Annotated in this window: 50 protein-coding genes and 1 pseudogene (2 of these 51 running past the window's edge); 35 read left to right on the forward strand and 16 right to left on the reverse strand. The window is 71.3% G+C overall.

Annotated elements, in window-relative coordinates; all coding sequences use genetic code 11:
• Both ACFVWD_RS02260 and ACFVWD_RS02265 read left to right on the forward strand, forming a co-directional pair.
• Positions 1-92, forward strand: partial view of a diacylglycerol kinase gene (locus tag ACFVWD_RS02260; protein ID WP_389593411.1) — the end only. 799 nt of this gene lie to the left of the window's left edge; the window shows 92 of its 891 coding nt (coding positions 800-891); the start codon falls outside the window, past its left edge; its stop codon occupies positions 90-92.
• A gap of 40 nt (positions 93-132) precedes the next feature.
• Positions 133-2,994, forward strand: coding sequence for a DEAD/DEAH box helicase (locus ACFVWD_RS02265; protein WP_389593412.1), 2,862 nt, complete (start codon positions 133-135; stop codon positions 2,992-2,994).
• Between the two features lie 74 nt (positions 2,995-3,068).
• On the opposite strand, the gene ACFVWD_RS02270 is transcribed toward ACFVWD_RS02265, so the two are convergent.
• The 5 genes from ACFVWD_RS02270 to ACFVWD_RS02290 form a co-directional block, all read right to left on the reverse strand.
• Entirely contained in the window at positions 3,069-3,995 is a 927-nt protein-coding gene (locus tag ACFVWD_RS02270) for a hypothetical protein (RefSeq protein ID WP_389593414.1), read from the reverse strand.
• Positions 3,996-4,156: 161 nt separating this feature from the next.
• The gene (gene atzF / locus ACFVWD_RS02275) at positions 4,157-5,818 is read right to left on the reverse strand and encodes an allophanate hydrolase (protein ID WP_389593415.1); all 1,662 of its coding nucleotides are present in this window, start codon (positions 5,816-5,818) and stop codon (positions 4,157-4,159) included.
• Between the two features lie 193 nt (positions 5,819-6,011).
• A complete protein-coding gene (locus ACFVWD_RS02280; RefSeq protein ID WP_389593417.1) occupies positions 6,012-9,527 on the reverse strand; it encodes a 5-oxoprolinase/urea amidolyase family protein in 3,516 nt (1,171 codons plus the stop codon).
• Positions 9,524-10,129: an urea amidolyase associated protein UAAP2 gene (locus ACFVWD_RS02285; RefSeq protein WP_389593419.1), complete on the reverse strand. Its 606-nt coding sequence runs from the start codon at positions 10,127-10,129 to the stop codon at positions 9,524-9,526. Before ACFVWD_RS02285 ends, ACFVWD_RS02280 begins: the two co-directional genes overlap by 4 nt.
• Entirely contained in the window at positions 10,126-10,950 is an 825-nt protein-coding gene (locus tag ACFVWD_RS02290; protein WP_389593420.1) for an urea amidolyase associated protein UAAP1, read from the reverse strand. Before ACFVWD_RS02290 ends, ACFVWD_RS02285 begins: the two co-directional genes overlap by 4 nt.
• 329 nt (positions 10,951-11,279) lie before the next feature.
• Here ACFVWD_RS02290 and ACFVWD_RS02295 point away from each other — a divergent pair, with 329 nt between their 5' ends.
• The 6 genes from ACFVWD_RS02295 (at position 11,280) to ACFVWD_RS02320 (ending at position 16,822) form a co-directional block, all read left to right on the forward strand.
• Complete coding sequence (locus ACFVWD_RS02295; RefSeq protein ID WP_168490158.1) at positions 11,280-11,906, forward strand: TetR/AcrR family transcriptional regulator; 627 nt, start codon at positions 11,280-11,282, stop codon at positions 11,904-11,906.
• A 291-nt stretch (positions 11,907-12,197) separates the two neighbouring features.
• Positions 12,198-13,811 (forward strand): ATP-binding protein, encoded by a 1,614-nt coding sequence (locus tag ACFVWD_RS02300; RefSeq protein ID WP_389593421.1) that lies wholly within the window; start codon positions 12,198-12,200, stop codon positions 13,809-13,811.
• On the forward strand, positions 13,808-14,215 hold the full coding sequence (locus ACFVWD_RS02305) for a roadblock/LC7 domain-containing protein (RefSeq protein WP_101406123.1): 408 nt from the start codon (positions 13,808-13,810) through the stop codon (positions 14,213-14,215). The genes ACFVWD_RS02300 and ACFVWD_RS02305 overlap by 4 nt, the downstream gene beginning before the upstream one ends.
• Positions 14,212-14,649, forward strand: a complete 438-nt coding sequence (locus ACFVWD_RS02310) for a DUF742 domain-containing protein (RefSeq protein ID WP_101406124.1) — start codon at positions 14,212-14,214, stop codon at positions 14,647-14,649. Before ACFVWD_RS02305 ends, ACFVWD_RS02310 begins: the two co-directional genes overlap by 4 nt.
• Entirely contained in the window at positions 14,630-15,250 is a 621-nt protein-coding gene (locus ACFVWD_RS02315) for an ATP/GTP-binding protein (protein ID WP_101406125.1), read from the forward strand. The genes ACFVWD_RS02310 and ACFVWD_RS02315 overlap by 20 nt, the downstream gene beginning before the upstream one ends.
• A gap of 102 nt (positions 15,251-15,352) precedes the next feature.
• A complete protein-coding gene (locus tag ACFVWD_RS02320; protein ID WP_389593422.1) occupies positions 15,353-16,822 on the forward strand; it encodes a cytochrome P450 in 1,470 nt (489 codons plus the stop codon).
• Between the two features lie 16 nt (positions 16,823-16,838).
• Here ACFVWD_RS02320 and ACFVWD_RS02325 read toward each other — a convergent pair whose 3' ends face one another.
• On the reverse strand, positions 16,839-17,786 hold the full coding sequence (locus tag ACFVWD_RS02325; RefSeq protein WP_389593423.1) for an RluA family pseudouridine synthase: 948 nt from the start codon (positions 17,784-17,786) through the stop codon (positions 16,839-16,841).
• Positions 17,787-17,822: 36 nt separating this feature from the next.
• Complete coding sequence (locus ACFVWD_RS02330) at positions 17,823-19,373, reverse strand: amino acid permease (protein ID WP_389593424.1); 1,551 nt, start codon at positions 19,371-19,373, stop codon at positions 17,823-17,825.
• A gap of 224 nt (positions 19,374-19,597) precedes the next feature.
• Between ACFVWD_RS02330 and ACFVWD_RS02335 the strand changes: the two genes are divergently transcribed.
• The 3 genes from ACFVWD_RS02335 (at position 19,598) to ACFVWD_RS02345 (ending at position 22,229) form a co-directional block, all read left to right on the forward strand.
• On the forward strand, positions 19,598-20,248 hold the full coding sequence (locus ACFVWD_RS02335; protein ID WP_389593425.1) for a PadR family transcriptional regulator: 651 nt from the start codon (positions 19,598-19,600) through the stop codon (positions 20,246-20,248).
• A gap of 191 nt (positions 20,249-20,439) precedes the next feature.
• On the forward strand, positions 20,440-21,456 hold the full coding sequence (locus ACFVWD_RS02340; protein WP_389593427.1) for an ATP-binding cassette domain-containing protein: 1,017 nt from the start codon (positions 20,440-20,442) through the stop codon (positions 21,454-21,456).
• Positions 21,453-22,229, forward strand: a complete 777-nt coding sequence (locus ACFVWD_RS02345; protein ID WP_389593429.1) for an ABC transporter permease — start codon at positions 21,453-21,455, stop codon at positions 22,227-22,229. Before ACFVWD_RS02340 ends, ACFVWD_RS02345 begins: the two co-directional genes overlap by 4 nt.
• 48 nt (positions 22,230-22,277) lie before the next feature.
• Here the strand turns inward: ACFVWD_RS02345 and ACFVWD_RS02350 are convergent, their stop codons facing one another.
• A complete protein-coding gene (locus tag ACFVWD_RS02350; RefSeq protein ID WP_389593431.1) occupies positions 22,278-23,126 on the reverse strand; it encodes a siderophore-interacting protein in 849 nt (282 codons plus the stop codon).
• Positions 23,127-23,338: 212 nt separating this feature from the next.
• Complete coding sequence (locus tag ACFVWD_RS02355; protein ID WP_389593544.1) at positions 23,339-24,271, reverse strand: 5'-3' exonuclease H3TH domain-containing protein; 933 nt, start codon at positions 24,269-24,271, stop codon at positions 23,339-23,341.
• A gap of 121 nt (positions 24,272-24,392) precedes the next feature.
• Between ACFVWD_RS02355 and ACFVWD_RS02360 the strand changes: the two genes are divergently transcribed.
• From ACFVWD_RS02360 to ACFVWD_RS02385, 6 genes are all read left to right on the forward strand, one after another.
• On the forward strand, positions 24,393-25,472 hold the full coding sequence (locus ACFVWD_RS02360) for a glycine betaine/L-proline ABC transporter ATP-binding protein (protein ID WP_389593433.1): 1,080 nt from the start codon (positions 24,393-24,395) through the stop codon (positions 25,470-25,472).
• Positions 25,465-28,074 (forward strand): ABC transporter permease/substrate binding protein, encoded by a 2,610-nt coding sequence (locus ACFVWD_RS02365; protein WP_389593435.1) that lies wholly within the window; start codon positions 25,465-25,467, stop codon positions 28,072-28,074. Before ACFVWD_RS02360 ends, ACFVWD_RS02365 begins: the two co-directional genes overlap by 8 nt.
• 283 nt (positions 28,075-28,357) lie before the next feature.
• Entirely contained in the window at positions 28,358-28,600 is a 243-nt protein-coding gene (locus ACFVWD_RS02370) for a hypothetical protein (RefSeq protein WP_389593437.1), read from the forward strand.
• Positions 28,601-28,982: 382 nt separating this feature from the next.
• Positions 28,983-29,564: a helix-turn-helix domain-containing protein gene (locus ACFVWD_RS02375; RefSeq protein ID WP_168490143.1), complete on the forward strand. Its 582-nt coding sequence runs from the start codon at positions 28,983-28,985 to the stop codon at positions 29,562-29,564.
• 137 nt (positions 29,565-29,701) lie between these two features.
• On the forward strand, positions 29,702-30,448 hold the full coding sequence (locus tag ACFVWD_RS02380) for a helical backbone metal receptor (RefSeq protein WP_389593439.1): 747 nt from the start codon (positions 29,702-29,704) through the stop codon (positions 30,446-30,448).
• Between the two features lie 301 nt (positions 30,449-30,749).
• Positions 30,750-31,055 carry a hypothetical protein gene (locus ACFVWD_RS02385; protein ID WP_389593546.1) on the forward strand — a complete coding sequence of 102 codons (306 nt, stop codon included), beginning with the start codon at positions 30,750-30,752 and terminating at the stop codon, positions 31,053-31,055.
• Between the two features lie 255 nt (positions 31,056-31,310).
• On the opposite strand, the gene ACFVWD_RS02390 is transcribed toward ACFVWD_RS02385, so the two are convergent.
• Complete coding sequence (locus tag ACFVWD_RS02390) at positions 31,311-31,919, reverse strand: TetR/AcrR family transcriptional regulator (protein WP_248002916.1); 609 nt, start codon at positions 31,917-31,919, stop codon at positions 31,311-31,313.
• A gap of 129 nt (positions 31,920-32,048) precedes the next feature.
• Between ACFVWD_RS02390 and ACFVWD_RS02395 the strand changes: the two genes are divergently transcribed.
• Positions 32,049-32,810 (forward strand): SDR family NAD(P)-dependent oxidoreductase, encoded by a 762-nt coding sequence (locus ACFVWD_RS02395; protein WP_168491490.1) that lies wholly within the window; start codon positions 32,049-32,051, stop codon positions 32,808-32,810.
• A 76-nt stretch (positions 32,811-32,886) separates the two neighbouring features.
• Positions 32,887-33,075 (forward strand): annotated as a pseudogene (locus tag ACFVWD_RS02400) (DJ-1/PfpI family protein); the annotation flags it as partial.
• Between the two features lie 137 nt (positions 33,076-33,212).
• Here the strand turns inward: ACFVWD_RS02400 and ACFVWD_RS02405 are convergent.
• Positions 33,213-34,343, reverse strand: coding sequence for a TDT family transporter (locus ACFVWD_RS02405; RefSeq protein WP_389593441.1), 1,131 nt, complete (start codon positions 34,341-34,343; stop codon positions 33,213-33,215).
• Between the two features lie 70 nt (positions 34,344-34,413).
• On the opposite strand from ACFVWD_RS02405, the gene ACFVWD_RS02410 reads away from it, so the two are divergent.
• The gene (locus ACFVWD_RS02410; protein ID WP_389593443.1) at positions 34,414-35,364 is read left to right on the forward strand and encodes a LysR family transcriptional regulator; all 951 of its coding nucleotides are present in this window, start codon (positions 34,414-34,416) and stop codon (positions 35,362-35,364) included.
• A 242-nt stretch (positions 35,365-35,606) separates the two neighbouring features.
• The gene (locus ACFVWD_RS02415) at positions 35,607-36,572 is read left to right on the forward strand and encodes an aminoglycoside phosphotransferase family protein (protein ID WP_389593445.1); all 966 of its coding nucleotides are present in this window, start codon (positions 35,607-35,609) and stop codon (positions 36,570-36,572) included.
• On the opposite strand, the gene ACFVWD_RS02420 is transcribed toward ACFVWD_RS02415, so the two are convergent.
• Both ACFVWD_RS02420 and ACFVWD_RS02425 read right to left on the reverse strand, forming a co-directional pair.
• Positions 36,541-37,266, reverse strand: coding sequence for a gamma-glutamyl-gamma-aminobutyrate hydrolase family protein (locus ACFVWD_RS02420; RefSeq protein WP_389593447.1), 726 nt, complete (start codon positions 37,264-37,266; stop codon positions 36,541-36,543). The two genes, ACFVWD_RS02415 and ACFVWD_RS02420, sit on opposite strands and share 32 nt — an antisense overlap.
• 72 nt (positions 37,267-37,338) lie before the next feature.
• Positions 37,339-38,076: a FadR/GntR family transcriptional regulator gene (locus tag ACFVWD_RS02425; RefSeq protein WP_389593448.1), complete on the reverse strand. Its 738-nt coding sequence runs from the start codon at positions 38,074-38,076 to the stop codon at positions 37,339-37,341.
• A gap of 77 nt (positions 38,077-38,153) precedes the next feature.
• On the opposite strand from ACFVWD_RS02425, the gene ACFVWD_RS02430 reads away from it, so the two are divergent.
• The 5 genes from ACFVWD_RS02430 to ACFVWD_RS02450 all read left to right on the forward strand — a co-directional run bounded on the left by ACFVWD_RS02430 (position 38,154) and on the right by ACFVWD_RS02450 (position 43,987).
• Entirely contained in the window at positions 38,154-39,524 is a 1,371-nt protein-coding gene (locus tag ACFVWD_RS02430; protein ID WP_389593449.1) for a glutamine synthetase family protein, read from the forward strand.
• 11 nt (positions 39,525-39,535) lie between these two features.
• Positions 39,536-40,915, forward strand: a complete 1,380-nt coding sequence (locus ACFVWD_RS02435) for an aldehyde dehydrogenase family protein (RefSeq protein ID WP_389593450.1) — start codon at positions 39,536-39,538, stop codon at positions 40,913-40,915.
• 107 nt (positions 40,916-41,022) lie between these two features.
• Complete coding sequence (locus ACFVWD_RS02440) at positions 41,023-41,793, forward strand: 3-oxoacyl-ACP reductase (protein ID WP_095858197.1); 771 nt, start codon at positions 41,023-41,025, stop codon at positions 41,791-41,793.
• A gap of 24 nt (positions 41,794-41,817) precedes the next feature.
• Positions 41,818-43,083 carry a haloacid dehalogenase-like hydrolase gene (locus tag ACFVWD_RS02445; protein WP_389593452.1) on the forward strand — a complete coding sequence of 422 codons (1,266 nt, stop codon included), beginning with the start codon at positions 41,818-41,820 and terminating at the stop codon, positions 43,081-43,083.
• 43 nt (positions 43,084-43,126) lie between these two features.
• Positions 43,127-43,987, forward strand: a complete 861-nt coding sequence (locus ACFVWD_RS02450; protein ID WP_389593454.1) for a DUF2510 domain-containing protein — start codon at positions 43,127-43,129, stop codon at positions 43,985-43,987.
• 6 nt (positions 43,988-43,993) lie between these two features.
• Here ACFVWD_RS02450 and ACFVWD_RS02455 read toward each other — a convergent pair whose 3' ends face one another.
• Positions 43,994-45,196: an amino acid deaminase/aldolase gene (locus tag ACFVWD_RS02455; protein ID WP_389593456.1), complete on the reverse strand. Its 1,203-nt coding sequence runs from the start codon at positions 45,194-45,196 to the stop codon at positions 43,994-43,996.
• A gap of 821 nt (positions 45,197-46,017) precedes the next feature.
• On the opposite strand from ACFVWD_RS02455, the gene ACFVWD_RS02460 reads away from it, so the two are divergent.
• Both ACFVWD_RS02460 and mycP read left to right on the forward strand, forming a co-directional pair.
• A complete protein-coding gene (locus ACFVWD_RS02460; RefSeq protein WP_389593457.1) occupies positions 46,018-47,781 on the forward strand; it encodes a hypothetical protein in 1,764 nt (587 codons plus the stop codon).
• Entirely contained in the window at positions 47,778-49,040 is a 1,263-nt protein-coding gene (gene mycP, locus ACFVWD_RS02465) for a type VII secretion-associated serine protease mycosin (RefSeq protein ID WP_389593458.1), read from the forward strand. Before ACFVWD_RS02460 ends, mycP begins: the two co-directional genes overlap by 4 nt.
• 101 nt (positions 49,041-49,141) lie before the next feature.
• On the opposite strand, the gene ACFVWD_RS02470 is transcribed toward mycP, so the two are convergent.
• Positions 49,142-50,110 carry a serine hydrolase gene (locus tag ACFVWD_RS02470; protein ID WP_389593460.1) on the reverse strand — a complete coding sequence of 323 codons (969 nt, stop codon included), beginning with the start codon at positions 50,108-50,110 and terminating at the stop codon, positions 49,142-49,144.
• 149 nt (positions 50,111-50,259) lie between these two features.
• On the opposite strand from ACFVWD_RS02470, the gene ACFVWD_RS02475 reads away from it, so the two are divergent.
• Complete coding sequence (locus tag ACFVWD_RS02475; RefSeq protein WP_054236134.1) at positions 50,260-50,991, forward strand: SseB family protein; 732 nt, start codon at positions 50,260-50,262, stop codon at positions 50,989-50,991.
• Positions 50,992-51,037: 46 nt separating this feature from the next.
• On the opposite strand, the gene ACFVWD_RS02480 is transcribed toward ACFVWD_RS02475, so the two are convergent.
• Positions 51,038-51,394: a DUF1844 domain-containing protein gene (locus tag ACFVWD_RS02480; RefSeq protein WP_054236133.1), complete on the reverse strand. Its 357-nt coding sequence runs from the start codon at positions 51,392-51,394 to the stop codon at positions 51,038-51,040.
• A gap of 382 nt (positions 51,395-51,776) precedes the next feature.
• On the opposite strand from ACFVWD_RS02480, the gene infC reads away from it, so the two are divergent.
• The 6 genes from infC to pheS form a co-directional block, all read left to right on the forward strand.
• Positions 51,777-52,493, forward strand: coding sequence for a translation initiation factor IF-3 (infC, locus tag ACFVWD_RS02485; RefSeq protein WP_248297675.1), 717 nt, complete (start codon positions 51,777-51,779; stop codon positions 52,491-52,493).
• Between the two features lie 156 nt (positions 52,494-52,649).
• On the forward strand, positions 52,650-52,844 hold the full coding sequence (rpmI, locus tag ACFVWD_RS02490; protein WP_007829094.1) for a 50S ribosomal protein L35: 195 nt from the start codon (positions 52,650-52,652) through the stop codon (positions 52,842-52,844).
• 95 nt (positions 52,845-52,939) lie between these two features.
• Positions 52,940-53,323: a 50S ribosomal protein L20 gene (rplT, locus tag ACFVWD_RS02495; RefSeq protein WP_054236131.1), complete on the forward strand. Its 384-nt coding sequence runs from the start codon at positions 52,940-52,942 to the stop codon at positions 53,321-53,323.
• Positions 53,324-54,297: 974 nt separating this feature from the next.
• Entirely contained in the window at positions 54,298-55,155 is an 858-nt protein-coding gene (locus ACFVWD_RS02500; protein ID WP_389593462.1) for a TrmH family RNA methyltransferase, read from the forward strand.
• A gap of 53 nt (positions 55,156-55,208) precedes the next feature.
• Positions 55,209-56,387, forward strand: coding sequence for an ATP-binding protein (locus ACFVWD_RS02505; protein ID WP_389593463.1), 1,179 nt, complete (start codon positions 55,209-55,211; stop codon positions 56,385-56,387).
• A 180-nt stretch (positions 56,388-56,567) separates the two neighbouring features.
• Positions 56,568-57,499: the 5' portion of a phenylalanine--tRNA ligase subunit alpha gene (gene pheS / locus ACFVWD_RS02510; RefSeq protein WP_095855645.1), read on the forward strand. The gene runs 193 nt beyond the window's last position; the window shows 932 of its 1,125 coding nt (coding positions 1-932); it begins with the start codon at positions 56,568-56,570; its stop codon lies beyond the right edge, outside the window.

Here is a 57,499-nt window from a genome sequence, read left to right on the forward strand (position 1 = left end):
GTGTCACCGCGTACGCGGACGGGGAGCCGCTGGGGCCGCTGCCGCTCACCGTGGAGTGCGTGCCCGCGGCGGTGCGCGTGGCAATTCCCTGAGCTGCGGGAATCCGGGGTTTGAGATAAACAGATCCGGATATTGATCGTCATGTTGTCAGTGGCTGCCGGTAGTCTCGAAAGCACGATGACAGAGGACCTCTCACCGGCCGAGCGGTATGCGGCAGCACGGAAGCGCGCTGTCGAGCAGGCCACCGCGCTCGCCTCCTTCCGCGAGATGTACGACTTCGGCCTCGACCCCTACCAGATCGAGGCCTGCCAGGCGCTCGAAGCGGGCAAGGGTGTGCTCGTGGCCGCGCCCACCGGCTCGGGCAAGACGGTCGTCGGCGAGTTCGCCGTCCACCTCGCCCTCCAGCAGGGCAAGAAGTGCTTCTACACCACGCCGATCAAGGCGCTCTCGAACCAGAAGTACGCCGATCTGTGCCGCCGCTACGGCGCGGGCAAGGTCGGCCTGCTCACCGGCGACAACAGCGTCAACTCCGATGCCCCGGTGGTCGTCATGACCACCGAGGTGCTGCGCAACATGCTGTACGCGGGCTCCCAGACCCTTCTCGGCCTCGGCTATGTGGTCATGGACGAGGTGCACTACCTCTCCGACCGCTTCCGCGGCGCCGTCTGGGAGGAAGTGATCATCCACCTCCCGGAGTCGGTGACCCTGGTGTCACTCTCGGCGACCGTGTCGAACGCGGAGGAGTTCGGCGACTGGCTGGACACCGTGCGTGGCCACACCGAGGTGATCGTCTCCGAGCACCGGCCCGTCCCGCTGTTCCAGCACGTGCTGGCCGGGCGCCGGATGTACGACCTCTTCGAGGAGGGCGAAGGCAACAAGAAGGCGGTCAACCCCGACCTCACCCGCCTGGCCCGTATGGAGGCCAGCCGTCCCTCGTTCCAGGACCGCAGACGCGGCCGCGCCATGCGCGAGGCCGACCGTGAGCGCGAGCGCCGGCAGCGCTCGCGGATCTGGACACCGGGCCGCCCCGAGGTCATCGAACGGCTCGACGCCGAGGGCCTGCTGCCCGCGATCACGTTCATCTTCAGCCGCGCCGCCTGCGAGGCCGCCGTCCAGCAGTGCCTGTACGCGGGCCTCAGGCTGAACGACGAGGAGGCGCGCGCGAAGGTGCGCGAGATCGTCGAGGAGCGCACCGCGTCCATCCCCTCCGAGGATCTGCACGTCCTGGGCTACTACGAGTGGCTGGAGGGCCTGGAGCGCGGCATCGCGGCCCACCACGCGGGCATGCTGCCCACGTTCAAGGAAGTCGTCGAGGAACTCTTCGTACGCGGCCTGGTGAAGGCCGTGTTCGCGACGGAGACCCTGGCGCTGGGCATCAACATGCCCGCCCGCTCGGTGGTGTTGGAGAAGCTCGTCAAGTGGAACGGCGAGCAGCACGCCGACATCACACCCGGCGAGTACACCCAGCTCACCGGTCGTGCCGGGCGCCGCGGCATCGACGTCGAGGGCCACGCCGTCGTGCTGTGGCAGCGCGGCTTCAGCCCCGACCACCTGGCGGGACTCGCGGGCACCCGCACCTACCCGCTGCGCTCCAGCTTCAAGCCGTCGTACAACATGGCCGTGAACCTGGTCGAGCAGTTCGGCCGGCACCGCTCGCGCGAGCTGCTGGAGACGTCCTTCGCGCAGTTCCAGGCCGACAAGTCGGTCGTCGGGATCTCCCGGCAGGTACAGCGCAACGAGGAGGGGCTTGAGGGCTACAAGGAGTCCATGACCTGCCACCTCGGGGACTTCGACGAGTACGCGCGACTGCGCCGCGAACTCAAGGACCGCGAGACGGAGCTCGCCAAGCAGGGCGCGGCACAGCGGCGCGCAGAGGCGGCCGTGGCGCTGGAGAAGCTCAAGCCCGGCGACATCATCCATGTCCCGACCGGCAAGTTCGCGGGCCTGGCGCTGGTCCTCGACCCGGGGCTGCCCGCGGGCCGGTCCAACGGCCACCGCGGCTTCGAGCACCACGACGGACCGCGTCCGCTGGTCCTCACCGCCGAGCGCCAGGTGAAGCGGCTGGCCTCGATGGACTTCCCGGTGCCGGTCGAGGCGCTGGAGCGGATGCGCATCCCGAAGTCCTTCAACCCGCGCTCCCCGCAGTCCCGTCGCGACCTCGCCTCCGCGCTGCGCACCAAGGCCGGACACATCGTCCCCGACCGGCTGCGCAAGCGCCGCTCCGAGGCCGCCGACGACCGTGAGATCGCCCGGCTGCGCACCGCGATCCGCGCCCACCCCTGCCACGGGTGCAACGACCGTGAGGACCACGCCCGTTGGGCCGAGCGCTACCACCGGCTGCTGCGTGACACCAAGCAGCTGGAGAACCGCATCGAGGGCCGGACGAACACCATCGCCCGCACCTTCGACCGGATCGTCGCCCTCCTCACCGAGTTGGACTACCTGCGCGGCGACGAGGCCACGGAGCACGGCAGACGGCTCGCCCGGCTGTACGGCGAACTCGACCTGCTGGCCAGCGAATGCCTGCGCGCCGGGGTGTGGGAAGGCCTCGACCCGGCCGAACTTGCGGCCTGCGTCTCGGCGTTGGTGTACGAGTCGCGGGTCGGCGACGACGCTATGGCGCCGAAGCTGCCGTCCGGCAAGGCCAAGGCGGCGCTCGGTGAGATGGTCCGCATCTGGGGCCGTCTCGACGCGCTGGAGGAGGACTTCCGGATCACCCAGTCCGAGGGCGTCGGCCAGCGCGAACCGGACCTCGGCTTCGCCTGGGCGGCCTACGAGTGGGCTTCCGGCAAGGGCCTCGACGAGGTGCTGCGCGAGGCGGAGATGCCGGCCGGTGACTTCGTCCGCTGGTGCAAGCAGGTCATCGACGTGCTGGGCCAGATCTCGGCCGCCGCGCCGGTCGCCGGCGGTGAGAGGTCGACGGTCGCGAAGAACGCGCGCAAGGCGGTCGACGGCCTGCTGCGCGGAGTGGTCGCCTACTCGTCGGTGGGCTGAGTGGGCTGAGCCGAGCCGGTGGCCCGGTCGCTCGTGGTGCGCCGCCTCCCTGCCGGGGGCGGCGCATCCTTGTGTCAGCTCCAGCTCGGTGAGGGCTCGTGCGGCCCCTCATGAGGCACGGGGCGGCCGGTGTGGGCGTCCAGGGGGATACGGTCGCCGATCGGGCGGGTCAGCTTCACCGTCACCCTCGCGCGGATCCCCTCACCGGTGCAGGGACCTTTCCTCGCTCCGAGGACGGACGCGGACAGCACCACACCGGTCCTGGTCTCCAGTACGTGCACGGCCGGGCCGGAGTCGCAGGACCCGTGGTCGGCCAGGACCGTGAGGGTTCGGCCGTCGCCGGCCACCGCGACGAGCCGGTCGAGCGGGGCCGACGTGCCGGCGGGGACATCCCGGCTCGGCCCGATCGGCGACTCGGGGAGCTTCGAGGGGCCGACGGCGGCGCGCTTGAGCGGAGTGTCGTAGCCCTCCAGAGTGAACAGCCAGGCCGGAACGGTCGCCGGGCCCCGGCTGGTGGCCAGGGTCATCTCGCCCGGCTTCGCCCCGGTCACGGTCAGGTGCGGGCCGTCGTTCCCGCCGCGCGCCACCCTCTCGTACGCCTTGCCCGCCGCCATCAGCGGCAGGGTGAGGGAGGCTCCGCTCTTCCACCTCACCTCCCCGTCCCTGCGCGGGAGTGCCGGAAGTGCGCCGCGCAGCACGAAGTTCTGGGTGGTGAAGGCCCGCTTGTCGGCTTCGTCGCGCGGGCCGCCCTCGGGCAACTGGACCGCGTCCGCCATCGGGTAGTAGCCCTTGCGCCACTGCCGAGCGGCCTCGGAACCGTCCCAGGCGTCGGCGACCTGTCGGGCGCGGCTCTCCGCCTGCGGCTCCTGACCGGTGCCGGGGGCCTGCACCCCGTTGCCGGCGGCCCTTTCGCTGCCGCACCCCGTGACGGCACCGGCTCCGGCGGTCAGGAGGGCGAGGGTGACGAGCAGATGGGCGATGCGTGTGGTCTTGGACTGCATGGGTCCCCCGGGGCCGGCGCTGACGAACGGAACGTGAGGCGAAGCTCGTGCCACGCCTGTGACGCCCCGGCCCCGGGGCACGTTCGGCCCGCGTCCGTTTCCGCGATGCCTTTTGCCGCATCGTGACTCGTCGGCCTACCGGCCCGACCACGGCCGTGAGGTCAGGCGCGCGTCCGGAGGTAGCCGCGCCAGCCGCCGTACTCCGTGATGTCCTCGGCGCCTTCGAGCGCCGCGGGCTCGCACAGGAAGCCGGGCACGTGGGTGCCGTCGGCCAGTTCGACCCGGCCCAGTGCCATCGGCCGGGGCAGGTCGGCGAGCAGCCGGCCGAGGCCCGCCGCGGGCAGTCGCCACACCTCGGCCTCGATGCCGGCCCCGCCGCTCTCGCCGACGTGGACCAGGCCCGGCTTGGGCGGGGTGGTGGACAGCGCGTGCAGACGGTAGGCGGGTGCCGTCGTGGTCGTGCGCTCCCACTCCGCGCCCAGGGACAGGAGCTGGGGGTTCAGCGGCTGGCCGGACAGGTGGGCGCCGACCACCGCGATCCGCAGCTCCGGCTGGAGCAGCGCGGCGATCCGGGCGAGGCGTTCGTCGGTGAACGCAGGGCCGATCAGCATCACGCCGAAGGGCAGAGCGGCGGGCGTGAGACCGGCCGGAACGGCGACCGCCGCCAGGTCGAAGAGGTTCGTGGAGTTGGTGAAGCGGCCCAGCCGGGCGTTGGCGCCGAGCGGGTCGGCGGCGACCTCCGCGAGCGTGGGGTGGCCGGGTGCGGTCGGCAGCAACAGGGCGTCCGCGTCGCCGAGTTCGGCGAGGGCCCGGGTGCGCAGCGCCGCCAGCCGGTCCTGGTCGGCGAAGAGCTGGTGGGCCGGGATGTCCCGGGCGCGGGTGATGATCCCGGCGACGGTCGGGTCGAGACCCGCGCCTCCCTCGCTGATCAACTTGTCGACAAAACTCCCCACCGCCGTGTAGCGCTCGGCGACGAACGCGCCCTCGTAGAGCATCGCCGCCGCCTCGGTGAACGGGGTGAGGTCGAGCGTGCGCACCTCGGCCCCGGCCGCGACGAGCTGCTCCACGGCGGCCTCGTAAGCCTGCGCCCACCCCTCGTCGAGTTCGCCGAGCTGCGGCGTCGGGGGGACGGCGACGCGCCAGGGGCCGGGGGCCCGCTGGGGGAGTGAGGGGAGTTCGCGTCCGGAGGGGGACGCCAGGTACGCGAGGGCCTGCTCGGCCTCCGGGAGCGTACGGGCGAAGACGGTCACGCAGTCGAGCGAGGCGCAGGCCGGGACGACACCGGTGGTCGGGACCAGGCCGCGGGTGGGCTTGAGGCCGACGATGCCGTTGAAGGCGGCGGGGACGCGTCCGGAGCCGGCCGTGTCGGTGCCGAGGGCGAGGTCGACGATGCCGAGGGCTACGGCCACGGCCGATCCCGAGCTGGAGCCGCCGCTGATCCTGGCCGGGTCCAGGGCGCCTCGTACGGCGCCGTGCGGGGAGCGGGTGCCGACCAGGCCGGTGGCGAACTGGTCGAGGTTCGTGGTGCCGAGGACGAGTGCGCCGGCTGCGCGGAGGCGGGCGACCGCGGGGGCGTCGGCCTCCGGGGTGTACGCGTAGGCCGGGCAGCCTGCGGTGGTCTTGAGGCCCGCCACGTCGATGTTGCCCTTCGCGGCGAGGAGCTTGCCGGCTAGGGGGAGGTGTTCGCCTGCGGCGAGGCGGGCGTCCATGGCCTGGGCCTCCTTCTCGACCTCTGCCTGGGGGCGGAGGTCGATCCAGATCTCGGGGCGGTCGACTGCCTCGATGCGGGCGTAGGCCATACGGACTCGGGTCAGGACGGACATGGGTTGCTCCTGGTTCTTCGGGTGCGGACCGGTGGGTGGTCTGTGCCCACCCGTTCCGCCATGGGGGTCCCCCCTGTTCGAGCGAAGCCGAGAACTTGGGGGAGGAACGCCTGCCCACAGACCACGGCGGGGTGTCGAGGCGCCGTTGGAATCACCTGCGTGTAACGCCTGCCCACAGGCCACGGGCGTGATTTCAGCTCATCGGTGCCAGGACCACCAGTGCTGTGCCCGCTTCCACCAGGGCGCCGGGCTTGGTGAGGACTTGTTGGACCACTCCGTCCATCGGGGCGGGCACCCTGGACTCCATCTTCATCGCCTCCAACGCCAGCAGGGGCTGGCCGGTCGTCACCCGGTCGCCCGGCTCGACGTTCAGCTGCCACACGGAGGCCGCGAACTCGGCCTCGATCAGGCGGCCGCCCGCGGGGACGGTCACCTCGGCGGCGGGCGCCGCGGGCGTGGACGCGGCGTCCGCCCGGTCGAATTCGCCCGCCGCCTCCCAGGCGTCCCGCTCGGCGGAGAACGCGGTGCCCTGCCTGGCCCGGAACTCCGCGATGGATGCGGAGTGGTCGGAGAGGAAGGCCTGGTACTCGGCGAGTGAGAAGACGCCCTCCTCGATCCGGGGCACGAAGCGGCCCGAGATGATGTCGGCGCGCAGGTCGAGGAGTTCGTCGGGCTCGACGGCGTACCACTTGATGCGGTCGAAGAAGCGCAGCAGCCAGGGCGAGCCCGGCTCGAACGCGCCGCGCTGCTGCCACCCCGACCACACCTGGGTCGTACGGCCGACGAACTGGTAGCCGCCGGGGCCCTCCATGCCGTAGATACAGAGGTAGGCGCCGCCGATGCCGACCGAGTTCTCGGCGGTCCAGGTGCGCGCCGGGTTGTACTTGGTGGTCACCAGGCGGTGGCGCGGGTCCAGCGGGGTGGCCACCGGTGCGCCGAGGTAGACGTCGCCCAGGCCCAGGACGAGGTACTCCGCGTCGAACACCGTGCGGTACACGTCGTCCACCGAGTCCAGGCCGTTCACGCGGCGGATGAACTCGATGTTCCACGGGCACCAGGGCGCGTCGTCGCGGACGCCCGCCATGTAGCGGGCGATCGCCTCGCGGGTCGCCGGGTCGTCCCAGGAGAGGGGGAGATGCACCGTGCGGGAGGGCACGACCAGTTGGTCGCTGGGCGGGAGTGTTCGGGCTATCTCCCGCACCGTGGTGAGGAGTTCGTGTTGCGGAAGCCTGCCGGGGTCCGTCTGGATCTGGAGGGAGCGGATGCCGGGGGTCAGGTCCGTGACGCCGTCGAGCGCGGCCTCGGTCACGGCTTCCATCAGCGCGTGGACCCGCATGCGCAGTGTCAGGTCCAGTTGCAGCGGTCCGAATTCGACCAGCAGGTTGTCGTCGCCGCTGCGGCGGTACGTCACGTCGCCGTCCCGTGCGAGCACCCCGCCGTCGACGATCGCGGGCCGCTGGGAGCCGTCGTCGGCCAGCGGTGCGAACCGCACGGTGTCACCGGGCCGGAACTGGCCGAGCTTCCAGCGTTCCGTGCTGACGACCGTCGCCGGGCAGACGAAGCCGCCGAGCGAGGGGCCGTCCGGGCCGAGCAGCACCGGCATGTCGCCGGTGTAGTCGACGGCGCCGACCGAGTACGGCGTGTCGTGGATGTTGGACGGGTGCAGGCCCGCCTCGCCGCCGTCCGTGCGCGCCCAGCGGGGCTTCGGGCCGACCAGCCGTACGCCCGTGCGCGCCGAGTTGAAGTGGACCTTCCAGTCGGCGGCGTAGAAGTCGTGGATGTCGTCCTCGGTGAAGAACTCCGGTGCGGCGTGCGGGCCTTCGAGCGCGCCGACCCGCCAGCCGGAGGAGAACCCGGGACGGTCGCCGGCCGGTACCGGCGCCCCGTGATCCGTCGCCGAGCCGCCGTGCAGTACGTCGCCCGTCCTCAGGGTGCGGCCCCCGTGTCCGCCGAACCGGCCCAGCGTGAACGTGGACGCGCTGCCGAGGAACGCCGGTACGTCCAGGCCCCCGCCCGCGAAGAGCACGTAGGTGCGCAGGCCGTGTTCGGTGGGGGAGCCGACCTCCAGCAGGGCCCCCGCCGGTACCGTCACCGGTTCCCACTGCGCGACCGCCGCGCCGTCCACGGTGACCCGCGCCGGTGCGCCCGTGACGCAGACCGTCGTGGTGTGGGTGAAGCGCAGGGTCGGCCCCTGGAGGGTGCACTCCAGACCGGGTGCCCCCTCGTGGTTGCCGAGAGCGCGGTTGCCGAGCCGGAAGGAGAGGTCGTCCATCGGGCCGCAGGGGGGCACGCCCACCTGCCAGTAGCCGGTGCGGCCCGGCCAGTCCTGGACCGAGGTGAGGGTCCCGCCGGAGACGACCTCGATGCGCCGAGTGGGATCGGTGACTTCGGCCAGCGTCGCCGTCGAGTGCGTCGCCCGCCGGAAGGAAGGGTCGGCGAGCGCGGCCCGCACCAGCCCCAGGTTCGTCTCGATGCCGTCCACCCGGGTCCTGGCCAGCGCCTCGTCGAGGCGTTGCAGCGCGTGCGCCCGGTCCTGGCCGTACGCGATGACCTTCGCGAGCATCGGGTCGTACGACGTGGTCACCTCGGTGCCCGTCTCCACCCAGCCGTCCACGCGGACGCCGCCGGGGAACTCGACCCGCGTGAGCAGGCCCGCGCTCGGCCGGTGGTCGCGCGAGGGGTCCTCGGCGTACACCCGGGCCTCGACGGCGTGACCGCGCGGTGCCCCCGGATCGCGGACGACCTCCGACTCCCCGCGCGCGAGCCGCAGCATCCAGCCGACGAGGTCGACGCCGTAGATCTCCTCGGTGACCGGATGCTCCACCTGGAGGCGGGTGTTGACCTCGAGGAAGTACGCCTCCTCGCGTGCGGCGTCGTAGACGAACTCGACGGTTCCGGCGGAGCGGTATCCGACAGCGGCACACAAGTCTCGTGCGGAGGAGGCCAGTTGGGCGCGCACGGTGGACGGCAGGCCCGGTGCCGGGGCCTCCTCCAGCACCTTCTGGTTGCGGCGCTGGAGCGAGCAGTCCCGGTCGCCGAAGGTGACGACCCGGCCCCGGCCGTCGCCGAAGACCTGCACCTCGACATGGCGGGCGTGTTCCACCAGCCGCTCCAGGAAGACCCCGGCGGAGGAGAAGGAGGCCGCGGCGACGCGCTGTACCCGCTCCCACGCCTCGGTCAGTTCGTCGGCCGAGCGACATGCCGACATACCGATGCCGCCACCACCGCCGGTGGCCTTCAGCATGACGGGGTAGCCGATGCGGGCGGCCGCCTCCAAAGCCTCGGTGAGACCGGGGAGAAGTCCCGTGCCGGGCGCCAACGGCACCCCGGCCGCCTCCGCCGCCGCCCGCGCCGTGTGCTTCGCCCCGAACAGCTCCAGTTGCTCCGGCGTCGGACCCACGAACACGATCCCGGCGTCCTCGCAGCGCCGCGCGAAGGCCGCGTCCTCGGACAGGAAGCCGTACCCGGGGTGGATCGCCCCGGCCCCGGTGTCCTTGGCCGCCTTCAGGACGAGGTCGGCGTCGAGATACGACTCCTTCGCGGGCGCGGGCCCCAGCCGTACCGCCTCGTCGGCGAGCCGGACGTGGGGTGCGCAGCGGTCGGCGTCGGAGTACACGGCGACCGTGCGCAGGCCGAGTTCGCGGGCCGTGCGGATGATCCGTACCGCGATCTCGCCGCGGTTGGCGACCAGCAGGGTGTCGAAGGTCATCCCGTCGCCCCGCTCGCCTCGATGGTCATTTCCACCGCGGTCGGCTCGAAGCCGTTGCAGGGGTTGTTGATCTGGGGGCAGTTGGAGACCAGCACGAGAACGTCGCACTCGGCGCGCAGGGTCAGCGTGAGCCCCGGGGCCGAGATGCCGTCGACGATGCCGAGGGTGCCGTCCTTCTCGACCGGCACGTTCATGTACCAGTTGATGTTCGAGACGAGATCGCGCTTGCCGAGGCCGTACTTGGCACCCTCGGCGAGGAAGTTGTCCACGCAGGCGTGCTGGGACCAGGTGTGGTGTCCGTACCGCAGGGTGTTCGACTCCTTGGAGCAGGCGCCGCCGACCGTGTCGTGCCGGCCGACCTCGTCCGCGACCACGGTCATCAGCGGGGTGTGCTCGTTGGACATCAGCACGCTGCCGGTGGTGAGGAAGAGGTTGCCCTGCGCGTGGATCGTGTCGGGCGCGCTGTAGCGGACGGTCGTGTCGTGGGCGTCGTACACCAGGAAGTCGACGGCCTGGTTGCCGTGCAGGTCGGTGACGGTGAGCGTCTGACCGGTGCGGACGACGGCGGACCAGGCGGCCCGGGCCAAAACCACGGTCTTCATGCGATCCCCCTCGCGGCGAGGAACTCGGCGGTGTTCAGGAAGGCGCGGCGGCCCTCGGGCGTGGCTTCCCACAGCGGGTCGCCCGGCGCGGTCGCGGCCGCGCGCCAGGCGAGGACCTCCAGCGGAGTGCTGACGTACTCCGTGCGGGGGTCGGCGGGGTGCGGCACGTTCGCGATCAGCACGGTCACGTCCTGCTCGGCGCGGAGTGTCACGCTGCCGCCGGGGCCCGCGGAACCGGTGAAGTCCAGCGAGCCGTCGTCGCGGACCTCCACGCCCTGGAAGAAGGAGAGCGAGGGCGGCAGGTCACGGGGTTCGAGGCCGTTCTTGGCGGCGGCCAGCTTGAAGAGCTCGCGGCCTGCGGGGGATGCGGACTGCGGGGTTCCGTCGCCGTAGCGCTGGGTGTTGCGTACGAGGGTGGAGGTGCCGCAGAGCGTGTCGTGGTGGCCGGAGGTGTCGGCGACCAGGGAGGCGAGGACGCGGCCTTGGTCGGAGAGGAGCAGCTGCCCCTCTCCGAGGTAGGCGTTCCACTGGACCTTGACCGTGTCCGCCACGTTCAGGCGTTCCCAGGGGCGGTCGGCGGCGTACAGGAGCAGGTGTGCGCAGGCGTCGCCCCTGAGGTCGGTGAGCCTGAGTTCCGTGCCGCGGGCCAGCATCCTGTGCGTGTAGTTGCCGGCCGCCACCGTCTCCGCCCACACCAGGTGGCCCGCCTCGCAGGGGGGCGCGGGCCAGGCGCTCGCCGGGACGACGGGCATGGCCTCCGTGCGGGAGCCCTCTTGCGCCCGGGCGTGGGCACGGGCTCCGTAAGTGGTCGCTGTCGCCATCGCGAGTCCTCCGGCTCCTGGGTGATTTCTGTCGCTCGACAGAAATTAGGGGCGGGGAGGGTCGGGGCCGTGTCCCGAGTGTTGCCGGACGGTTACCGACCCCTCACCGGACGCTCCGCGGGTTTGGCGGTACGGGGCGCTCCGTGGGTTTGAGGGTGTGGGTCGGGTGCGGCTGGGTGCGCGGTTCCTCGCGCCCCTGTGGGGGTGCGCTGTGGGTTTGGAGCTGCGGGTTGTGTGTGGCTGGGCGCGCAGTTCCTCGCGCCCCTGGTGGGTGGGCGCGCCGTTCCTTGTCCCGCTCGGGGCCGGTGTCGTGTGCGAGGATCGAACGCATGGGAAGTGGTGGTGGGCGACGGGTCGGGCGGCCTCGGGCCGCGCAGCGGCCGGACAGCGGGCTGTCGCCGCGGGACGAACTGCTCGACGCGGCCGCCGAGTTGTTCACGACGCGCGGTTACGCCGCGACGACCACCCGTGCCGTCGCCGAGCGGGCCGGTATGCGCCAGGCGTCGATGTACCACTACGTCTCCGGCAAGGAGGAGTTGCTCGCCGAGCTCCTGGAGTCGACCGTCACCCCCTCGCTCGCGTTCGCCCGGGAGCTCCTCGCCGACGACGCGACCCCGCCCGAGAGCCGGCTGTGGGAGCTGTGCCGCACCGACGTGGAGCTGCTCTGCGGGGGCCCGCACAACCTGGGTGGGCTATATCTGCTGCCCGAGGTGCGCGCCGAGCGCTTCGCCGGCTTCCATGCCGTACGGGCCGAGTTGAAGGACACCTACCGGCAGTTGCTGGCCGCGACCGCGGCAGGTGGCGCGCTCGTCAAGAGTGAACTCGATCTGCGGACGGATCTGCTGTTCGGTCTCATCGAAGGGGTGATCCTCGTGCACCGGTCCGACCCCGAGCGGCCCGTGTCCGCCTTCGCCGAAGCAACCGCCGACGCGGCGCTGCGGATCGCCGGAATCTGACGTACCGCCCTGTGGAGGTGCGGTTTTCGTATGCCCGTGCGCCGCTACTCAGCGTGCGCGAACGAAGCCTGAGCGTGTAAATGGCCGAGAGTACTCCTGCCGCGCAGGCGATTTCAGGCGGTTGCTGAATATGACACGGCGATGATCCGGTCGGACTAAGCTCGCCCGCAGCGCACCGAGTTGGGATGTATTCGTGCGCTTGTTCCCAAAAGTTCCGAAGATTCGGTTTGACCACGCAGTTTCCCCCACGAACTCCCCCCTACCCCAGCCGATTTGTCTCAGAGGGCATACATGGTGAGTGTTCAATCGCCTCCCGGTGGCCGTGAACTTCCCTACGCGCGCGTGCTGTTGCCGCCGGCCATACTGATGGCCGCGGTGACCGGGGCCGCCGTCGCCCTGGTGACGGGCCCGGCCCGGGCCGCCGTCGGCTGGTGCGGCGGCATCGCGACGCTGCTGGTGATCGCGGTCGCCGCCGAAGCCGTACGTCGTGGCCGCGTCATCCGTGCCGTGCGCGCCGAACTGGCCCGCCGTACCGCGTACCTGGAACAGCGCATCGCCGCCCACGACCAGGACATCGTGCGCTTCCACCACGAGGTCCTGCCCGCCGCGATCAGGCGCATGAACCGCGGCATGAACCCCGACACGGTGGCGCTCCGCTTCGGTGTCGACGACCCCGGCCTGCCCCAGATCTCCGAGGTGGAACGGGACCTGCTGGGCACCTTCCTCCAGTTGCTGGACACCGAGAAGCTGCTGCTCGACTCCTCGCACCGCTCCTTCGTCAACATCGCCCGCCGCGTGCAGGCGATCGTCCACCAGCAGAACAAGGAACTCCGCGAGATGGAGGAGGACCACGGGCGCAACCCCGAGGTCTTCGACGACCTGCTGCGCATCGACCACGGCACCGCGCTGATCGGCCGCCTCGCCGACTCCATCGCGGTGCTCGGCGGCGGCCGCCCGGGTCGCAACTGGCCCAAGCCCGTACCGCTGTTCAGCGTGATGCGGGGCGCGATGTCCCGGATCCTCGAGTACCGCCGCATCGAGCTGCACTCCATCGACGACGTCAACGTCAACGGCATCCACGTCGAACCGGTCATCCACGCGGTCGCCGAACTCCTCGACAACGCGACCCGCTATTCGCCGCCGAACAGCAAGGTGCACCTGACCGCCCTCAAGGTGCAGACCGGTGTCGCCATCGAGATCGAGGACTCCGGCGTCAGCTTCAGCGACGAGGCCCGCGGCAAGATGGAGGAACTGCTCCGGCAGGCCGCGGCCGGCACCGACCTCCAGGTTCTCGGCGAGGCCCCCCGGCTCGGCATCTCCGTCGTGGGCCGGCTCTCGAAGATGTACGACATGGCGATCGCGCTCCGGCAGTCCGCGTACGGCGGTGTCCGCGCGGTCGTCGTGGTGCCGAGCAACATGCTCACCAAGGACCCCGCGGCCTCCCTCGCCCACGGCATCGGCGCGAACTCCACCGCGACCATGGACACCGACGGGGTCGAGGGGCCCAACCGCAAGCCGAAGAAGCGCCGCCCGACCACCGGACCCCGCCTCCCCGAGCAGGGCGACGGGTCAAGGGACGACGACGCCCCCCTGGTCACCGAGTGGACGCCCAACGGCCTGCCGCAGCGCCGCAGCCGGGTCAAGACCCCGCTCAGGGAGCGCTACGCCGAGGCCGCCCGGATCGCCGCCGAGGAAGCGGCGGCGGAGGCCGCGGCCGCGGCGCCTTCCTGGGGCACCGTGCCCGTCGCCCCGGAGAAGCAGGAGAAGGCCAAGGAGAAGGAGAAGCCACCGGGGCATTGGGTCGAGGCGTTCTGGGAGGGCCTCAAGCGCGACCCGGACCCCAACGCGTTCACCGGCAAGAACCAGCCGGCCTCGGAGGCCGACGACGAGGGGGACCTCAAGTGATCCATCAGCGGGACAACTTCGACTGGATGCTCAGGGATCTCGCTGACGGTGTACCGGGTATCCAGCAGATCGTGGTGCTCTCCGCCGACGGACTGCGCATCGCACGCTACGGCGGCAACCCGGACGCCGCCGACCGCGTCGCCGCGGCCTGCGCGGGCCTGCAGAGTCTGGCCACGGCGGTCGCGAGCGAGGTTCCCAGCAGCGACGGCACGATGAAGATGGTCCTCATCGAGATCGACGGAGGCTACTTCTATCTGATGTCCGCCGGGGCCAACGCCTATCTCGCGGTCCTCGCCAACCAGATCGCGGAGCCCGGCCTCATGAGCAACCGCATGAGCGATCTCGTCGCCCGGATCGGTGCCCATCTGACCAGTCCGCCGAGGCGCAACGGGCAGACCGTATGACTCCTCCGCAACGCCGGCGGCGATACCCCAAGGAAGAGTTCACCGAGCCTCCCCAGGAGCGGCCTCCCCAAGAGGGTGAGGAAGACGGTGAGGAAGAGGACCCCAAGAACCCCGGGCGCCTGTATCTGCTCACCGGTGGGGGCGAGGCGGGCGAGCGGGCCGAGCTGGACCTGGTCACCTTAATCGTGGCGCGCGCCGACGCGCCGACGCCCACCACCCAGCCGGAGCAGTCGGCGCTGCTCCGGCTCTGCCAGGCCCCTCTGTCCGTGGCCGAGCTCTCGGCCTATCTCAATCTGCCGTTCAGCGTGGTGACCGTCCTGCTCACCGAGCTGCTGGCGGCCGAACTGGTACAGGCACGCGCCCCGATCGTCCGCTCGGCGCTGCCCGACCGTTCCCTCCTCGAAGCGGTGATGCATGGACTTCAAAAGCTCTGAGACGATCACCGGCCCGCGCGCCGAGGACCATCTGCCGCACTCGGCGCAAGCCGCCGTGAAGATCGTGATCGTGGGCGGGTTCGGAGTCGGCAAGACGACCATGGTGGGTGCCGTCAGTGAGATCAAACCGCTGACCACCGAGGAGACCATGACGCAGGCCGGCATCGGCATCGACGACAACTACGGCTCGGAGACCAAGACCGCGACCACCGTCGCCATGGACTTCGGCCGCATCAGCATCACGGAACAACTGGTGCTCTACCTCTTCGGCACCCCCGGCCAGGAACGCTTCTGGTTCCTGTGGAACGGCCTCTTCGAAGGCGCGCTCGGCGCGGTCGTACTGATCGACACCCGCAGGCTGGAAGTCAGCTTCGACGTGATCGGCCGTCTGGAGGAGCGCGGTGTGCCGTTCGTCGTCGCCATAAACACCTTCCCGGACGCGCCCGACTATCCGATCGAGGAGCTGCGCACCGCGCTCGACCTGCCCGAGGACATCCCGATCGTGCAGTGCGACGCGCGCCGCCGGGCCTCCAGCCGGGACGTCCTGATGACGCTGATGCACTTCCTGTACTCGCTCACGATGAGCCAGGCCCGCGCCTGATGCCCGCGGCGGCCGCCACTCCCGTCCCAAGACACCGGACCACCCCCAAGAACCCGGACACCCCCAAGACACCGGATCCACTTCAGTTTCGGAGCGATCACCGTGACGTCTGATTCCCACTTCCCGGCCGGTACGGACGACCGTACGCTCACCCCGCCGCCCGGCTGCCCCGCCCACGGCCTCGGTCCCGGCGGACTGCACCGGCTGTACGGCCCCGAGGCGGACGACCTGGGAGACCTGTACGAGAAACTCCGTCAGGAGCACGGTGCGGTCGCCCCCGTCCTGCTCCACAACGACGTGCCGATCTGGGTGGTGCTCGGCCACGCCGAGAACCTGCACCTGGTGAGTTCCCCCACGCACTTCTGCCGGGACAGCCGGCTGTGGAAGGCCGTCCAGGACGGCACGGCCGGCGCCGACCACCCCCTCGCGCCGCACATCGCCTGGCAGCCCATCTGTTCCCACGCCGAGGGCGACGAACACCTGCGGCTGCGCGGCGCGGTCATGGGCGCCATGTCGACCATCAACCACCGCACCATCCGGCGGCACATCAACCGCGCGACCCAGCTGCTCGTCAACCGGTTCTGCGAGAAGGGCCGGGCCGACCTGGTCAGCCAGTTCGCCGAGCACCTTCCGATGGCCGTGCTGTGCGAGATCCTCGGCATGCCCGACGAGTACGACGACCGGCTGGTGCAGGCCACCCGCGACCTGCTCAGGGGCACCGAGACCGCGATCGCCAGCAACGAGTACGTCATGAACATCCTGATCCGGCACACCGCCCGGCGCCGGGCCGAGATCTCCGGGGACTTCACCAGCGTCCTGATCAACCACCCGGCCCAGCTCACCGACGACGAGGTCTCCCAGCACCTGCGCCTGGTGCTGCTCGCCGCATACGAGGCCACAGCCAACCTGCTCGCCAACGTGCTGCGCGTGGTGCTCACCGACCCGCGCTTCCGCGCCCAGCTGAACGGCGGCCAGATGACGGTGCCCCAGGCGGTCGAGCAGTCCCTGTGGGACGAGCCGCCGTTCAGCGCGGTCCTCGGCTACTTCGCCAAGCAGGACACGGAGTTGGGCGGTCGGCAGATCCGCCAGGGCGACGGCCTGATCCTGGGGATCGCGCCGGGCAACATCGACCCCAAGGTGCGTCCCGACCTCAAGGCCAACATGATGGGCAACCGCGCCCACCTCGCCTTCGGCGGCGGACCCCACGAGTGCCCGGGCCAGGACATCGGCCGTGCCATCGCGGACGTCGGGGTCGAGGCACTGCTGATCCGGCTGCCCGACGTCGAACTCGAGGGCGACGAGAACGAGTTGCGCTGGCGATCGTCGATGTCCTCGCGCCACCTGGTGGAGCTTCCGGTGTACTTCGCGCCGCAGGCGCCGCAGGACGTCGAGGAAGTGCCCTCCATCAACCCCGTCCCGCGGCAGCGGCCGAGCCTGGAGGTCACGACGGACGAGCCGGTCGCGGCGCCCGCCCCGGCGCCCGTGGCACCTCCCGCCCCGCCGGCGACACCGGAACCCGTGCGCCGTCTCGGCGCCTGGCAGCGCTTCCTGCGCTGGTGGCGGGGCTACTGAGCCCGGTCGCAGACGATCACGCCTCCTGGGCCCAGTCGTCGTAGGAAGACCAGGCCCGCAGCACCCGCCCACTGACGAAGCGGTGCGCGCGTCCCGTGACCGGATCGATGAACTCCAGTACTCGCGCGAGCAGTTGGAGCGGACGCCGGAAGTCGCCGGCCGGCACGGGGCCGGTCACCACCGGGTAGAGCGGATCGCCGAGGATCGGCACGCCCAACGCGTTCATGTGCACGCGCAGTTGATGGGTCTGCCCGGTGCCTGGCAGCAGGCGGTAGCGGCCGAGTCCGTCGTGGTGGTCGGTGAGTTCGACCTCCGTGAGGGCGTTCGGCTCGCCCGCCACCTCGCGCGCGGCCAGCACCCCGCGCTCCTTCACGATCCGGCTGGTGACCGTCCGGGGCAGCGCGAGCTCCGCGTCGTACGGGGCCACCGCCTCGTACTCCTTGCGGACCAGCCGGTCGCGGAACAGCGTCTGGTAGGCGCCGCGCTCCTCGGGCCGCACGGTGAACAGCACGAGCCCGGCGGTGAGGCGGTCCAGCCGGTGCGCGGCGCCGAGCGTAGGCAGGCCGAGCTCCCGCCGCAGCCGGGCCAGCGCGGTCTCGGTGACATGGCCCCCGCGCGGGGTGGTGGCGAGGAAGTGCGGCTTGTCGGCGACGACGATGTGCTCGTCGCGGTAGATCACGTCGAGGGCGAACGGCACCGGTTCCTCGTCGGGCAGCTCCCGGTGGAACCACACGAACATCCCCGGCTCGTACGCCGCGTCGGGCGCCACCGGCCGTCCGTCGGCGCCGACGATCAGCCCGTCCCCGAACATCCCGTCGATCACCCCGGCCCCCGCCGCGAGCCGCTCCACCAGATGCTCCCGCACGGTGGCCCACCCCCCGTCCCGCGGCAGCCTGACCCGCACGGGGTCGACTCCCTCGCGCTGCGGCAGGGGGGAGGGTGGGATCCGGGGTCTGCGTCTCACCTGGTCAAGCGTACGAGGCTCGGGCAGGGGAGGGGTTCAGGCGTATGTGGCCGGGACCACCTCGGGAGTCTCCGCCACCGGTGTCCGCGCCCGGTAGGCCCGGTAGGCGGCGCCCGCGACCAGGGTCAGGCCCAGGAACAGCACCGTGAACCACTGGAAGTACCAGTGCCCGCCCGCCGGGTCGTACACCGCCGCGCGCGGCCAGGCGAGGTTGACGGTCATGAAGAGGCCGTAGACGAGGGCGATCGCGTTGACGGGGACGCCCCAGCGGCCCAGCGAGAAGAGCGGGGCGCCCCTCTCGTCGGTGCCGTCGGCGGTGAACTGCCCGCGCACCCGGCGGACCAGCAGCGGACCGGTCACCATCGCGTACGCCAGGTACAGCATCACGATGCAGGTGGTGCCGATCGCCAAAAAGGCGTCCGGGGAGGCGAAGTTGAGCAGCAGCAGGGCGGCGGCGAGGACGCCGACGACCAGGGCGGGGGCGCTCGGCATGCCGGTGCGCGGGTTGACCTTGGAGAGGCGGCCGGAGAAGGGGAGCTGGTGGTCGCGGGCCATCGAGAAGAGCATGCGGCAGGCGGCGGTCTGGATCGCCAGGGTCGCCACCGCGATGGCCACCACGACGTCGGCGAGCAGCGCGCGGCCGACCCCGTCGCCGAGGCTGCTGGTCAGGACGTAGCTCAGACCGTCGACGCCGAGACGGCCGTCGGTGAGGCTGGGCGCCGCGAGCAGTCCGCCGAGCACGATGAGACCGCCGAGCAGACCCGCCGCGCCGAGCGCGGTGAGGATCGTGCGGGGCGCGGTGCGGCGCGGGTCGTGGGTCTCCTCGCTCATCTCACCGGCGCTGTCGAAGCCGATCATGACGTACGCGGCCATGAACGAGCCCACCATCAGCGCCCCGAACAGGCCGGTGCTGCCCTGGCCGGTGTGGAAGGTGATGCCGGGGGAGCGCTCGGAGTGGGTGAGCAGGAGCACGATGATCAGGACGGCGCCGATGATCTCGGCGGTGACACCGATCCGGTTGATCATCGACATCACCCGGTTGTCGATGACGTTCACCAGCGTGGTCAGCACGAGCAGGATCACGCCGAGGACCGCCGCGTTGGCCGCGCCGTCCGGGCTGGTGGGGGCCGGATCGCTGCCGACCAGCTGGAAGCCGGACCAGATCGCGGGCAGCACCATCTGCAGCGCGAGCGCCGCCGCCGCGACCACCACGATCTGCCCGATCACCATGATCCAGCCGGCGAACCAGCCGAAGGAGAGGTTCGACAGGCGCGAGGACCACTGGTAGATCGCGCCCGAGATCGGATAGCGCGCGGCCAGCTCCGCGAAGCAGGCGGCGACCGTCAACTGGCCCACCAGCACGGCCGGCCAGGTCCAGAAGAAGACGGGGCCGCCGAACGCGTATCCGAAGGCGAAGAACTGGAAGACGGTCGTCAGGACGGAGATGAAGGAGAAGCCGGCGGCGAACGACGCGTACCTGCCGAGGCTGCGGTGCAGCTCCTGGCGGTAGCCGAACTCGGCCAGGGAGCGGTCGCCGGAGGACTCCGGAGGATCGGGGCGTACGTCGGAGGGGGCGGTGGTGGTCACGGCGGCACCTGCCTTCGGCGCGGAAGGGTGGGCGGTATTCCTGTCGGGTGACAGAAATTAGGGAGTGCCTGTTTCGCTCGCGTGACACGGCCGTGTCGGGGTCGGGCCTAACTCCTCACGCCCTTGCGGCCCGAAGGGAATCGCGATATATCGTGTGTATTGACGCTCGCCCCGCACACGCGATATGTTCGGCTACGGATATTCGGAGGCGAGGTGAGGTCATCATGGGGACGAAACGCCGCAAGCTGAGCAATCCGCTGGCGCTCGCGGTCATGGTGCTGCTCACCGAGAAGCCGATGCATCCGTACGAGATCGCCCAGACCCTGCGCCGACGGGGCAAGGACACCAGCCTGAAGATCAACTACGGCTCGCTCTACACCGTCGTCCAGAACCTGGAGAAGCACGGCTTCGTCGAGGTCGCGGAGGTGCAGCGACAGGGCAACCGCCCCGAGCGCACGCTGTACGGCATCACGGACGCCGGACGTGCGGAGGCCACCGAGTGGCTGTCGGACCTGCTCGCCGTCCCGGCGGAGGAGTATCCGATCTTCGAAGCCGCGCTCTCACTGATGGGCGTGCTCCATCCCGACGAGGTGGCACGCCTGTTGGGGGAGCGGCTCAACATGCTGGAGGTGCGGGCCGCGAGTATGCGAGGCGGCCTGGAGAAGCTCAACGAGACGCTGCCCCGGCTCTTCCTGATCGAGTCCGAGTTCAAGCTGTACATGATCGAGGCGGAGGCGGAATGGGTCCGCGGCTTCCTGGCGGAGGTCACGGCGGGCACGTTTCCGGGCGTCAAGGAGTGGCGGTCCTTCAGCGAGACGGGGGAGGTCCCCGAGGAGTACCTGAAGCTGGAAACCGGTGAGGTCGAAAGACTGTAGCCGAACAGAGAAATGACCCCGGCAGAGCTGTTGCAGCAGCCCCGCCAGGGTCTCGAACCCCGAACCGAACCCGCCGTGAGGCAGCTCCGGGCCATCGAGGTGCGGCACACCCAGGATAGCCCGGCGCTCTTCACGCGGATCGGCTCGGCATACCCACCCGAGATCACCGCTCACACAGGAGAGCAGTCGTCATGAGCAGTACCCGTGCGCCCGCGGTCGAGGCGCGTCAGCTGATCAAGACCTATCCGGGTGACGTCACCGCGCTCAGCGGCATGGACGTCACCGTCGAGACCGGCACCGTCTTCGGCCTGCTCGGCCCGAACGGCGCCGGCAAGTCCACCACCGTCAAGATCCTCACCACCCTCGCCCGCCCCGACTCGGGCACCGCAACCGTGGCCGGGCACGACGTGCTGCGCCATCCGGACCGGGTGCGCCGCACGATCGGCGTGGTCGCCCAGAGCTCCGGCGCCGACCCGGTGGCGACCGGCCGGGAGAACCTCCAACTCCAGGGCAGGCTCTACGGCTTGAAGGGTGCAGGGCTGAACCGCCGGGTGGACGAGTTGCTCGACCGCTTCAAGCTTGCCGACGCGGCCCGGCGCCCGGTCAAGGGCTACTCGGGCGGCATGAGGCGCCGACTCGACGTGGCGCTCGGTCTCGTCCACCGCCCCGAGGTGCTCTTCCTCGACGAGCCCACCACCGGACTCGACCCCGAGGCGCGCACCGCGATGTGGGACGAGATCGCCCGCCTCGCCGGCGACGAGGGGCTGACCATCCTGCTCACCACGCACTACCTGGAGGAGGCCGACCGGCTCGCCGAGCGCATCGCGATCGTCGACCGCGGGCGTGTCGTGGTCGAGGGCACGCCGGACGCCTTGAAGGGCGAACTCCGCGGTGACGCCGTCCACGTGGAACTGCGCGAAGCCCTGGGAGACGCCGGTCGTACGCTGCTGAACGGCGCCCTCACCGGACTGCCGGGCGTGCGCGAGGCGCTGTTCGACGGCCGCCGTGTCAGTGTCCGCGCCGATGACGGGGCCGCCGCGATGCCCGCCCTGCTCGGGGTGCTGGAGCGGGCCGGGGTCGGGGTCGCCGCCGCGACCGTCGCCCGCCCCTCGCTCGACGACGTCTACCTTCGCTACGCGGGCCGCCGTTACGCGGAGGCGGAAGCGGAAGGCGCCGAGAACCTCGTCCTCGCCGGAGGTGTCCGATGAGTACCGCCGTCTCCCAGACCTGGTACATGACCCAGCGTCAGCTGATGGTGTTCGCACGTCAGCCCGCCTACGCGATCATCACCCTGATCCAGCCGGTGATCTGGCTGTTCCTGTTCGGCAACCTCTTCAAGAAGGTCGTCGAACTCGGAGGCTTCGGCACCACCTCGTATCTGGACTACCTCGTCCCGGGCGTGGTCGTGATGAGCGCGCTCAGCTCCAACATGTGGGCGGGCATGGGCACGCTCGACGAGATCCAGCGCGGCACGCTCAACCGCTTCCTGACCACGCCCGTCAGCCGGGCCGCCCTGATGAACGGCAACGTCGTCAACAACGGCCTGATCACCGCCCTGCAGTCGGTCATCATCGTGCTGCTCGGCCTGCTGGGCGGCGCGGGCTACCCGGGCGGCATCGGCGGCATCGCGATCCTGATCGTCGCCTCGGTCCTGCTCGGCACGATCTTCGGAGCGCTCTCCAACGCGCTGGGCATGCTGGTCCGGGAGCGGGAGTCGATCATCGGCATCAACACGTTCCTGCTGCTGCCGCTGACCTTCCTCTCCTCGGCCTTCATGGCCCCGTCCCAGATGCCCGGCTGGATGCGGCACATCGCCGACTTCAATCCGCTCAACTGGGCCATGGTGGTGGGGCGTTCGGCGATGTCCGAGCATCCCGACTGGGGTGTCGTACTCGGCCGCTCGGGCGCGCTGCTCGCACTGGCCGTGGCGGCGGTGTGGCTGTCGATCCGTACGTTCAGGTCGTACCAGCGCTCCGTGTGACCCCGAGGGACCGGGGGTGGCGTCCCGAGTGACGCGAGGGGGCGGGAGTCAGGAGGCGGCCGACGCGGTCGCCTCCTGCTCCGCCTCCACCTGCGCGTTCCAGTCCCGCTTGGACGCCTGCCAGCCGTCCTCGTTGTGTCCAAGACGCCAGTAGCCGGAGATCGACAGGTCCTCGCGCGAGATCTCGCGCTCGACCCGCAGCAGCCGGCGCAGCTCCTTCACGAAGCCCGCCTCGCCGTGCACGAACGCGTGCACCCGGCCGGCCGGGAAGTCGAGGGCGCGGACGGCCTCCACCAGGGCCTCGCCGAGCGGCCGGTCCCCGCGGTGCAGCCAGACGACCTCCACGTCGGAGTCGATCTTCTGCTCCTCCTCGCGCCCGGAGATCTCCACGAAGGCGCGGGCCACGGCGCCCTCCGGCAGTGCCTCCAGTGCGGCACTGATCGCGGGCAGCGCGCTCTCGTCACCGGCGAGCAGATGCCAGTCGGCGCTCGCGTCCGGCGCGTAGGCGCCACCCGGACCCATGAACCGTACGACCTCGCCCGGCTGGACGCGCGCCGCCCACGGCCCGGCCAGGCCCTCGTCGCCATGCACCACGAAGTCGAGCGTCAGCTCGCGCAGTTCGGGGTCCCAGGCACGCACGGTGTACGTCCGGGTCACCGGCCACTGCTCGCGCGGGAGTTCCTCGCGGATCCGCTCCATGTCGAAGGGCTCGGGGTAGGTGATACCCCCCGGGGCGAACAGCAACTTCACATAGTGGTCGGTGCTGGTGCCCGCGGTGAACTCGGCGAGGCCCTCGCCACCCAGCACGACACGCTGCATGTGGGGGGTCAACCGCTCGGTCCGCACGACGTGCGCGGAGTGGGGCTTCCTGGACCTGCGTGCCGGACGCTCTGCCATGACGGCCTCCTCGTTCACTCGCTTAGGCTTACCTAAGTTAGCATCTCTCCCCTAGTTAACACCCCCCGCGTGAGAAGCTCATGAGCCCCCACACCAGGGCTCGAGCCGCGCGGTGGCCGGGGTCGAGTCGCACTCTGCGAGTAAGGCTACCCTAAATTGAGAATTTCACTCTTCTGGGTGGGAATGTCACTTTCGCCCGCTCCCGCTCCCGCTCACTCGCCGAGTGTGGTGAGCAACCGCTGCAGCGATCCGCCCAGACCCCAGCGCGCGGCCAGTCCCTCCAGCGCGGCCGGGTCGCGCGGCGTGTGCGGCAACGCCGTGTCGACGTCCGGCAGGGGAACGTCACCGGCGACCCGCACGACCTTGGGCGCGACCGCGACATACGGCCGTGACTCGTCGAGCCGCTTGCGCTGAGAAGGCGTCAGCTTCGCCTTCGGATCGTCGACCGCCGCCATGATCGCGGCCAGGTCGCCGAACTGGTCGAGCAGCTTGGCCGCCGTCTTCTCACCGATCCCCGGTACCCCCGGCAGACCGTCGCTCGGGTCGCCGCGCAGCAGCGCCAGATCCGCGTATCCGGAGCCGTCGACCCCGTACTTCTCGCGCAGCCAGGTCTCGTCGGTGAGCTGGAGCGTGCCCACGCCCTTGAGGGGGTACAGGACGCGCACCCCCCGCTTGTCGTCGACGAGTTGGTAGAGGTCGCGGTCGCCGGTGACGATGTCGACCGGGCCGTCGGCGCGCCCCGTGAAGGTGCCGATCACATCGTCCGCCTCGTACCCCTCGACCCCCACGCGCGCGATGCCCAGCGCGTCGAGGACCTCCTCGATGACCGGCACCTGCGGGGAGAGCGTGTCCGGCACCTCCTCCTCGTCCGGACGGCCGGCCTCGGTCTCCACGGCGACGCGATGCGCCTTGTACGAGGGGATCAGGTCGACCCGCCACTGTGGGCGCCAGTCCGCGTCCATGCAGGCCACCAGGTCGTCGGGGCGATGGTCCCTGACCAGCCGGTCGATGAAGTCGAGCAGCCCGCGCACGGCGTTCACGGGCGTGCCGTCCGGGGCCCTCACCGAGTCGGGGACCCCGAAGTAGGCCCGGAAGTACAGGGAAGCGGTGTCGAGCAGCATCAGGCGTCTGGTCACGCCTCGCATCATGCCGTACGCCACTGACGGTGACCTGGACCACTCCTGTGTTTGCTCCGTGTAAGTGCGGGCAGGCGCGGCACCGGGACAACCCCGGTTGCTTTTTCAACTGTCCGATCGAGAGGCACACGTGTCATCCAGGCTTGAGGCCGAGCATCTGTACAAGGTGTTCGGGAGACGACCCGACGCCGCGGTGGAGCGGCTCCGCCAGGGAGCCGACCGCGAGGAACTGCGCGCCGACGGCACCACGGCTGCCGTGATCGACGCCTCCTTCACGGTGGAACCCGGCCAGATCTTCGTCGTCATGGGCCTGTCCGGATCCGGCAAGTCCACCCTCCTGCGCATGCTCAACGGACTCCTGGAGCCCACCGCGGGCCAGGTGCGTTTCGACGGTCAGGACCTGACCGCGCTCAGCGCCCGCGCGCTGCGCGAGGTCCGCTCGAAGAAGATCAGCATGGTCTTCCAGCACTTCGCGCTCTTCCCGCACCGCAGCGTCCTGGAGAACGCGGCCTACGGCCTGGAGGTCCAGGGCGTGCCGAGCGCCGAGCGCAAGGAACGCGCCACCAGGGCGCTGGAGCTGGCCGGGCTCGCCGGCTGGGAGAAGTCCTGGCCCGACGAGCTGTCCGGCGGTATGCAGCAGCGCGTCGGCCTCGCCCGCGCGCTCGCCACCGACGCCGATCTGCTGCTGATGGACGAGTCGTTCAGCGCGCTGGACCCGCTGATCCGCCGTGACATGCAGGATCAGCTGATCGAGCTCCAGAAGAAGCTCAAGAAGACCATCGTCTTCATCACCCACGACCTCAACGAGGCGATGCGCCTCGGCGACCGGATCGCCGTCATGCGCGACGGCCGCATCGTCCAGACCGGCACCGCCGAGGACATCCTCGTCCGCCCCGCGAACGACTACGTCGCCTCCTTCACCCAGGACGTCGACCGCTCCCGGGTCCTGACCGCCGGAGCCGTCATGGACACCGACGTACGCGGCGACGAGGCGGACTGCGACTGCGAGACCGCCACGCCCGACACCCCCTTCGTGGACCTCTGCGCGATCAGCGCCCGCCTCACGCACCCGGTGGCGGTACTGGACGAGCGACGCGAACTCGTCGGCGTCGTCCACCCGCAGCGCCTCGTCGCCTTCCTCGGCGACGAGCAGGGGACCCCCGCACGCTGTGCCAGTCCTCGGAGCGAGGCGGTGACGGCCGGTGCCTAGGATTCCCTTCGGCGACTGGGTCAACAGCGCCGTCGACTGGCTGCTGAACCACATGGCGTGGCTCTTCGACTTCTTCAAGACCGTCTTCCAGGGCACGTACGACGGCATCGACGCCGTCCTCCAGGCCCCCGAACCGCTCCTCCTCGCGGGCATCTTCGCGGTGATCGCGTTCTGGCTGCGCGGTACCTCCGCCGGTGTCCTCACCTTCGTGGGATTCGCGTTCATCGACTCCCTCGAACTGTGGGAGGACGCGATGGTGACCCTCTCGCTGGTCCTCGTCGCCACGCTCATCGCGCTCGTCGTCTCGGTACCCGTGGGCATCTGGGCGGCGCGCTCCGACCGGGTCAGCGGCATCGTCCGCCCGGTGCTGGACTTCATGCAGACGCTGCCCGCGATGATCTATCTCATCCCGGCGATCCTGTTCTTCGGCACCGGCGCCCCGGCCGGCATCGTGGCCACCCTTATCTTCGCGCTGGCCCCCGGCGTCCGCATGACCGAGCTGGGCATCCGCCAGGTCGACAAGGAACTCGTGGAGGCCGCCGACGCGTTCGGCACCACGCCCCGCGACACCCTGCTGCGCATCCAGCTGCCGCTCGCGCTGCCCACGGTGATGGCGGGCGTCAACCAGGTCATCATGCTGGGCCTGTCCATGGCCGCCATCGCGGGCATGGTCGGCACCGGCGGCCTCGGCGGCGACGTCAACGAGGCCATCGGGCAGCTGAACGTCGGTCTCGGCTCCGAGGCGGGCGTGGCCATCGTCATCCTGGCGATCTACCTGGACCGCATGACCAGCGCCCTGGGCACCCAGGTCTCCCCGCTCGGCCGCCGTGCCGCCGCCAAGCTGCGCGCCGCGCAGGGCCTGAAGATCTGGTCCTACCGCCCCCGCGCGGCCGTCGCCGTGATCGGTGTCGTCGTGCTCGCGCTGGTCGCGGGCGGTATGGGCATGTTCGGCGGGACCGACTCGACGTCCACCGCGGCCGACGGCCAGAACGTCGGCCAGGGCAAGAAGATCACCATCGGCTACATCCCGTGGGACGAGGGCGTCGCCTCCACCTTCCTGTGGAAGGAGATCCTCGAGGAGCGCGGCTTCCAGGTCGACACCAAGCAGTTCGACGCGGGCCCGCTGTACACCTCCCTCGCCCAGGGCGACATCGACTTCGAGACGGACTCCTGGCTGCCGACCACTCACGAGCAGTACTGGAAGAAGTACGGCAGCAGGCTCGACGACCTGGGCTCCTGGTACGGCCCCACCTCGCTGGAGCTGAGCGTCCCCTCGTACATGAAGGGCGTCGACTCCCTGGCGGACCTCAAGGGCAAGGCCGACACCCTCGGTGGCAAGATCACCGGCATCGAGTCCAGCGCCGGAATGATGGGCCTGCTCAAGAGCAAGGTCCTGAAGGACTACGGCCTCGACAAGGAGTACAAGGTCGTCGACAGCTCCACGCCCGCGATGCTGGCCGAGCTGAAGCGCGCGTACGCCAAGAAGGAGCCGATCGTCGTCACCCTCTGGTCGCCGCACTGGGCCTACAGCGACTACGACTTGAAGAAGCTCAAGGACCCGAAGGGCGCCTGGGGCAAGGGCGACGGAGTGCACACGCTCTCCCGCAAGGGCTTCGCGCAGGACAGCCCGGTCGTCGGGCGGTGGCTGAAGAACTTCAGGATGACGGAGAAGCAGCTCACCGGTCTCGAGGCGGAGATCAACAAGGTGGGCAAGGGCAAGCAGCAGGACGCGGTGCGCGCCTGGCTGAAGCGGAACCCCGGAGTCGTCGACAAGCTGGCCCCGGTCAGGAGCTCCGCGGCCGCTGCCGAGACGAAGCGCCCGCTGGACGTGGCCTGGTTCCCCTGGGACGAGGACGTCGCCGTCACCTACCTCTGGAAGAACGTCCTGGCGCGGCGCGGCTACACGCTGAACCTCAAGCAGATGGACGTCGGCCCCGTCTACACCGGCCTCGCCTCCGGCGACCTGGACCTCAACTTCGACGCCTGGCTGCCGTACGCCCAGTCGAACTACTGGGACCAGCACAAGAACGACCTGAGAGACCTGGGCACGTGGTACCGGCCGACCTCGCTGGAGATCGCCGTGCCCTCGTACGTGAAGGACGTCAAGTCCCTCGCGGATCTCAAGGGCAGGGCGGGCACCTTCGGCGGCCGGATCATCGGCATCGAGCCGGGCACCGGCGAGATGAACCTCCTGAAGACGAGGGTCCTTCCGGGCTACGGCCTGGACAAGGAGTACAAGGTCGTCGACGGCTCCACGCCCGCGATGCTGGCCGAGCTCAAGCGTGCGTACGCCAAGAAGCAGCCGGTCGCCGTCGTCCTGTGGTCCCCGCACTGGGCGTACAGCGAGTACAAGCTCACCAAGCTCGCCGACGACAAGAAGCTCTTCGGCGAGGGGAACACGATCCGGACCATCTCCAGCGAGAAGTTCCCCGAGCGGTACCCGCAGCTCACCAAGTGGATCAAGAACTTCAGGATGAGCGAGTCCGAGCTCGGCACCCTGGAGAGCGAGATCAAGCAGCGCGGCCAGGGCCATGAGGAGGCGGCCGTCGCCACCTGGCTGAAGGAGCACCCGGACGTGGTGGAGCGGATGACGCCGCAGTAGCCGCGAGGACGTTCGGCGAGGGGTGGCCGTCGGTCGCACGGGTGTCGGACCCGCGCGGCCCACAGCCACCCCTTTCGGCGTTCCCGGAGCCCCCTGTTCCGGCCCGCACTCGCGACCGACGACACCAGTGGCTACGTACTGGCGTACGAGAAGGATCCGGACAACCACATCGCCGTGCGCGGCCGAGCCGATCCGGACGCCCCCTGTCCGGGAACGCCGCCCAGATGTTCGACGCGCAGCGCACCCTCTCGCGCCGCGTCGAGACACTCCGGACATCACCTCCGTGCCCGGCGGCACGGTCGAGCTCACCGGTCACCACCGTGCACGTTGCGCCACCGACGGTGAACTCCGCGCCGCCCTCAAGGAGTTCACGACCTGGCACGCGAGCCCCGACCGGCGGCCGGACCGCGCCCCGGGAACCTGGGGCGTGCGCGGCGACATCGGCGATCACTCGCTTCTCGAACTCGCCGCCCCCAGACTATTTTTGACGGAAAGTCAGCAATGGTGCGGAAGTTCCGGGAGCTGATGGACGTACGTCTATGATCCGACGACCGGGCGGGCTGATCGGCTGACCATCCACACCCATGGCGGCAGTAGCGCCTTCTCCCATCCCCACCTGACTGCGCTCATCGATCCGGAGGGGCATCCGGCCCTGCTGGTCAGCCCTTTCGTCCTGCGAGAGGGGGGTGTGCCGGGGGAGTCGGGGCAACTCGTCTATTGGCGCGAATTGTGGCCCTCACCCTCCTCCGATGTGTCAGCGATGTGACGGGTGCATGAAACGGTTTGCCGAACATGCGTAGGGTGCAAACAACTCATCAGAAGTTGTGCGCCGAAGCGGCAGCCTGAGCGGCAGCCGAAGCGGCAGACCGAAGCAGTGGACCGACGACGCGTGGGAGGGAGCCGGAGCGATGGGCGACCACAAAGAACAGCCCCTTCGGGTGGGTGCGGCCGTCCGGCGGCGGCGCCGGGCACTGGAGCTCACGCTCGCCGTCGTGGCCGAGCGCAGCGGCCTGTCGGTGCCCTTTCTCAGCCAGGTCGAGAACGAACGGGCCCGGCCCAGCCAGAGCTCCCTGGAGAGGGTCGCCGACGCCCTGGGCACCACCGCCGTCGAACTGCTCGCGGCGGCCGACCCAGCGTGCAGTGTCGATGTCGTGCGCGCCGAGTCGGGCGCCGAGTTCACTCCCGAAGCTCATATGCGCCCCCTGGTGCGCGGTCACCACCAGCTGCACGCCACGGAGTTCACCGGTGACCACGAGGAGGGCCGCGAACTCCAGCACCGCAACGACAAGTTGATGTACGTCGCCGACGGCGCCGTCGAGGTCGAGGCGGAGGGCCGTGCCCACCGCCTGGGGCGCGGCGACACGCTGTACCTCACCGGCGGGGTGCGCCACCGGTGGCGGGCGACCGTGCCGGACACCCGGGTGGTCGTGGTCGAGGTCGCCGACCACATCGAGGCGGTGGAGGACCGCCAGACCTTCGGCAAGCGCTGAGCCGTTGCCGCGCCGACCGCTGTGATCACGAGCCGCTGGGATCGCGGACCGCTGTGATCACGAGCCGCTGGGATCGCCGAACGCTGTGATCACGAGCCGCTGCGATAGTGGTGTCATGCCACCCGAGACCTCCCGCCATGCCTAGCGGGCCCGCCGGAGTGCGTGTCGTCTCCCTCGTGCCCTCGCTCACCGAGGCCGTGGCCGTCACCGTCCCCGGTGCCCTGGTCGGCGCGACCGACTGGTGCAGCCGTCCGCCGGACCTCGACGTCGTGCGCGTCGGCGGCACCAAGAACCCCGCGGTCGACCGGATCGTACGACTCGCCCCGGACCTGGTGATCGCCAACGAGGAGGAGAACCGCGAGCCCGACCTGACGGCCTTGCGGGAGGCGGGGATCGAGGTGCTGGTCACGGAGGTCCGCGAGGTGCCGGGGGCCTTCCGCGAGCTGGCGCGGGTGCTGGGCGCGTGCGGCGCGCGGACCCGCCCCCGCTGGCTGGACGAGGCGGAGGCCGCATGGGCGCGGCCACCCGTTCCCGACCACCGTAGGACCGCGATCGTGCCGATCTGGCGGCGCCCCTGGATGGTCCTCGGCCGGGACACGTTCGCCGGGGACGTCCTGGCCCGCCTGGGCGTCGACAACGCCTACGCCCACCACGCCGACCGCTATCCCCGCGTCCCGCTCCCCGAACTCCGGGCGGCGGCCCCCGATCTCGTGGTCCTGCCCGACGAGCCGTACCGCTTCACCGCCGACGACGGACCCGAGGCGTTCGAGGGCGTGCCCTGCGCGCTCGTCGACGGCCGCCTGCTGACCTGGTACGGGCCGTCACTGGCGCAGGCGCCGAGCCTGCTCAGCGCGGCGCTGCGAGCAGCACATCCACTGATGTAGCTCCTGAGCGTGGCCGAGGACCTGGGACAGCGAGCGCGCTGGGGCAACTTGGAAGGGCAGAACCGGGCCGGACCGGCCCGACTGTCCACGGAGGAGATCGAGGGCGAGGCTCTCGACGACGGCGCAACGGAATCGACGCGCTTCGCGCCGATGACCAGCAGGGACATCAAGCGCACGGAGGAGCAGGAGAAGGACGGCCGTCAGTTCATCGAGTGTTCGAAGGAGCCTTGGAGGACCTCAGGCAGGGCACTGCGCCGAATGGGAAGGCATCGACGGACTGATCGTCTATGACATCGATCGCCTGACGCGCGACCCCCGGCACCTCGAAGACGCGATCGAGACCGTCGAGCACTACCGCCGACCGATCATCGACATCATGGGCACTCTGGATCTGCTCCCCGACAACGGCCGAGCCATGGCCCGAGTAGTAGTCGCCATGGCCAACAAGCAGTCGGCTGATACGGCACGGCGAGACCTGGGCATACCAGTGGGCGGTACGCGCCCATTCGGGTGGCAGGAGGACAAGCGGACGCTGAATCCGACCGAGGCAGACCTCGAGCGGGGCCTCAGAGCTCGTACGGGCCACCAGCCGACTGCGGACCGGTGAGGGATGCCACAAATGAGGCCGACCAGTGGCGTGCGAACGCCGAGGGGGCTACCGTCGACAGGGAGAACGACCGGTCTTCCTACCTCTGAGGGGAAGGCGCCTCGGCCTTCCGGGCGGGACTGCCTCCCTGCGGAGAACTGCTGGTGGGCCCTGGTGCACGTCGAAGAGAGATCAAAGAGTTCCATGAAAGCAACCCGTGCCCCGGCCTGGCTGGGGTCCCGCAGAGGGCCACTGCTTCGCGCGGCCCCACTGGGATCAACCGTCCGATCGGATGAGCCGGACCGCGTTCAGCAGGGTCTTGTGGGCGGCCGTCGAGTCGTCCAGGTAGCCGGCGGCCATCGCGCCGTCGTACAGCATCAGCAGCGCACCGGCGGCCGACTCCGGGTCGGCGTGGCCGAGCCGGGTGAGCAGATCCTGGAAGAGGGTGCGGATCCAGTTCCGGTGGGACGTCACCAGGCCACGGACAGGATGATCGGCGTCCGGGTACTCGGCGGCCGCGTTCATGAACGGCGATCCGCGAAAGTCGCGCTCGCGGGCGTGCTCGGCGATGGCCTCGAAGATCAGGTCGATCGCCTCGGCGGGCGGGTGCCCGGCGGCCAGTGGTTCGGCCACCTCACGGTAGTAGGCGTCCTTGGTCAGCAGGTAGGCCACGACCAGGTCGTCCTTGGAGGCGAAGTGCCGGTAGAAGGTCGCCTTCGTCACCCCGGCCTCGGCGATCAGCCGCTCCACGCCGATCGCGCGGACGCCCTCGTAGTAGAACAGCCGCGACGCGGCCCGGACCAGGCGTTCGCGAGGCGGTAGTTCTCCCTCGGTCTTGGTCTCGCGGCGCGTGCTGTCGGTGCTCTTCTGCCCAGTGCTACTCACTTCCCCATTGTGCCCTCGGCCCTGCTTTGAGCGGCCGCTACCCCCGTACGGCCCCCACCCATGGGGCCGTCCTCCCCCTGTCCCGTACGGCCCGCAGCAGCATGGCCGTTCATCGAAAGGCTTGAACCCGTGAATCGTCGTCTTGAAGGAACCGTCGCCCTGGTCACCGGGGCATCCAGCGGTATCGGCCACGCCACCGCGTTGGAGCTTGCCCGCGAGGGCGCCTCCGTGGCCCTGGTCGGTCGGCGCGAGGACCGGCTCACCGACCTCGCCGCGGAAATCACCGGCGCCGGCGGCAAGGCCCTGGTCGTGCCCGCCGACATCACCACCGCCCAGGCCGCCGCGGAAGCGGTCGAGCGGACCGTCGAGGGCCTGGGCCGTCTGGACACGCTGGTCAACAACGCCGGCCTCATGCTGCTCGGCCCCGCCCCCAGCGCGGACCTGAACGACTGGCGGCGCATGATCGACATCAACCTCATGGGCCTGATGTACACCGCCCACGCAGCCGTCCCCCACCTGGTCAAGGCCGCTGCCGAGGAGCCGCGTCAGGTCGCCGACATCGTCAACATCGGCTCGCTCGCCGGCCGCAACGCCTACGCCATGTCCGCCGTGTACAGCGCCACCAAGTTCGGCGTCGGTGCCTTCAGCGAGGCACTGCGTCAGGAACTGGCACGCCAGCACGTCCGCGTGTCCGTCATCGAGCCGGGCAGCGTCGACACCGAACTGCGTACGCACAACCCCGACGTCATCCAGCAGCACATCGTCGCCGCGCTGGGCGACATCGAGCGGCTGCAGAGCCAGGACATCGCCGACACCGTCGGCTACATCGTCACCCGCCCCCGGCACGTGGCCGTCGCCGAGCTGCTCGTACGCCCCACCGAGCAGGCCTGAACACCAAGCCCGTGGCCAACTCCGCAGCACACCAAGCCCGTGGCCAACTCCGCAGCACACAAGGAGCACCACCAAGGCGGCCGACATCGACCCGGCCCGGTATGCCGCGATCTTCTGCACCGGCGGGCACGGCGTCATGTGGGACTTCCCCTCGAACCCTGCGCTGCAGCAGGTCGCGCGGGAGATCTACGAGAACGGCGGCGTGGTCTCCTCGGTCTGCCATGGTGCCTGCGGACTGACTGCTGAACATCCCTTCAGGCACTGAAAAGGGGCTGTGAACACGGCTTGGTGATCCACGTCATGCGGTCCCGGTCCCGGTTCAAGGCAGCGGGGATGCGGATGAGGAACGAACCGTGGCCGATCCAATGAGGACGGTGAAGGCTGGAGGCGCGACGCGAGAGGTTACTTTCGTCGAGGCGTTGCGAGCAGCTCGCCGCTGATCAGGCCGCGTGCGGTGCGGGCGGCGGCCACGCACCAGGCGGCCACGAGAAGCGCGTACAGGCCGACCGCGAGCCAGTCGAACGCGACCAGTCCGGTGTGCCGGGCCAGGCCCTCGGCGCCGGTGACACAGGTCCCCACCGGGAAGGTGAACGCCCACCAGGTCATCGCGAACCCCATGCCCTGCCGGCGGGCCCGCGCCACCAGCGCGCCGGCGAGGCCCAGCCACAGCAGTGCGAAGCCCAGCACGGGGACGCCGTAGAGGACGGCGAGCATTCCGAAACCCTGGGCGTAGGGGGCCGACACGACACCCGGCGCGAAGTCCGCGAACTTGCCGACCGCGGTCGTGGACTGGCCGAGCGGACCGAGCACGAGGAACAGCGTCGGGGTGAGCGCGAGCGGCAGCGGCCCCGCGGTGATGAGCCGGCCGAAGATCACCGGCAGCATCACGAAGGTGGCCAGCAGGCTCAGCCCGAACAGCGCGAAGCACCCGAGGAGCAGGGTCTCCCGGGGCTGGCCCGGGGGCAGGTGGGGCACGAGGAGCGGTCCGAGGGCGGCCGACACCATGGGCGCGACGAGGGGGAGCAGCCAGACGGGCGTGGCCTGGTCGGGGCGGATGCGATGGCGTACGACCATCAGGTACGGGACGGCCAGGGCGGCGGCGAGTCCGACGGCCGTACCGGCGGTGAACAGTACGGCGTCCAGGGCGACCGCAGCCCGCGTCCCGATCCAGTCCCCGCCGACGACGAGTGCGCCGCCGCCCACGGCCAGCAGGGCCATCGCCAGACAGCCGTAGAAGGGGGCCATGGCCGGGTCGAGAAGGTGGGCGCGGGCCTGGTCGCGGTGGTGCGTCCAGTGCAGCGCGCGGGCGGCGAGCAGGGTCACCAGCATGAGGGCCGAGAGGGCCCAGACAGCCGTGCAGACGGTTCGCAGGCCCGGGACGTCACCGGGAAGTCCGGCGCCCGCCGTGGCCACGATCGCGGTGCCCATGACGGAGGCGTACCAGTTCGGGCCGAGGTGCCGGACGGCGGTGACGCGCGGGTGTCCGACTTCGGTGACGGGGGTCGACAGGAGGGGCTGGGCTGCGGTGACCATGTGTCCACGGTCGCGCGCCCGCCGGGTCCCCACCAGGGAGTACGGGTCTATGGGGGCATAAGCTGGGTTTATGGGTGTGAGTGCTGAGGGATCGCTGGAGGGTGGCCGGTCGGGGGAACCGGTCGCGGTCGGGATCGCGCATCGGGTGCCGGACCTCGGGGCGTTGGAACTGCTGCTCGCGGTGGCGCGGCTCGGGAGTCTCGGGCGGGCGGCGCGGGAACTGGGGATCACCCAACCCGCGGCCAGCAGCCGGATCCGTTCCATGGAACGGCAACTGGGCGTCGCGCTCGTCGACCGCTCGCCCCGGGGCTCGCGGCTCACGGACGCCGGGGCGCTGGTCACGGACTGGGCGCGGCGGGTCGTGGAGGCGGCGGAGGCGTTCGACGCGGGGGCGCAGGCGTTGCGGGACCGGCGGGACTCGCGGCTTCGGGTGGCGGCGAGCATGACCATCGCCGAATATCTGCTGCCGGGGTGGCTGCTCGCGCTGCGCGCGCAGCGGCCGGACACGGCGGTGTCGCTTCTCGCCGGGAACTCGACGGCCGTCGCGGAACGTCTCCTCGCGGGCGAGGCGGATCTCGGCTTCGTGGAGGGACTGTCCGTGCCGCCCTCCCTCGACTCGACGGTCATCGCGCACGACCGGCTGATCGTGGTGACGGCGCCGGGGCATCCGTGGGCCCGGCGCCGCGCGCCGCTCGCGGGGGCGGAGCTGGCCGCGACGCCGTTGATCCTCCGGGAGGAGGGGTCGGGTACGCGGCAGGTTCTCGACGCGGCGTTGGGTGGGTTGGCGCGGCCGTTGATCGAGCTTTCCTCGACGACCGCGGTGAAAGCGGCGGCCGTGAGTGGGGCGGGGCCCGCCGTCCTGAGCGAGCTGGCTCTCGGGGAGGAGTTGTCGGCCCATCGCCTGGTGAGCATCCCGCTGTCCGACATCCAACTCCGCCGAGCCCTCCGGGCGGTCTGGCCCACGGGCCACCGCCCTACGGGCCCGGCACGGGAACTGCTCTCACTTACACGGGGCTTGTAGGGCGCCACCCCGGGGTGAGTGTGTCGGCCGCGGGCCGGTGGGGGCTGGTCGCGCAGTTCCCCGCGCCCCTAAAAGCCTCGGCTCGCCCTCGTGTTCGGCCCGTCCGGCGTTTGAGGACGAGGCCGTTCAGGCCGGTCGGGGGTTTGGGGGCGGAGCCCCCAAGCAGGGATGGGACGGGTAGGGGCGGCGGGGGCGGAGATAATTGGTGGCGGTCGGGGTCAGGGCCCCGCAGGATGCTGGGCATGACTTCGACCGTCCCGCCTGCCGCGGGCTTGCGCACGCCCTGGGAAGAACTCCCTCGCACGCTGCGGGACGCCGTCGCGAACGTGCTCGGCGCGCCGGTGCGGACGGCCGTCACACAGGAGGGCGGCTTCTCGCCCGGCGCTGCCGCCCGCGTGACCACCACGCACCACCGCCGTGCGTTCGTGAAGGCGGTCAGCGCGGAGACGAACCCCGACAGCCCCTCCCTGCACCGAACGGAGGCGAGGAACGTCTCCCTGCTCCCGCCGAGCACCCCGGCCCCCAGGCTCCTCGGCACCTACGACGACGGCACCTGGGTCGCTCTCGTCTTCGAGGACGTGGCGGGCCGTCAGCCCCATGTCCCCTGGCAGGACGGCGAGTTCAGACGCGTGCTCGACGCCGTCGAGGAGTTGGGCCGCGCCCTGACACCGGCACCGTTCGACGCCCCGACCGCCGCACAGTCCCTGGCCCACGCCTTCCAGGGATGGCGGCAGCTCATCGACTCCGGGGACACCGCGGGCGAGGGCCTCGACCCCTGGACCGCGGCGCACCTGCACGAACTGGCCGAACTCTCCGCCCCGTGGGCCGAGTTCGCCACCGGCGACACCCTCGCGCACGCCGACCTGCGCGCGGACAACGTCCTGCTCACGGAGGACGGCAGGGTCGTCTTCGTCGACTGGCCGCATGCCGTGCGCGCCGCCCCGTGGTTCGACCTGCTGGTGATGCTTCCGTGCGTCCGCGCCCAGGGCGGCCCCGACCCGGAAGAGGTGTTCACCACCCACCCGCTGGGCCGCGACGCCGACCCGGACGGCGTCACCGCCACCCTGGCGGCCCTCGCCGGCTACTTCGTCCGGCACTCCCGGCAGCCACCGCCCCCGGGGCTGCCGACCCTGCGCGCCTTCCAGCACGCCCAGGGCGCCGCCGCCCTCGACTGGCTCAGGAAGCGGCTCGCACCAACGCCCGCATGACCCTCAGGTCCTCGCCCATCTCGGGATGCCACTGCACGCCCAACACCCAGCGGGGAGAGGGGAGTTCGATCGCCTCCACCGTTCCGTCGAGCGCGTGCGCCGAGGCCGTCAGTCCCTCTCCGAGGCGTTCGACCGCCTGATGGTGGTACGTCGGCACGGCACATGGCTCCGGCACGACATCCCCGTACAGACTCCCCGCCACCGGCGTCACCTCGTGCGGCCCGAAGACCCCGACGTCCTTCACATGCCCGTCGATGTGCTGGACGAGCGTTCCGCCGAGGGCGACGTTGAGGAGCTGCATGCCCCGGCAGATGCCGAGGAGCGGGGTGTCGGCGGCCAACGCGGCGTCGATCAGGGCGAGTTCCCAGACGTCGCGGGCGGCGGACGGCGGTCCGGTCCGCGGTGAGCGCTCGGCGCCGTAGTGGACCGGGTCGACATCGGGGCCGCCCGCGATCACGAGGCCGTCGAGACGGGCGACGACCGACGCGGCGTGGGAGGGGTCGTCCGGCGGCAGCATCGCGGCGATACCCCCCGCCGCCTGGACGAGCCGCGGATAGCCGGCCGGCAGCAGCGCGGCCTCCAGCTCCCACACCCCCCAGCGCGCCCTGGCCTCCAGATACGTACTCACGCCGATCAGCGGTCTGCCCACACTGCCCACACCGCCCACGCCGCCCGCACCGTCCGTACCTCCCACACCGCGCTCCCTACCCATTCAATGGAATGCAGTCATACCTTTGAAAGTCCTCGTACGGTACCGGCAGACGGCTCACGCCAGGAAGCCCCGCAGGAGCGCCGCCGTCCCCGCGCAGTGCTCCCGCATCATCTCCCGCGCCCCGTCCGCGTCCCCGTCGAGCACCGCCTCGACCAGCGCGGTGTGCTGGCGCTGGGAGTGCTCCAGGTTGCGGACCAGGAGGGGGATGCAGTCGAGCAGGTCGTTGACGGAGGCGCGGACGGCCGCGTACTGGGCCGTCAGTGACGGCGAACCGCTCAGCTCGGCGAGGGTGAGGTGGAGCAGGGTGTCCAGGCGCCGGTAGTCCGCCAGCGGCGCCTCGTGCGTGCGGGCCAGCGCCTCGCGCAGCCGCTCGGCCTGCTCCGGGGAGAGCCCGTGCGTCGCGCACAGCCCCGCCGCCCCCACCTCCAGCACCTCACGGAAGCGCAGGACGTCCTCGATGTCGGCCTCGGCGAACCGGCGCCGCAGCTCGTCCTCGCCGGGGGTCTCGGCCCTCGGCACCACGAACGTGCCGCCGTACCGACCGCGCCGCGACTCGACAAGACCCTGGTCCTGGAGCACCTTCAGCACCTCGCGCAGCGTCACCCGGCTGATCCCCAGCCGCTCCGCCAGCTCCCGCTCCGCGGGCAGCCGTCCGCCGCCCGGCACCAGCCCCAGCCGGACCACCTGGAGGATCTGCTCCAGCGCCTCCTCGAAACCGTTGCCCGCCCGCACCGGCCGCAGCACCGGCGTCAGTCGGTCGTCCGCACCACCGTCGGCTTCCGCCCGCGTCATCTGGTCGTGCCCCCTTCCCAAGCAATGGTTCTCCGCAATACCTTATGGCTCTCGGCTGACCCAAGGAGGCTTTTCCGGTGGCAGACCGCACACCCCCGCTCGCCGTCGAGGAGCTGCACACCCTCGTCGCGGGCGGCGAGATCGACACCGTCGTCCTGGCCTTCCCCGACATGCAGGGGCGGCTCCAGGGCAAGCGGTTCGCCGCGCGCTTCTTCCTCGACGAGGTCCTCGAACACGGCACGGAGGGCTGCAACTACCTCCTCGCCGTCGACACCGAGATGAACACGGTCGACGGATACGCCATGTCCTCCTGGGACCGGGGCTACGGCGACTTCGCCATGCGCCCCGATCTCAGCACCCTACGGCGGGTGCCGTGGAACGAGGGCACCGCCCTGCTCGTCGCCGACCTCGTCTGGAACGACGGCTCCCCGGTCGTGGCCGCGCCCCGCCAGATCCTGCGCCGCCAGCTCGACCGCCTCGCCGCGCTCGGCTACACCGCCCAGGTCGGCACCGAGCTCGAGTTCATCGTCTTCAAGGACACCTACGAGCAGGCCTGGGACGCGGGCTACAAGGGGCTCACCCCGGCCAATCAGTACAACATCGACTACTCGGTCCTCGGGACCGGACGCATCGAGCCGCTGCTGCGCCGCATCCGCAACGAGATGCAGGCCGCGGGGCTGACCGTCGAGTCCGCCAAGGGCGAGTGCAACCCCGGGCAGCACGAGATCGCCTTCAAGTACGACGAGGCCCTCGTCACCTGCGACCAGCACGCCATCTACAAGACCGGCGCCAAGGAGATCGCCTCCCAGGAGGGCGTCTCGCTCACCTTCATGGCGAAGTACAACGAGCGCGAGGGCAACTCCTGTCACATCCACCTCTCGCTCGCGGACGCGGACGGCACGAACGTGATGGCCGGCTCGGCGCAGGACCCGGGCGGCATGTCCGACGTCATGCGGCACTTCCTCGCCGGGCAGCTGGCCGCCCTGCGCGACTTCTCGCTCCTCTACGCGCCCCACATCAACTCCTACAAGCGCTTCCAGCCCGGCTCCTTCGCGCCGACCGCCGTCGCCTGGGGATACGACAACCGCACCTGTTCGCTCCGCGTCGTCGGCCACGGCCGCTCGATGCGCTTCGAGAACCGGCTGCCCGGTGGTGACGTCAATCCGCACCTGGCCGTCGCCGGGCTCGTCGCGGCCGGCCTGTACGGCATCGAACAGAAGCTGGAGCTGCCGGAGCCGTGCGCGGGCAACGCTTACACGGCCGAGTACGCGCACGTGCCCACCACCCTGCGTGAGGCCGCCGAGCTCTGGGAGAACAGCCCCATCGCCAAGGCCGCCTTCGGCGACGAGGTGGTCGCGCACTACCGCAACATGGCCCGCGTCGAACTGGAAGCCTTCGACGCCGCGGTGACCGACTGGGAGCTGCGCCGCTCCTTCGAACGCATGTGAGAGGTCCTTCCTTGTCGAACGAGCTCGCTCTCCAGGTACTCAACCCGGCCACCGAGGAGGTCCTCGCCACCGTCCCGGCCGCCACCGCTGCCGACGTGGACGCCGCCGTCGTGCGCGCCGCGCGGGCCCAGGTGAAGTGGGCGGCCCTCCCGCCCGCCGACCGCGCCCGCCTGCTGCGCCGGTTCGCGGCCGCAGTCGACGGTCACCTGGAGGAACTCGCCCACCTGGAGGTGCGCGAGGCCGGGCACACGGTCGGCAACGCCCGCTGGGAGGCGGGCAACGTCCGAGACCTGCTCGACTACGCGGCCGGGGGAGTGGAGCGGCTCACCGGCCGCCAGATCCCGGTTCCGGGCGGCCTCGACGTGACCATCCTCGAACCGCTCGGCGTCGTGGGTGTCATCGCGCCCTGGAACTTCCCGATGCCGATCGCCGCCTGGGGCACCGCCCCGGCGCTCGCGGCCGGCAACGCGGTCGTCCTCAAGCCCGCCGAGACGACCCCCCTGACGGCGCTCCGGCTGGCCGAGCTGGCTCTGGAGGCCGGTCTGCCCGAGGGGCTCTTCCAGGTGCTCCCCGGCCACGGCCCGGTCGCGGGCAACGCGCTCGTCGAGCACCCCGGCGTCGCGAAGATCGTGTTCACCGGGTCAACGGCTGTGGGCAAACAGGTGTTGGCGAAGGGCTCGGCCCTGCTCAAGCGCGTCACCCTCGAACTCGGCGGCAAGAGCCCCAACATCGTCTTCGCCGACGCGGATATCGAGGCCGCCGCCGCAGCGGCTCCGATGGCCTTCCTCGACAACTCCGGCCAGGACTGCTGCGCCCGTACCCGCATCCTCGTCCAGCGCTCCGCCTACGACCGCTTCGTCGACCTCCTCGCCCCCGCGATCGAGTCCGTCGTCGTCGGCGACCCCTCCGACGAGCAGACGCAGATGGGCCCGCTGATCTCCCGGGCGCAGCTGGAGCGCGTGCGCTCGTACGTCCCCGCCGACACCCCCGGCATCCGCGGAAAGGCCCCCGAAGGTCCCGGCTTCTGGTTCCCGCCCACCGTCCTCACCGATGTCGAGCCCCACGCGCGTGTGGCCGTCGAGGAGGTCTTCGGCCCCGTCGCCGTCGTCCTGCCCTTCGAGGACGAGGCGGACGCGGTCCGGCTCGCCAACGCCACCGAGTACGGCCTCTCCGGCTCCATCTGGACCCGTGACGTCGGCCGCGCCCTGCGCGTCTCCCAGGCCGTCCGCGCCGGGAACCTGTCCGTCAACTCCCACTCCAGCGTCCGCTACTGGACCCCCTTCGGCGGCTTCAAGCAGTCGGGGATCGGCCGCGAACTCGGCCCGGACGCGCTCACCGCCTTCACCGAAACCAAGAACGTCTTCATCAGCACGGAGGGCCCCGCACAGTGACCGAAGCCACCGCAGGCACCGCAGGCACAGCAGGCACCGCAGGCACAGCAGGCACCGCAGGCACAGCAGGCACAGCAGGCACCGAAGCCACCGCGGGCGCCGAAGGAATCATCTGCCGCCGCCTCGTCGGCCGTACCGCCGTCATCACCGGCGCCGGCAGCGGCATCGGTCTCGCCACCGCCCGCCGGCTCGCCTCCGAGGGCGCCCACGTCGTCTGCGGCGACGTCGACGACGCCCGCGGCAAGGCCGCCGCCGACGAGGTCGGCGGGATCTTCGTCAAGGTCGACGTCACCGACCCCGAGCAGGTCGAGGCGCTCTTCAAGACGGCGTTCGACACCTACGGCTCCGTCGACATCGCCTTCAACAACGCGGGCATCTCGCCGCCCGACGACGACTCCATCCTGGAAACCGGCCTGGAGGCCTGGAAGCGCGTCCAGGAGGTCAACCTCACCTCCGTCTACCTGTGCTGCAAGGCCGCGATCCCCTACATGCGGCGCCAGGGCAAGGGCTCCATCATCAACACGGCGTCCTTCGTGGCCCGGATGGGCGCGGCCACCTCGCAGATCTCGTACACGGCCTCCAAGGGCGGCGTGCTGGCCATGTCCCGTGAACTGGGCGTCCAGTTCGCCCGCGAGGGCATCCGCGTCAACGCCCTGTGCCCGGGACCGGTCAACACCCCGCTGCTCCAGGAACTGTTCGCCAAGGACCCCGAGCGGGCCGCACGCCGGCTCGTCCACATCCCCGTCGGCCGGTTCGCCGAGGCCGAGGAGATCGCCGCGGCGGTCGCCTTCCTCGCCAGCGACGACTCCTCCTTCGTGAACGCCTCCGACTTCCTCGTGGACGGGGGGATCTCGGGCGCGTACGTCACGCCTCTGTAGATCACCCCGGTATATGCACGTCCCATGCGATATCGATCCGTTCATGCCACTTTCGCGTGGACCCTGGTCGCGGGCGCCCCCCAGGCGGCCGCGCCACCCGCCTCCTTCGGCCCCCGTCCCGACTGCCCGCGGCTTGCCGCGCCCTGGTACGGCGACAACCGCGCCCACCTGCAACAGGTGATCGACGAGCGAGGCACCTGCGCCGGGCCGATCCCCCCGGCGGGCCGCCCGGTCGCCGCCTTCGACTGGGACAACACCGTCACCAAGAACGACGTCACCGACGCCACCCTCGCCTGGGCCCTGGGACACGACAAGATCCTCCGCCCCGCGCGCTGGCGGGACACCAGCCAATGGCTCACGGACGCGGCGGACCGAGCGCTGACCGCCGCCTGCGGCACCAGCACACCCGCGGGCACACCCCTCCCCACCTCGGCCGAGCCCCGCTGCGCCGACGAGATCCTCGAGATCCGCGAGAACGGCCGGACCATGAGCGGCGCCGCCGCCTTCGCCGGTACCTGGAACCACCGGCGCACCGTCCCCCAGTACGCCTGGGTGCCCCAACTCTTCGCCGGACGCACCGTCGCCGAGCTGACCTCGTACGCCCGCAGCGCCCGCGCACAGGCCCTGGCCGCGCCCCTCGGCTCGACGCGCACCCTGGGCACGCACACCCTCCCGGCGTACGTCCGCTACTACGAGCAGCAGCGCGAGCTGATCCGTACCCTCCAGAGGGCCGGATTCGACGTCTACGTCGTCTCCGCGGGCGCCGAACCGGTCACCGAGGTCTGGTCGCGGGGAGTCGGCATCGACGCCCGGCACACGATCGCCATCCGGTCGGTGCTCGACCGGCGCGGCCGGATCACCACCTGGAACGAGGGCTGCGGCGGCGTACCGGCGACCCGGGGCGAGGCCATCCCGTACATCGACGGCAAGCGCTGCTGGATCAACCAGGAGATCTACGGCGTCCACGGCGCCGCGGCCTGGCAGCGGCAGGACCCACGCCACCGCACCGCGCTCGCGGCCGGTGACGCCGACACCGATGTGACCTTCGTCGGGGACGCCACCGGAGCCCACCTGGTCCTCAACCGCAACAAGAGCGAACTCATGTGCCGCGCGTACGACGACGCCGACGGCCGCTGGGTGATCAACCCGATGTTCATCGGGCCGCTGCCGCGCAGGCCGGAGCCGTACCCGTGCGCGACCAGCGCCCACAACGCGACCGGCGGCGGCGGGGAACCCGTCCTCAGGGACGACGGTTCGGTCGTACCCGACCAGAAGGACACCGTCTACTGAGCACCCGTGTACTGACGTTCGGGGCGCGCCCTAGAGTGCCGGAATGAGCATGACGCCTCCGCCCGGCTGGTACCGCGACCCCTCGTACCCGCTCGTCGAGCGCTGGTGGGACGGCACCGCCTGGACGGACCACCGGCGAGGACCCGAGGCACCCCAAGTGCCCCTGGCACCGCCGCAACCCGTCGCCGGCGGCTCCGGCCGCGCCAAGGCCGTGGCGCTCGTCACCGCCGGAGTCGTCCTGGTCACCTCGATCGTCACGGGCGCCTTCGTGCTCGGCCGGGACGGCGGCGACGGGGGCGCCGCGGCGACACGGACCACCCCGGCCGCCGCACCCGTACAGACCACCGGTTCCCCGGCCGGCCCGTCCTCCGCCGACCCGTCCGTCGTCGTGGACGAGCTCAACGGCATCGCCCTGCCGCTGCTCGACGGCTGGGTCCGCGCCCAGGACATCGCCGAGGACGACGTCATGATGACCACCCCCGGCACCTACGACTGCCCGGGCGACCCCGGTCTGTGCCGGCACGGGCGGGTCATCTCGCGAACCGTCACCGCGAACGACGAGAGGTCCCCGAAGGCCCTCGCCGAGCACGACATCGCGGACGCCGCGAACACCGCGTACGACCGCGACCTCCTCGACAACCGGCCCTTCCACGGCGTCACCTCCCACCGGCAGCTGCGGGCGAGCCCGGTCGCCGTCGCGGGCAGCGTCGGATACCTCGTGCGCTGGCAGGTGAAGACGGGGGCGGGACCCGGGGGCTACGTCGAATCGCTGGCGTTCCCCGCCGGCGTGGGCTCGCGGGCCCTCGTCATCGTCCGCTTCGTGTTCGACGCGGGTGCGGACGGGCCGCCGCTCACCGACATGGACCGGATCACCCAGGGGATCCGGCCCGTGGGCACGCGGTGAGTCCGGCTACAGGAAGGTGTGGCCCTCTCCCCGGTACGTCGGGACGGTGGCCGTCACCGTGTCGCCCTCGATCAGGTGCAGCGCGTCGAACCGCTCGCACAGCTCCCCGGCCTTCGCGTGCCGGAACCACACCTTGTCGCCGATGAGCAGGTCGTCCGCCGGGGCGCCGAGCAGCGGCGTCTGCACCTCGCCGGGGCCCTCCTGGGGGTCGTAGCGCAGGCCCTCCGGCAGATGGGGGACCGGCAGCCGGTCGGGGCCCGGGGCGCCCGAGGCCGGGTAGCCGCCGCCGAGCACCGTGACGACCCCGACGCCGGGCCTGCGTACCACCGGGTGCGCGAAGAGCGCGGCCGGACGTCCGCTGAACGACGTGTAGTTGTCGAACAGCCGAGGAACGTACAGCCCGGAGCCCGCCGCGATCTCGGTGACCGCGTCCTCGGCGGCCGTGTGCTGCACACTGCCCGTCCCGCCGCCATTGACGTACTCGAGGTCCGGCGCCACGGCCCGTACGGCACGGACCACCTCGGCGCGCCGCTGCGCGAGCTCCTTGCGGGCGGTGGCCTGCATGAGCCTGATCGCACGCGACCGGAAGGGCCGCCCCGCGACGGCGTCACCGACGCCCGCGACATGACCCTCGTACGCCATGATCCCCACCAGCCTGAACCCGGGCCGGCGGACCACGGCGCGGGCCAGGTCGGCGACCTGGGCGGGCGAGTGCAGCGGCGAGCGCAGCGCCCCGACCCGCACCCGGCCTCCGAGCAGCTTGAGGGAGGTGTCCAACTCCAGGCAGACGCGCACCACTTCGGTGCCGCCCCGGCGGGCCGCGTCGATCAGGCGGAGCTGGGCGGGGTCGTCGACCATGACGGTGACGGCGGCGGCGAGCTTGGGGTCGGAGGTCAGCTCGGCGAAGCCCTGGGTGTCCGCCGAGGGGTAGGCGAGCAGGATGTCGTCGAAGCCGGAACGGGCCAGCCAGATCGACTCGGCCAGGGTGAAGGACATGATCCCCGCGAAACCGTCCCGCTCCAGGACGCGCTCGAGCAGGGCGCGGCAGCGCACCGACTTGCTGGCGACCCGGATCGGCTTGCCACCGGCCCTGCGGACGAGATCGTCCGCGTTCGCGTCGAAGGCCTCCAGATCCACGATCGCGAGAGGGGCGTCGAGATGAGCGGTGGCCCGGTCGTAGCGGGCCCGGTCTGCGGCGCGGGCAGTCATGACCGAAGCCTGCCAGACGCGATTACCGCAGGGTAGGGGGATGTTCCGGGCAGATGCCCCGGGCATGCGGACTGGTTCTCTCCCTGCCCACGTCAACCCGTAGAGTGACGCGCACGCAGGGAGGAACGACCTTGTCCGGGCGGGTCGTGCCCGGGATGACGGTCCGTCGCCACGGGTATGGGTGCTCGTGACGGGTGAGTCGCCGAGGTGGTTTCTTCCGTACACGTGAGCGGCCCGGCGGATTCCGGGCCGGGTCGGTAGCCCGGGTACGAGGAAACGGGGGGTGCATGAGCACGGAAGCGCGCCGCGCCTCCATCCCGCCACGCCCGGCCACCCCACCCCGCCCGGCACAGTCACCGGGAGAGTCGCCCGAGGGAGCAGCGTCTCCCGCGCAGGACACCCCACCGCCTCCCGCGGAAGGCCGCACCGGCTCCTCGCCCTCCCGCCCGACGCCGTCGCCGCGACCGGCGCAGCGCGCCGGCGAGGCTGCCGCACCGTCCCGCCCGGCGACCCCACCACGGCCTGAGCAGGCCCCGTCGAGCGGGGAGCGCGTGCCGTCCGGCCGGGCGACCCCGCCGCGGCCGGAACAGTCTCCTGTGAGCGTGGAGCGCGTGCCCTCCTGGTCGGCGACCCCGCCGCGGCCCGAACAGTCTCCGAGGAGCGAGGGCGGTGTGCCGTCCCGTCCGGCGACCACGCCGAGGCCGGAGATGTCTCCCGGGCCTGGGAATCCGGTGCCCCCGCAGAGGTCCGAAGCGCCGCCCGCGGGGGACGTCACGCGGCCGCCGCGTCCGGCGACCCCGCCGCGGCCCGAGCAGTCCCCCGTGGGCCAGGCCCCCGTGGGCGAGGACGCGGTGCCGCCCCGCCCGAAGTACCTGCCCTCGGGCGCCACTTGGCGGCCGCGCCCGGCCGAGCCGCCTGTGGGCGGCGAGCCCTGGTCGCTGCCGAGCCCACAGGAACCGCCCGCGGCCACCGCCCCGGGTCCCCGCCGGACGGAACCGTCCGTCGTCGGCGAGCCCTGGACGCTCCCCGACTCCGGGGACCTGCCCCCGGGAGGCGCCCCGCGCCGCCCGGCGGAGCGGCCCGCCACGGCTGACGCCCCCGCCGCGCGCGTACCCCGGCAGAGCCGTCCGTCCCCGGCGGACGACGCCATGACGGCCCCCCGCGCGGGCGCCGCCTCCCAGCCACCAGGTTCGTCCACCGCCGGGACCCCGGGTTCGGGCGGCGAGTCCCGTACCCCGTTGTCGCCCGATGCCGCCGCCGGGGCGCCCCGCGCGGGCGGTGGTTCCCAGCGGCCGGTGCCGGCCGGCTCCCCCGCGGACGCGGTCTCGCGCTCGGGTGAGGCGTCCGACGCCTCCGGCGATGTCATCGCCCGCCCGGGCGGCGGCGGTACCCGGGCGTCGCGCCCCTTCCGGCTCGCGCACGACCCGCAACCGACTTCGGGGTCGTCCTGCGCCGGTACGACGCCCTCGCAGGCGCCGGGCGCCACCGACACGCCGGAGCCGCCGCGCCACGAGCCGACGCACCCCCGCTTCCCCGGCCGGCGCACCACTCCCGCGTCCCCGCCCCCGCCCCCGGCCTCCGCCCGCTTTCCCGACGCCCCGCCCGCCGGTCGGCACCCCGGCGTGCCGCACCCCGGCCCGGCCCGGCGGACCCCCGTGCCCGAGGACGGGATCACGGAGACGACCACGCGGCTGCGCCCCATCCCCGCGGAGCGGCCCGCGGAACCGTCCGCCCCGGCGAGCCCGGCCCCCGGCACGACACGCCCGTACGTGTCGTTCGCGGAGCCCGAGACCTACGACGACACCAAGCGTCGGCGCCACGTCGGCGCGCGCACCCGGCCCCGGGCGGCAGCGGCCGCGGCCTGTGTCGTGCTGGGCCTCGGCCTCATCGGCGGCGCGGCGGCCGGAAGCTGGCTGACCGGCGACGGCACGGACGGGGACGGTACGCACAGCGCCTTCGTGGCGGCCGGAAGCCTGTGGCACAGCGTGCCCGTGGACCAGCTCTTCCCGCCCACCGTGCAGGGCCAGGGCGCGGGCCCCGGCGGCGCCGACCGCACCTGGACCCGGCTCACCGTCGCCCCGGACAGCGGCTGCGCGAACGCCTTCGATCCGCTCCTGAGCAAGGCGCTCGCCCCGGCCGGCTGTCTGCGGCTGCTGCGCGCCACCTACACGGACGCGACCCGCAGCCAGGTCACCACCGTGGGGCTGCTGATCACCAAGGCGGACCCGGCGGCCATGACCGCGCTGAAGAACCGTTTCCAGCAGGAAGGCCTCGACCGGCGCACCGATCTGATGCCCCGTCCGTACGCCGCCAAGGGCACCGTCGCCGCCGGGTTCGGCGACGCCCAGCGCGCGTCCTGGACGGTGTCGGTGCTCACCGACGCCCCCGTGGTCGTCTACGCCGTCTCCGGCTTCGCCGACGGCCGTATCGTCACCGCCCCGCAGCCCGCCGCGGACGCCATCAAGCCCGGTGCGACCACGGCTCCGGCCCAGGCGGGCCTGGGCCACGACGCACAGGGACTCGCCGACCGCATCGAGCGCAGCCTGCGCAAAACCGTCGGCTCGGCCACGGAGAAGCCGTCATGACCCGCAAGGCCACCATCAGCAGGGCCACCACCAGCAAGGCCACTCGCAAGGCCAGCCGCAAGGCATCCGGCAGGGCCACCCAGAGGGCCGGAGCCCTGAGCGTCCTGCTGGCCGCGTCCCTCGCCCTGCTCCCGTCCACCGCCGCGCACGCCGACGGCATACGTGCCCAGGAGTGGGCCCTCGACGCGATGCACACCCAGCAGGCCTGGCGTACCACGAAGGGCCAGGGCATCACGGTCGCGGTCCTCGACACAGGCGTCGACGACCAGCATCCGGACCTGGCCGGCAACGTCCTCACCGGAAAGGACATGGTCGGCTTCGGGGCGCAGCGCGGTGACCGCGCGTGGGCCCGGCACGGCACCGCGATGGCCGGGATCATCGCCGGTCACGGGCACGGCGTCGGCAATGGCGACGGAGTCCTGGGCATCGCCCCCGAGGCGAAGATCCTCCCCGTCCGCGTCATTCTCGAAGACGGCGACTCGGCCCGTACGAGGGCCCGCAACACCCGTGGCAACGCCCTCGCCGAGGGCATCCGCTGGGCCACCGACCAGGGCGCCGACGTCATCAACCTCTCCCTCGGCGACGACTCCAAGTCCGCCCATCCCGAGCCCGCCGAGGACGCGGCCGTCCAGTACGCCCTGAAGAAGGGCGCGGTCGTCGTCGCCTCGGCCGGCAACGGCGGTGAGAAGGGCGACCACATCTCGTACCCGGCGGCCTACCCGGGCGTGATCGCGGCCACGGCCGTCGACCAGAACGGCACTCGCGCCTCGTTCTCCACCCGCCGCTGGTACGCCACCGTCAGCGCCCCCGGCGTCGACGTCGTCATCGCCGACCCGGACGACAAGTACTACGAGGGCTGGGGCACCAGCGCCGCCTCCGCGTTCGTCTCCGGCGCGGTCGCGCTCATCAAGGCGGCCCACCCGGGCCTGTCCCCGGCGCAGATCAAGAAGCTCCTGGAGGACACCGCCCGCAACGCCCCCAGCGGCGGCCGCGACGACTCCCGCGGTTTCGGCTTCATCGACCCCGCGGCGGCCATCGAGGCCGCCGGCCGCCTCAAGCCGGACAGCACCCACGCGGCGGCGTACGGCAAGAAGTACTTCGGTACGGGCCCCGACGCCGCCCCGGACGACAACCAGCCGTCCGGCTGGGCGGGCCCGGCGGCGGGCGGCGCGGGCGTGGTCCTGCTGGCCGCGTCGGTGATCCTGTGGCGTGGCCGCAGGTTCTCAGGGCAGGACGCATCGGGCGACGTGCCCCTTTAGGGGCGCGGGGCTGTGACATATGCGGCTCCGCCGCGTGGGCGCGCCCAGCCACTGCTTACCCGCAGCCGAACGGACACCCCGCACCTTTACGCCCCCTGAACTCACGCGGAGCCGAACGCGGCCACCGCCGCCTTCGCCGCCGCCTCCACCACCGAGATCCCCTTGGCCTTGGTCGTGTTGCCGTTGGACAGCGTCGCCACCAGGTACTCGGCACCGTCGACAGTGACCCGACCGATGCTGTTGATGTCCCACAGCCCGGTCGAACTCCGCGCCAGCCACCCGTTCTTGAGGGCCCACTGCGTGCCGTCGGCCGCCGCCGACACCCCCCAGTGCTGATCGGCGGCGATCTCGCCCATCAGCCCCTGGAGATACGTGCGCGAGGCCTCGCTGAGCTCGGAGTCGTCCCCGAACACCTGCTGGAGCAGGGTGAGCTGGTCGGCGGCCGTGGTCTGGGTCAGGCCCCACAGCGCACCGTCCCCGCCGGAGGTGCCGGTCAGTCCGAACCGCTTGTTCGAGGCGTCGAGACCGTCCGCCTGCCCGATGATGTCCCACAGAGCGGACGCGGAGGCGTTGTCACTGTTCGTGATCATCGCGGTGGCGTACGTCTTCTCCGTCGCCGTCAGATGCCGGTCCGCGTCCTGCGCCTGGAGCAGCAGCGTCGCGAGGATGTCGACCTTGACGATGCTGGCCGTGTCGAAGGCTCCCTCGCCGTAGGCGGCGCCCTCGCCGGAGTCGATGTCGAACACCGCGACCGACACCTCTGCGCCGTCCTCCAGGGCCACGGCCTTCATCGCCTTGGTGAGCAGGGCGTCCCGGTCCACCGTGGGCTTTGTCACAGGTTCCACCGATGCCTCCTGGCTGGGGGATGACGCGGCCGATGCCGAGGACGACGTACCCGGCGATGCCGAGGGGGAGGATACGAGGCTCCCGCGGTCGTGCGCCTGTGCCTTCACGTACACAGCACCCGCCGCCGTACCGCCCACGAGGACGGCGGAAGCCACCACGGTGTAGACGAGGGTCCTGCGTCCGGAGCGGCGGGTGCGACGCCGACGAGCTCTGTGAGGGGCCATCCCGCGATGCTCGGGGCGGTGCCTGTGCCCGGCGTTAGACGGATGTTAGAGGTGTGTCAGCGAAACCTGAGAATCCCGTGAAAGCTGTCAACGCCAGGTTTCCGGGCCCGCACAAGCCCAGCAGCATCCCCCCGATAGGGTCGGGGACCGTGGCGAACAAGAACATTCCCGACTCCGGCTTCCCCGACGACGACGGCTCCGCCGATCCCCGGCTGAGCGCGGCACTCGCGGCCTGGGCCGAGGACCGCACCGCCGTGGGGCCGGTCCTGGAGGCGCTCAAGGGTGCCCGGCTCCTCGTGCCCGTCGTGGCCGTCCTCGGCGAGGTCGAGGAGGACGAGAACGGGCTGCGTCACGAGAAGACCAGCGACATGGCGGTGCCCACCCTGAAGGCCGGCCATCGCACCGCCCTGCCCGCGTTCACCTCCACCGAGTCGCTGGCCCGCTGGGACCCGGCGGCCCGCCCCGTCGCCGTACCCCTGCACCAGGCCCTGCAGGCCGCCGCGCACGAGAAGGCCGACACGGTCGTCCTCGACCTGGCCGGTCCGGTGCCGTACGAACTGACCGGCTCGGCGCTGCTCGCCCTCGCCGAGGGGCGTACGACGGCGGACCCGCTCGCCGATCCCGCCGTGGTCGAGGCGGTACGCGCCGCCGTGGCCGCCGAGCCCGCCGTACTCCGCGCCCACCTGGGACCCGGCCAGGCCGACGGCACCCTCGCACTGGTACTGGACCCGACCGCGGCCCCGGCCGAAGCCGCCCGCGCGCTCGCCGGGCGGCTCGCCGCCGACGAAACACTGAGGGCCCGCCTGGTGCGCGGTCTCGACCTGGCACTGCTGCCGGCCGGGACGACGCCACCGGGCGAGCCCTTGTACGTACGTCAGTAAAAGCGGGAGCGGGAGGGGAAGCAGAGCCTCTCCGGCGGATCAGGTCCTAGCCGTAGATCGGGCCCGTGTACTTCTCGCCCGGGCCCTGGCCCGGCTCGTCCGGGACGATCGACGCCTCGCGGAACGCCAGCTGCAGCGACTTCAGGCCGTCGCGCAGCGGGGACGCGTGGAAGGAACTGATCTCGGTCGCACTCGCGTCGAGCAGTCCGGCCAGCGCGTGGATCAGCTTGCGCGCCTCGTCGAGGTCCTTGTACTTGTCGCCCTCCTCGGTCAGACCGAGCTTCACGGCGGCGGCGCTCATCAGGTTGACGGCGACCGTCACGAGGACCTCGACCGCGGGGACCTCGGCGATGTCGCGGGTCATGCTGTCGAAGTCGGGGTTCTGGGGAGGGGTGTCACTCATGTCCCACACGATAGGCCCCGGCACGCCGGCACCCGTCCGCGGGAGCGCGGAGGCGCTCGGTTAGCGCGGGCCCGGGGGAGCTGCTAACCTTGTGTAACGACCGGCCGGATGCGCCCATATGTATGTAAGCGTGCTCGGCCCACAAGTGGAGGCTCCGATCTCCCACCCGACCGTCCCCAGGGATGGCGGGTCACCCGGTCAGGCGGCCACCACCGTTCCGTACGGACGGTGGAGTCGCCCGAATGTGCGCCCCGCGGTTCACCGCGGCGGTGCTCCGGTATTCCTTGGAGCCCCGCCTGTGTACCGTCCGGGGCATTTTTCATGCCCCGCGGTGGTTGGTCCAATGTCATCAGAGACATACGCGGCTGTCCGCCAGACCGCCGTGTGGTGCTACCGAGGAGGATCCATCAGCACCGAGCCCCGCATTAACGACCGGATTCGCGTTCCCGAGGTGCGACTTGTCGGTCCCAGCGGCGAGCAGGTCGGGATTGTTCCGCTTGCCAAGGCGCTGGAGCTTGCGCAGGAGTACGACCTCGACCTGGTCGAGGTGGCGGCGAGCGCCCGTCCGCCGGTCTGCAAGCTCATGGACTACGGGAAGTTCAAGTACGAGTCGGCCATGAAGGCCCGTGAGGCGCGCAAGAACCAGGCGCACACGGTCATCAAGGAAATGAAGCTCCGGCCGAAGATCGACCCGCACGACTATGACACCAAAAAGGGTCACGTCGTCCGGTTCCTCAAGCAGGGCGACAAGGTCAAGATCACGATCATGTTCCGCGGTCGCGAGCAGTCCCGGCCGGAGCTCGGCTACCGACTGCTGCAGCGTCTCGCTTCGGACGTCGAGGACCTCGGGTTCATCGAGTCGAACCCGAAGCAGGACGGCCGAAACATGATCATGGTTCTCGGTCCGCACAAGAAGAAGACCGAGGCGATGGCCGAGGCCCGTGAGGCCCAGGCGGCTCGTAAGGCGGAAGCGAAGGCCAACCCCGGTCGCTCGCAGAACGCCGCCGACGGTGAGCTCGCCGAGGGTGAGATCGCCGAGGGCGAGACCACTGAGGCCGAGACCGCCGAGGCCCCGGCCGAGGCTTCCGCCGAGGCCTGATCCCAGGGTGAAGGCTCCGGGGAGTCCGGGACGACAGTCCATGGAATCCCCCGGGACATGAGTCCAGGGATGTCAATCGATACATACATGACGTTCCACCGTGCCCGGTTTAACGACCGGGCATCGGAACGCCACTGACGAGGAGAGAACGGCGCTATGCCGAAGAACAAGTCGCACAGCGGTGCCAGCAAGCGCTTCAAGGTCACCGGCTCCGGCAAGGTGCTCCGTGAGCGCGCCGGCAAGCGCCACCTGCTCGAGCACAAGTCGTCGCGCCTGACGCGCCGCCTCACCGGCAACGCCGAGATGGCCCCGGGCGACGCCAAGAAGATCAAGAAGCTTCTCGGCAAGTGATGTCGGGCGCGCATCGCGCGCCTGATCTCTGACCGGGACCCAATCGATTTCGGGCCGTGTGAAGACAACCACGGCCCCGCTACAAGGAGTTAAAAGTGGCACGCGTCAAGCGGGCAGTCAACGCCCACAAGAAGCGCCGGGCGATCCTCGAGGCGGCCTCCGGCTACCGCGGTCAGCGTTCGCGCCTGTACCGCAAGGCCAAGGAGCAGGTCACCCACTCGCTGGTCTACAACTACAACGACCGCAAGAAGCGCAAGGGCGACTTCCGTCAGCTCTGGATCCAGCGCATCAATGCCGCTGCCCGGGCCAACGGCATCACGTACAACCGCTTCATCCAGGGTCTGAAGGCCGCGAACATCGAGGTCGACCGCAAGATCCTGGCCGAGCTGGCCGTGAACGACGCCGGTGCGTTCGCCGCGCTCGTCGAGGTCGCGCAGAAGGCGCTGCCGTCGGACGTCAACGCGCCCAAGGCCGCGTGACGCTCGCGCTCGCCTGAGCCGTACGTCGCTGTGGACCCGCTTGCCTCACGGCTTGCGGGTCCCGGTGCGTTTGGGCTCCGCCGGCCGATCGAGGGACGCCGCGCGTCGGCGATCTCGGTTCGGCACCGTCGGATTCAGCCCTCGCGGCTGAGCGCCGCAGCGGCGGGAGAAACGCCTGCGGCGCCGTACGGCACGTCGGCTGCGGCGGAATCCCCGCCCCGGATCGGCACCGAACGCCACGCATGACGTGCCGTATCCGGTGCCCCCACCGGGGAGACAAAGCCCACGCGCAACGCCGAAGCCCTCCGACGGGGGACAGCTGGTCGGCCCCGGGTCCGGCGGCGGGGTTGCGTCCCGTCGGACGAGGCCTCCACCGGGGACATCCAGCCGGTCGGTTCCGGGCCTGCCGACGGGGTTGTGTCCTGGCGGACGCGGTCTCCGGTGGGAGCATCCAGCTGGTCGGCCCCGGGTCCGGCGGCGGGGTTGTGTCCTGGCGGATGCGGCCTCCGGTGGGGACATCCAGCTGGTTGGTTCCGGGTCTGGTGGCGGGGTTGTGTCCTGGCGGACGCGGCCTCCGGTGGGAGCATCCAGCCGGTTGGTTCCGGGTCTGGTGGTGGTGGGGTTCCGTCTCGGCGGATGCCCAACCCGTCGGGCCCGCGCCCGACGGCGGGGCTTCGTCCTGGTGGACGCGGTGTGCCGGGTCGGCGTCCTCCGTCGGAGCTCAGTCGGACCGAGAGTCCAGCACCGCCTCGTCGTAGCTCTGCCGGACCGGGCGTCCGAGGCCGCCGGGATCGCGGTCACCGGGCGCCGGCCGGTGGCGGCAGGCGGCTCGCGGGGCCGGTCCCCGACGCCCCGGACCCGGCCCCGGCCGCAGTCGGCATGGACACAAAGAACCCGCTCTCGTCGTCCTCCCCGAGGGGACCCGGCCCCGCCCCACCCCAAGCCGACCCTCCGCAACCCCCTGAGGTGACCTCATGCCCGCCGCCCCCGAGCTGATCTCCCCGCGCTCGCCGCGCGTAGCCGCCGCGCGGCGACTCGCCCGGCGGAACTTCCGGGGCAAGGAGCGGTTGTTCCTCGCCGAGGGACCGCAGGCCGTGCGCGAGGCGACGGCGCACCGCGTCGACGGGGCGGCCACGCTTGTCGAGCTGTTCACGACCGTCGAGGCCGCGGAGCGCTACGCCGACATCGTCGGGGACGCCCGGGCCGTCGGAGCACGGGTGCACCTCGCCGACGAGGAGGTGATCGCCGACATCTCGACCACCGTCACTCCGCAGGGCCTCGTCGGGATCTGCCGGTTCCTCGACACCCCGTTCGAGGAGATCCTCGCGGCCCGGCCCAGGCTCGTCGCCGTACTCGCGCACGTCCGCGACCCCGGGAACGCCGGCACGGTGCTGCGGTGCGCCGACGCCGCCGGCGCCGAGGCCGTCGTACTCACCGACGCGTCCGTCGACCTGTACAACCCCAAGGCCGTACGGGCCTCGGTCGGTTCCCTCTTTCACCTGCCGGTGGCCGTCGGGGTGCCCGTGGAGGCAGCCGTACGAGGCCTCAAGGACGCCGGCGTACGGATCCTCGCCGCCGACGGCGCGGGCGAGGACGACCTCGACGACGAGCTCGACAAGGGGACCATGGGCGGCCCCACCGCCTGGGTGTTCGGCAACGAGGCCTGGGGGCTCCCGGAGGAGACGCGCGCGCTGGCGGATGCCGTCGTGCGCGTACCGATCCACGGAAAGGCCGAGAGTCTGAACCTCGCGACGGCCGCCGCCGTATGTCTCTACGCGTCCGCCCGTGCACAGCGCGCCTCCGGAGGGTGCCGCTCCGTCACCGACAGCTAGTAGGGTGACGGGCTCGGGGGCCCACTGCGCCAGACGAGAGGTGGGATACGGGGATGGGTGTCGGCACGAGCGGTGCGAAGAGCGCACTGCGCGCACGGGACGTGCGCGACACACCCGCGCCCCCGCGCGCCGGTCTCGGGTCGGAACCGGGGGTCGAACTCGGTATCGACCCCGACGACCTCCCCGACGGACTCGTCATCGCCGACGAGAACGGCCGGGTCATCTGCTTCAACGCCGCCGCCGCCCGCATCACCGCCGTCCCCGCCGCCGCAGCCCTCGGACACCACCTGGAGTCGGCCCTTCCCTTGGAGGACCTCGAAGGCCGTCGCTGGTGGCAGTTGACCGACCCGTACGGCGGCCTCGCGATCCGCGTCGGACAGCCCGAGCGGAATCTGCTGCTCCCCGGAGGACGGGAGGTGCTCGTCTCCGCGCGATACGTACGCACCGCGCCCACCGGGCCCGTCCGCCGTGTCGTCGTCTCGCTGCGCGACACCGAGGCCCGCCGCCGTACCGAGCGCAGTCACGCCGAGCTGATCGCCACGGTCGCCCACGAGCTGCGCTCCCCGCTCACCTCGGTCAAAGGCTTCACCGCCACTCTCCTCGCCAAGTGGGAACGCTTCACCGACGACCAGAAGAAACTCATGCTGGAGACCGTCGACGCCGACGCCAACCGGGTCACCCGGCTCATCGCCGAGCTGCTCGACATCTCCCGCATCGACTCCGGCCGTCTGGAGGTGCGCCGCCAGCCCGTCGACATCGGGGCCGCCGTCGGCCGCCACATCCAGGCGTACGTCACCTCGGGCCAGCCCGCCGACCGCTTCCTGCTGCGCATCGAACAGCCCCTGCCGCCCCTGTGGGCCGACCCGGACAAGATTGACCAGGTGCTGAGCAACCTGCTCGAAAACGCGGTGCGGCACGGCGAGGGAACCGTCACTATTGACGTCACGCCCTCGGCGTCCCCGCGGGAGCGGGGGGATGATGAAAGCGCCGCGAACGCGGCCACGTCGGTCACCGTGAGCGACGAGGGCACCGGCATCCCGGAGGAGTCCATGAACCGCGTCTTCACCCGCTTCTGGCGGGGCAGCAAGCGCGGCGGCACGGGCCTCGGGCTGTATATCGTCAAGGGCATCGTCGAGGCCCACGGCGGCACCATCACGGTCGGCCGCGCCCCCGGCGGCGGTGCCGAGTTCCGATTTACGTTGCCCGTGGGCACCCCGGCGTACCTGCTGTAACGCCGAAGAGGCCCCACGGGCGCACATGTACCGGAGCCACCCCTCGGACTGCGCGTCCGAGGTCGGCTCCCACCCCGTTAGACTCGGCCTTTGGCACCTTTGCGTCCCCGTTTCAGGGACCATGCGTCCCCCGAGTCGGGACGGGGACCATCCGCCAGCCAACCGGAAGCACGGGAAGAGATGTCGGCACCGAATAAGTCGTACGACCCTGTAGAGGTCGAGGCCTTGAAACCGGAAGAGATCGAGCGCATGCGGGACGAGGCGCTCGCCGCCTTCGCCGCCGCCGGTGACCTCGACGCGCTCCAGGAGGCCAAGGTCGCCCACACCGGCGGCACCTCGCCGCTGGCCCTCGCCAACCGCGAGATCGGAGCCCTGCCCCCGCACGCCAAGGCCGCCGCGGGCAAGCTGGTCGGTCAGGCGCGAGGCGCGGTGAACAAGGCCCTCGGCGCCCGCCAGGCCGAGCTGGAGGCCGAGCGTGACGCCCGGGTGCTGGTCGAGGAGGCGGTGGACGTCACACTGCCGTACGACCGCGTACCGGCCGGCGCCCGCCACCCGCTGACCACCATGATGGAGCGCGTCGCCGACGTCTTCGTGTCCATGGGATACGAGATCGCCGAGGGCCCCGAGGTCGAGGCGGAGTGGTTCAACTTCGACGCCCTGAACTTCACGCCCGACCACCCGGCCCGGCAGATGCAGGACACCTTCTTCGTCGAGGGCCCGACGGGCGACCACGGCGAGTCCGGTGTCGTGCTGCGCACCCACACCTCGCCCGTGCAGGCCCGCGCCATGCTGGACCGCGAGCCGCCGGTCTACGTCGTCTGCCCCGGCCGGGTGTTCCGCACGGACGAGCTGGACGCCACGCACACCCCGGTCTTCCACCAGATCGAGCTCCTCGCCGTCGACGAGGGCCTGACCATGGCCGACCTCAAGGGCACCCTCGACCACATGGTCCAGTCGCTCTTCGGCGCCGACATGAAGACCCGGCTGCGCCCGAACTACTTCCCCTTCACCGAGCCGTCCGCCGAGATGGACATGCTCTGCTACGTCTGCAAGGGCGAGTCCGTCGGCAACCCCGACCGCCCCTGCCGGACCTGCTCCTCCGAGGGCTGGAT

Source organism: Streptomyces sp. NPDC058086 (assembly GCF_042885015.1).
GTDB lineage: Bacteria > Actinomycetota > Actinomycetes > Streptomycetales > Streptomycetaceae > Streptomyces.

Bases quoted from the DNA above. Each gene is read 5' to 3' on its own strand.
- ACFVWD_RS02270 (WP_389593414.1), bottom strand. From the start codon at position 3,995: ATGCAGTCCAAGACCACACGCATCGCCCATCTGCTCGTCACCCTCGCC.
- atzF (WP_389593415.1), bottom strand. From the start codon at position 5,818: ATGTCCGTCCTGACCCGAGTCCGTATGGCCTACGCCCGCATCGAGGCA.
- ACFVWD_RS02280 (WP_389593417.1), bottom strand. From the start codon at position 9,527: ATGACCTTCGACACCCTGCTGGTCGCCAACCGCGGCGAGATCGCGGTA.
- ACFVWD_RS02285 (WP_389593419.1), bottom strand. From the start codon at position 10,129: ATGAAGACCGTGGTTTTGGCCCGGGCCGCCTGGTCCGCCGTCGTCCGC.
- ACFVWD_RS02290 (WP_389593420.1), bottom strand. From the start codon at position 10,950: ATGGCGACAGCGACCACTTACGGAGCCCGTGCCCACGCCCGGGCGCAA.
- ACFVWD_RS02295 (WP_168490158.1), top strand. From the start codon at position 11,280: ATGGGAAGTGGTGGTGGGCGACGGGTCGGGCGGCCTCGGGCCGCGCAG.
- ACFVWD_RS02300 (WP_389593421.1), top strand. From the start codon at position 12,198: ATGGTGAGTGTTCAATCGCCTCCCGGTGGCCGTGAACTTCCCTACGCG.
- ACFVWD_RS02310 (WP_101406124.1), top strand. From the start codon at position 14,212: ATGACTCCTCCGCAACGCCGGCGGCGATACCCCAAGGAAGAGTTCACC.
- ACFVWD_RS02315 (WP_101406125.1), top strand. From the start codon at position 14,630: ATGGACTTCAAAAGCTCTGAGACGATCACCGGCCCGCGCGCCGAGGAC.
- ACFVWD_RS02335 (WP_389593425.1), top strand. From the start codon at position 19,598: ATGGGGACGAAACGCCGCAAGCTGAGCAATCCGCTGGCGCTCGCGGTC.
- ACFVWD_RS02340 (WP_389593427.1), top strand. From the start codon at position 20,440: ATGAGCAGTACCCGTGCGCCCGCGGTCGAGGCGCGTCAGCTGATCAAG.
- ACFVWD_RS02345 (WP_389593429.1), top strand. From the start codon at position 21,453: ATGAGTACCGCCGTCTCCCAGACCTGGTACATGACCCAGCGTCAGCTG.
- ACFVWD_RS02350 (WP_389593431.1), bottom strand. From the start codon at position 23,126: ATGGCAGAGCGTCCGGCACGCAGGTCCAGGAAGCCCCACTCCGCGCAC.
- ACFVWD_RS02355 (WP_389593544.1), bottom strand. From the start codon at position 24,271: ATGCGAGGCGTGACCAGACGCCTGATGCTGCTCGACACCGCTTCCCTG.
- ACFVWD_RS02375 (WP_168490143.1), top strand. From the start codon at position 28,983: ATGGGCGACCACAAAGAACAGCCCCTTCGGGTGGGTGCGGCCGTCCGG.
- ACFVWD_RS02380 (WP_389593439.1), top strand. From the start codon at position 29,702: ATGCCTAGCGGGCCCGCCGGAGTGCGTGTCGTCTCCCTCGTGCCCTCG.
- ACFVWD_RS02405 (WP_389593441.1), bottom strand. From the start codon at position 34,343: ATGGTCACCGCAGCCCAGCCCCTCCTGTCGACCCCCGTCACCGAAGTC.
- ACFVWD_RS02410 (WP_389593443.1), top strand. From the start codon at position 34,414: ATGGGTGTGAGTGCTGAGGGATCGCTGGAGGGTGGCCGGTCGGGGGAA.
- ACFVWD_RS02415 (WP_389593445.1), top strand. From the start codon at position 35,607: ATGACTTCGACCGTCCCGCCTGCCGCGGGCTTGCGCACGCCCTGGGAA.
- ACFVWD_RS02425 (WP_389593448.1), bottom strand. From the start codon at position 38,076: ATGACGCGGGCGGAAGCCGACGGTGGTGCGGACGACCGACTGACGCCG.
- ACFVWD_RS02445 (WP_389593452.1), top strand. From the start codon at position 41,818: ATGCGATATCGATCCGTTCATGCCACTTTCGCGTGGACCCTGGTCGCG.
- ACFVWD_RS02450 (WP_389593454.1), top strand. From the start codon at position 43,127: ATGAGCATGACGCCTCCGCCCGGCTGGTACCGCGACCCCTCGTACCCG.
- ACFVWD_RS02455 (WP_389593456.1), bottom strand. From the start codon at position 45,196: ATGACTGCCCGCGCCGCAGACCGGGCCCGCTACGACCGGGCCACCGCT.
- mycP (WP_389593458.1), top strand. From the start codon at position 47,778: ATGACCCGCAAGGCCACCATCAGCAGGGCCACCACCAGCAAGGCCACT.
- ACFVWD_RS02470 (WP_389593460.1), bottom strand. From the start codon at position 50,110: ATGGCCCCTCACAGAGCTCGTCGGCGTCGCACCCGCCGCTCCGGACGC.
- ACFVWD_RS02480 (WP_054236133.1), bottom strand. From the start codon at position 51,394: ATGAGTGACACCCCTCCCCAGAACCCCGACTTCGACAGCATGACCCGC.
- rpmI (WP_007829094.1), top strand. From the start codon at position 52,650: ATGCCGAAGAACAAGTCGCACAGCGGTGCCAGCAAGCGCTTCAAGGTC.
- ACFVWD_RS02500 (WP_389593462.1), top strand. From the start codon at position 54,298: ATGCCCGCCGCCCCCGAGCTGATCTCCCCGCGCTCGCCGCGCGTAGCC.
- ACFVWD_RS02505 (WP_389593463.1), top strand. From the start codon at position 55,209: ATGGGTGTCGGCACGAGCGGTGCGAAGAGCGCACTGCGCGCACGGGAC.